Consider the following 57671-nt stretch of genomic DNA (forward strand, 5'->3'; position numbering starts at 1 on the left):
CAGGCGCTGCGCACGGGGGACATCGCCCGGCGCAGGCCCGACGGGATGTATGAGGTCATCGGGCGCAGCAGCCGGTTCGTCAAGATGTACGGGTTGCGGATCGACCTGCAGCGGGTGGAAAGCGCGCTGAGCGCACGCGGCGTGCCCGCGCTGTGCGTCGGCCACGACGAAGAGTTGGTGGTCGCCGCCGCCGTCAACGCCGGGGCCGCCATCGACGCCGGGGCCGCCGAGGTGCGGCGTCTCGCGGCAGCCGCGGCGGGGGTTCCCGCGGACGCGGTCCGGGCGCTGGCCGTCGCCGAACTGCCGCTGCTGTCGTCGGGCAAACCCGACTACCAGTCGGTGCGCGACCTGGCCGCCGCCCGAGCCGACGACAGCGCCGTATCGACCGAACCTGAGAATCCCCGACCAACCGACCTTCGGTTCTTGTTCGCCGACGTGCTGCACGTCGATCCGGATGCCGTCGACCCCGGCGCCAGCTTCGTCGATCTGGGCGGGAACTCGCTGACCTATGTCGCGATGTCGGTTCGGCTGGAACGCGCACTCGGCCGGCTGCCTGCGGACTGGCCGCGGCTACCGATTCGCGAGCTGGAAAGCACACCGCCGCCCGCGCGATCCTGGGGCGCCACCCTGGAAGCCAGCGTCGCGCTGCGCGCGGCGGCGATCGTGTTGGTCGTAGGCTCGCACGCCGGGCTGTTCGACTTGTGGGGCGGCGCCCATGTGCTGCTCGGGGTCGCCGGCTACAACTTCGGCCGGTTCTGTCTGACCCCGGTGCCCCACCGGGATCGGATGCGCCACCTGCGCAACACGATCGGCTGGATCGCCATACCGTCCATCGCCTGGGTCGCGATCGCGCTGGTCATCACCGACGACTACCACGCGACCAATCTGCTGCTGGCCAACAAGTTCCTCGGCCCGCACGACAGCATGACCGCCGGGCGGCTGTGGTTCGTCGAAGTGCTGGTGTGGATCCTGATCGCGCTGGCCCTGGTGTGTGCGGTGCCCGCGGCCGACCGGATCGAACGGCGCAGGCCATACGCGTTCGCGGCCACCTTCCTCGCGTTCGGGCTCGCGGTGCGGTACGACGTATTCGGCGTCGGCGCCGACCGGCAGACGTGGTTCACGGTGCTGGCATTTTGGTTCTTCGCGGCCGGGTGGGTCGCGGCCAAGGCGTCGGCGGTGTGGCAGCGCGTGATCGTCACCGTCGTTGTGGCAGTCGGTGTGCACGGTTATTTCGCCGACCCCGAACGCGAGATGTTGATCTTCGCGGGCTTCGCCCTGCTGATCTGGTTGCCCGCGCTGCGCTGCCCCGTCTCGGCAACCGTGGTGGCGGGTGTGCTCGCCGAGGCGTCGCTGTACATCTATCTGACGCATTACCAGATCTATCCGCTGTTCGAGGGGCATCCCGCACTCGGTGTGGCCGCCTCGCTGTCCGTGGGCGCCGCGCTCTCCCTGCTGGTCATCCGGCTGCGCGTCCGGGCGCGCGGTCCGGTGCGCGGCGGCCTGCGGCCCGGCGCGCTGTCCGTGCGGCGCTGAGCCGTCAGCGGCCGGCCAGGTCGACCGCCGCCGATTCGATGGTCTCCTCCGACAGCAGCACCCGCAGCGCGGCGTCGCCCAGCGGGATGAAGCTGTCGTGGCTGGCGACGCGGACCACGGGACCGGGGAACCGCTGCGCAACGAGGCAGGCCACCACCGCCTCACCCACCCCGCCGGTGCTGCGGGTCTCGTCGACGACGAGCACCCTGCCGGTCGCGACGGATTCGCTCAGTATGTCGTCCACCGGCAGCGGTGCCAGCCAGCGCAGATCCACCACCCTGGCGCCGACACCCACGTGCTCCAGCCTGCGCGCCACCCGCAGGCTCATCCGCAGCCCGTTTCCGAACGTGAGGATCGTCAGGTCTTTCCCGTCGCCGTACGTGCGGGCCCGGCCGACCGCCGCGGCGGCATCCGGATAACCGGCCAGCCAGCCGTCGTCGCCGTCGTCGTACAGGTCACGGGTGTGGTAGAGCGCGATGGGTTCGAGGAATACGCACACCGCACCGGAGCTGTGGGCCGCGGCGACGCAGGCGTGCATCATCGCCGCCGCGTCGTCGGGACGGGCCGGTGAGGCGATCAGCAGTCCGGGGATGTCGCGGATCGCCGCAATCGAGTTGTCGTTGTGGAAGTGCCCGCCGAAGCCCTTCTGATAGCCGTAGCCCGCGACGCGGACCACCATCGGATTGCGGTACTGGCGGTCGGAGAAGAACTGCAGCGTGGCGCCCTCGCCGCGAATCTGGTCCGCGGCGTTGTGCAGGTACGCCAGATACTGGATCTCGGGTATCGGCAGCAGACCCGACACACCCGCGCCGAGCGCAAGCCCGAGGATCGCCTGCTCGTCCAGCAGGGTGTCGAACACCCGCGCCGGGCCGGCCTTGTTCTGCAGGCCGCGGGTCACCCCGTACACGCCGCCCTTTCTGCCGACGTCCTCCCCGAAGACGAGCGCCTCCGGATGGGACTCCAGCGCGTCTGCCAGCGCACGGTTGATCGCCAGCGCGACCGTGAGGCCCGAGCCCCCGGCGCCGTCACCAAGGTCCCAAGAATCCCCGAAGTGCCCAGCTCCTCCACCCGTCGCCCGCACCGCGTCGGCGACGGTGTCGGTCAGCGGCACCATCACCTCGGCCGCACTGGCGAGCTGTGCTGCGTCGGCGACCTCACCGGCCAGCTTGATGACCTCGCTGCGTTTGGCCTCGTAGCGATCCAGCGCCTCGACGACCGTCAGCACACCCCGGTCGATGAGGAGTTGCGCGGTGCGCAGCACCGGGTCGCGGGCGTAGTCGGCGACGATCTCGTCGGCCGGTCGGTAGGCCTGCTCGTAGTCGGATCCGGCGTGCCCCATCAGGCGCACGGTGCGCAGGTGCAGGAATGCCGGACGGCGGTGCGTGCGCACCCACTGCGCGGCGGCGCTCGCGGTATCGAACGTGTCGGCAAGATCCGACCCGTCGGCGTGGAAGTACTGCAGCCCGTCGCGGTGGCCGTAGCCGCTGGCCACCCAGCCGCGCGGGGTTCTGGTGCTGATACCGATGCCGTTGTCCTCGCAAACGAACAGCAGCGGCATGGGAAGACCCTGGTAGGCGGAGTGCATCGCAGTGTTGATGGCGCCGACGGCGGTGGAGTGGTTCACCGACGCGTCGCCGAAGCTGCACACGGTGACGGCGTCTTCCGGCCATGGGCAGTCGACGTCGAGTTTGCGCGCCCGCGCGATCGAGAACGCGACACCGACCGCTCGCGGCAGATGGGACGCGATGGTCGAGGTCTGCGGGATGATGCTCAGGTCGTGGCGACCGAACACCTTGTGCCGCCCGCCGGAGATGGGCTCATCGGTGGCCGCGACCAGGCCGAGAAGCACATCGCGCAGCGGGTCGCTTCCGGCGACCTGCGCGGCCCGCGCCAGGAAGAAGCCGCCGGAGCGGTAGTGCAGCAGCGCCGGATCGGTCGGCCGCAGCGCCGCAGCCACCGCCGCGTTGCCCTCGTGCCCGGACGAGCCGATGGTGTAGTAGCCCTTGCCCTGCGCGCGCAGCCAGCGGGCCGCGAGGTCGAGGTGGCGGCTGCCGAGTTGGGCGTCGAATAGTGCGAGCGCGTCGGAGGTGGTCAGCGCCGAGCCCTCGCGCACCGGGTCGGACGGGCCGCTTTGGGTCCCCGGTGCCATCGCGGAGATCGTCCCCATCGCCGAGATCGAGGAGATCGAGGCCGTGAAATTGTCGTCGATGGGTTCAGCCACGTGTCCTCCTGCCTGCCCCGGCCGCAGTGCCGGGCACGCCGACGGCGCGCTCACGCGCACCGTCGATCATCACATTCCGCACCATCGCCCACGCTCAGATGAGTTCGACGGCTTCCGCGATGGACGGCAGCACCCGCGCGGGCCGGAACGGGTACTTCATGATGTCCTCGGCGGTCGTCGACCCGGTGAGCACCAGGATGGTGTGCAGGCCCGCCTCGATGCCCGCCACGACGTCGGTGTCCATCCGGTCGCCCACCATGACGGTGTTCTCGGAGTGCGCCTGGATCCGGTTGAGCGCGCTGCGGAACATCATCGGGTTGGGTTTGCCGACGAAGTACGGCAGGCGCCCGGTCGCTTTGGTGATCATGGCCGCCACCGACCCCGTCGCGGGTAGCGGGCCCTCGGCGGACGGGCCGGTGGAGTCGGGGTTTGTGGCGATGAACCGCGCTCCACCCAGGATCAGCCGGATCGCTTTGGTGATTGCCTCGAAGGAGTACGTCCGGGTCTCGCCGAGGACCACGAAGTCGGGATCGATGTCGGTCAGCGTGTAACCCGCCTCGTGCAGTGCGGTGGTCAGGCCCGCCTCACCGATGACGTAGGCCGACCCGCCCGGCTGTTGATCCTGCAGGAACGATGCCGTCGCGAGCGCCGACGTCCAGATCGACTGCTCGGGAACGGTGAGCCCGGATCTGGCCAGGCGGGCCGCGAGGTCTCGCGGGGTGAAGATGGAATTGTTGGTCAGCACCAGGAAGGGCCTGCGCCGTTCGGCCAGCCGGCGGAGGAACTCCGCGGCCCCGGGCAGGGCCTGGTCCTCACGGACCAGAACCCCGTCCATGTCGGTCAGCCAGCACGAATCCTTTAACGGCATCCGCCCAGTCTTGCAGGCGTGCTGGAGCCGGCCCCAAGAACCTCAGACCGGCTGATGCAGCCGGAACGCGGGCTCGATCTCGCAACCGGCGACGCTGAGCAACATGCCTCCCATCACGTAGTGGCCGACGAGCATCGAGAACGCGAGAATCTGGTCGTGGTCGAGCTCACGGCGCAGCGCCTCGAACGTCACGGGTGACAGGTTGTGGGTGCTGAGCAGTTCGTCGGTCGCCAGCATCAGCGCACGCGTGCGCGGCGACCAGCTGTCGTCGGATTCCCTTGTCAGCGACTCGATTTCGGATCTGTCCACGCCGAGCTCGAGCGCCATGCGAGTGTGGTGGGCGTATTCGTACTGGACGCCGCAGCGCCAGGCGACGCGGATGACGACGCGTTCGTTGTCGTCCTGCGGGATGCGGCCGTGCTGGAGCAGCTGGGTGAAGAACACCGTGTGCAGCGGAAAGGCCCGGCCGAGGCGCGCGGTGAGCCCGAAGCAGGTGTAGTCGTAGCTCTCCCCCGCGCCGACCCGGATGGCGGTCATGAAGGCCCGCTGCCACGGCCGAAGTTCGCGCCGGCTGAGCGGCGGTATGCGGTTGGGGTAGTCGAGTCCGGTCCATTTTCCGTCGGGCAGCGTGAACGGCGGCTGCGGGGCGGCGGTTTCGGGGTCGGACGGCCGGATCTTGCTCAGAATGGTTGTCATACGGGACATTTCAGGCTCCTACTGCACGGCCCGTCAGGGCGAGGACGAGGGGTCGGGGGGCGAATCGGGCGGCGGTGATCGGCACGGCGTTGAGCGCACCGGAGATCACACTCGGCGGTGTGTGGCGCCGGTCGAGCGTCCGGAGGGTGAAGGCGGCGACGTCGTCGGCGGTCTGCCACACCCCGACGCCGGGACGGGTGGTGCCGAGCTTGTCGAAGAACTCGGTGCGCATCGGCCCCGGCGACACCGCAAGGACCTTCAGGGTGCTTCGGCGTGTTTCGAAGGCGATGGCCTCGGTGAAGCTCAGGACGAACGCCTTGGCCGCGCCGTACACGGCCATATCCGGTGTCGGTTGGTAGGCGCTGGTGCTGGCGACGTTGACGAGCGCACCGCGGCCGCCGGCCAGCATCTGGGGCAACAGCGCCCTGCTCAAATCGACCAGGCCGGCGACGTTGAGCTGGACCTCGGCGGCCAGGGCGTCGGCATCCTGGGTGGCGAACGCGCCGTGGACTCCCATGCCCGCGTTGTTGATCAGGGTGTCGACGGTCAGACCGTCGGCCGCGATCCGTTGCGCCAGCGCGGTTCCCGCCCTGGGGGCGGCGAGGTCTTCTGCGTAGACGGCGACGTCGACTCCCGCCTGGGTGCGGATCGTCTCGGCCAGCTCTTCGAGCCGTGCGGCGCGCCGCGCGACCAGGATCAGGTGGGCGCCGCGCCCGGCGAGCCGATGGGCGAGCTGGGCCCCGAGGCCGGAACTCGCACCGGTGATCAGTGCGGTGGTGCCACGATGGTCCATCGTCCTCACCGCCGTCGCACGAGCCGGGTGCCGCCCGCCGAGCCGACCGCCCGGTTCTCCGGGTTCCAGCTGCGGGTGGTGACGATCCCGCGCGGCTGCGCACCCGACCGCTCGACGAGATCGAGATACTCAAAGGGATTGTGGCCACAGAAGATATCGATCTCGGGGCGTTCTGCGTGCAGTGCCCGCAGCCGGTCCTGGTTGTGGCGCCGCTTTTCGCGTTCGGTGGTGACCATGAGCTGGAACAACTCGGGCCCCGGTCCGCACTTGCGGGTGGGCAGCTTGATTTCGCGGGCGTCGAAGTACGCGTCACCACAGTCGAGCAACCAGCCGTCACCGGTGTCGACGGCGATGCCGCAGTGGCCGTGGGTGTGGCCGAACAGCGGGACCATCAGGATGTCGTCGCCGAGCCCGTCGAGGCCGCGGACCGCGTCGAAGCCCATCCACGGCTCACCGCCGTGGGTGTAGGTCCGCCACTTCGGGTTGTGCTCGAAGAGCAGCGTGGGGCGATAGCGGTGGCGGGCGCGGAATCCGTCGCGGCGCTGGGCGGCATCCAGTTCGGTGGCATGCACGTGCACGAGGGCGTCGGGGAAGTCCGCCAGGCCTCCGACATGATCAAGGTCCAGGTGGGTCTGCACGATGTGGCGCACGTCGGGGGGGTCGAAGCCCAGCGCCCTGATCTGCTCGACGGCCGCCAGCGACGGGTCGATGACAGGGCGGGCGTACACCCGGTTGAACTGCCGGCCCAGACGCCCCGACATGTCGAGGTAGTCCTTGGCTCCCAGCCCGGTATCGACGAGGACCAGTCCGGCGTCGGTCGTCTCGAGCAGCAGGACATGGCACACCAGATGTTGGCCGAGGACCGAAATCCCTTGTATGGAAGCGGTATTCAGGTGATGAACGCGGGTGACCGCCATGAGCGGACCTCCTCTGACTAAAAATGAATGTTTGTTCATTCATTAGAGGGGGTACGCACTCGATTGTCAATAATGAATCCTCATTCATTCATGTACAGTGCGCTCATGCCGAGGATCACCGAGAGCCATCGCGCGGCCCAGGAGGAACGCTTCATCGATGCGGCCCGCCGCTGTTTCACCCGGCTGGGGGTGGAGGGCACATCGATGGAGCAGATCCGGACCGAAGCCGGTGTGTCCGCGGGCCTGATGTATCGGTACTTCGCCTCAAAGGACGACATGATCCGCGCCGCGATCACTGCATCGATGGCGGAATTCGAGGACATCGTCGCCGACACGGTCGTGGCCGAGCAGGCCGCCACACCCGCGGGCTACCTGCGATTGCTGCTGGACAAGCTCCGGACCTTCCGGCGTCACTCCGAGGGAGTCGACCTGTTCAAGCTGGCGATTCAGGGTTGGGCGCACGCCCAATCGCGACCGGAAGCCAAGTCCATCGTTCTCAAGAGTTTCGCGCGCCAGCTGAAGTCTTTCCGCGACTTGGCCGCCCAATGGACCACCGACGACGCCGCCGACGCGACCGACACCACCGACAAAGCCGACGCGACGGCGCTCGCCATCGGCGGCGCCGTCATCGGCTACATCGTTCAGGGCGCGTTCCTCGATGCCGACGTCGCCGTGGATCTGTACTGCGCGGGATTCGAAGAGCTCACCCGGTGACGGGGGGTCTGCCGCGCATCATGCGCGGCAGACCCCTGGCCCACTTCGTCACATCACTTCGTCACATGGGCGTCCGCGACGTCCAGCGCCCGGTCCAGGATCGCCAGGCCCTCGCGCGCCTCGGCCTCGGTGACCGTGCACGGCGGGACCACATGGATCCGGTTGAAGTTGGCGAACGGCACCATGCCGCCCGCCTTGCACGCGGCCAGCACCGCGGCCATGGCGGGACTGCTCCCGCCGTACGGCGCCAGCGGTTCACGGGTTTCGCGGTCGGCGACGAGCTCGAGAGCCCAGAACACGCCGAGCCCGCGAACCTCACCGATGCTGGGGTGCCGGGTGGCCATGTCACGCAGCGCGGGGCCGATGACCTCGGCGCCGATCCGGGCCGCGTTGCCGACGATATCCTCGTCGGTCATCGCGTTGATCGTCGCCACCGCCGCGGCCGTCGCCAGCGGATGGCCCGAGTAGGTCAACCCGCCCGGATAGGCGCGATGCGCGAAGGTTTCGGCGATCGCCGGGCTGATGGCCACCCCGCCGAGCGGCACGTAGCCGGAGTTGACACCCTTGGCGAAGGTGATCAGGTCAGGAACGACATCGAAATGCTCGATGGCGAACCACTTTCCGGTGCGGCCGAAGCCGGCCATCACCTCGTCGGCGATGAACACGATGCCGTGGCGGTCGCAGAGTTCCCGCACACCGGCCAGATATCCCGGCGGCGGCACCATGATGCCTGCCGTGCCGGGAATGCTCTCCAGCACGATGGCGGCGATCGTCGACGGCCCCTCCAGCCGGATCACGTCGTCGAGATGTTGCAGCGCCCTTTGGGTTTCCTCCGCGTCGGTGGTGGCGTGGAAGTGCGACCGGTACAGGAACGGGCCGAAGAAGTGCACGACGCCCGCACCCGGATTGTCGTTGGGCCAGCGCCGCGGGTCGCCCGTCATGTTGATGGCCGTGTCGGTTCCGCCGTGGTAGGAACGGTAGCGGGTCAGTACCTTGTGCCTGCCGGTGTGCAGCCGCGCCATCCGCACCGCGTGCTCGTTGGCATCGGCGCCACCGTTGGTGAAGAAGATCTTGTTCAGCTCACCGGGCGTGCGTTCGGCGATCAGTCGCGCGGCTTCGGAACGGGCGGCGTTGGCGTACTGCGGTGCGATGGTGCACAGCGTGGCCGCCTGTTCCTGAATCGCGGTGACCACCTTCGGGTGCTGGTGTCCGATGTTGGTGTTGACCAGCTGCGAGGAGAAGTCCAGCAGCCGGCGCCCGTCGCCGTCCCACACGTAACTGCCTTGTGACGCAACGATTGTCACCGGGTTGATCTCGGCCTGCGCCGACCACGAATGGAAGACGTGCGCGCGGTCGAGCTCGTGGGTTCTTGCCGATTCACGCTTCGCCTCGTCAACGGTGAGCCCGTTGGGCAGCACCGGGGTGACGACGTGGTCGACGGTCATGGGAGTTCCTCTTCTCGTGTGCGAGCGTGCGCATTTGTTCGTCTGCGTGCGGCGTGTCGAGTACAGGCACGCACGCTCGCGCAGGTTGGTTAGTGGGGGTCGGTCTGGTCAGTTGGTGGGGAAGCCGAGGTTGATGCCGCCGTGGGAGGGGTCGAGCCAGCGGCTGGTGATGGCTTTTTGGCGGGTGAAGAATTGCACACCGTCCATGCCGTGGGCGTGGCTGTCGCCGAACAGCGAGGCCTTCCAGCCGCCGAAGCTGAAGTAGGCCATCGGCACCGGGATGGGCACGTTGATGCCGACCATGCCGACCTGCACCTCGTTCTGGAACCGCCGCGCCGCGCCACCGTCGTTGGTGAAGATCGCGGTGCCATTGCCATACGGGTTGGTGTTGATCAACTCCAACGCCTGGTCATAGGTCGCCACCCGCACCACCGAGAGCACCGGCCCGAAGATCTCATCGGTGTACACACTCATCTCGGGGGTGACGTTATCCAGCAGGGTGGGGCCCAGCCAGAACCCCTGGGCGAGGCCGGAGTCGCCGCCGTCGATCTCGACAGTGCGGCCGTCGACGACGACCTTGGCGCCGTCGGCCTCACCGGCATCGATATAGGAGGCCACCTTGTCGCGATGGGCCTGGGTGACCAGCGGACCCATATCGGCATCCGTGGTGCCATCACCGGTCTTGATCGCCGCGGCCCGCTCGGCGATCTTGGCCACCAGATCATCGGCGATCGGCCCGACCGCCACACACGCCGAGATCGCCATGCACCGCTCACCGGCAGACCCGAACCCGGCGTTGACCATCGCGTCGGCGGCCAGATCCAGATCGGCATCGGGCAACACCACCGCATGGTTCTTGGCCCCACCCAACGCCTGTACCCGCTTACCGGCCGCCGTGCCGGTGGCATACACATACTGCGCGATCGGCGTGGACCCCACGAACGACACCGAGGCCACCGCCGGATGGGTCAACAGTTCGTCCACGGCGGTCTTATCGCCCTGCAGAACGTTGAACACCCCGTCGGGCAGCCCGGCCTCCTTCCACAGCCGCGCCAACCACAACGACGCCGAGGGATCCTTCTCCGAGGGCTTGAGCACCACCGTGTTACCCGCCGCGATCGCGATCGGGAAGAACCACATCGGCACCATGGCCGGGAAGTTGAACGGGCTGATGATGCCCACCACACCCAACGGCTGACGAATCGAATACACGTCGACCTTGGTGGAGGCGTTCTCGGTGAACCCGCCCTTGAGCAGATGCGGAATACCGCAGGCGAATTCCACCACCTCCTGACCGCGGCTCACCTCACCCAGCGCATCGGAGACGACCTTGCCGTGCTCGCTGGTGATGATCTCGGCCAACTCACCCTTGCGCTCGTTGAGCAGCTCACGGAACTTGAACAGCACCGCAGTGCGCTTGGCCAGCGACGCATCCCGCCACGCCGGGAACGCCGCCGCCGCCGCATCGATCACCGCACGCGCATCGGCCACACTGGCCAGCGCCACCTCGCCGCTCACCACACCCGTAGCCGGATTGCTGACCGCAGCCGTCGCGGTCGACGTGCCAGCGAAAACCTCGTTGTTGAGCCAATGCCTGATGGTGTTTGTCACAGGTGTCCTTTGATGCGTCTGATGATCTGTGCTTCTACTGTCCCTGCTACCGGCCGCCCGTAGCGGGGACAACCTGTCACAGAAGTCCGCCGAATTCTTACACTGTGTCAGTGATTCCGACCGTCGCCGAAGTCGTCGCGCTGCCGGTGGTGCAAGCGGGCTTACCCGAGGTCATCAGCGCCGAGCACCTGGACCGTCCGGTTCGTTGGGTCCATGTCAGCGACGTGGCTGATCTGTCCGATCTCCTACAGGGCGGCGAGCTGGTGCTCACCACGGGCCAGGCCCTCGTCGCCGAGCCGCGCGAGTATCTCGAACGTCTGGTGGGCGCGGGCGCCGCCGGGGTGGTGGTCGAGACGGGCACCCACATCGCCGCAGTGCCGCCGTCGGCGGGCGAGGCCGCCCGGTCACTCGGGCTCCCCCTGATCGTGCTGCACCGGCGCACCCGGTTCGTCGACATCACCGAGGCCGTACACCGGTTGATCGTCGCCGACCAGTACGAGGAGCTGGCCTTCGCCCACCAGGCGCATGAAACGTTCACCGACCTGAGCATGCGGCGGGCGTCACTGTCCGACATCGTCAGCGCGGCCGCGGACATGATCACCGAGACGGTGGTGCTGGAAGATTTGTCCCACCAGGTGCTCGCGGCCTCGGCGCGGGGCGAGCCCGCCGCGGCGGTGCTGCGCGACTGGCAGCAACGGTCGCGGTTGGCCATGGGCGAGCATGCCGCCCAGGAGAACCGGGAGAGGTGGACGGTGAACCCGGTCGGACCGCGCGGCGAGGAGTGGGGCAGGCTGATCGTCCCCCACCCGCCTACCCGGCCCGCCAAGGCCAAGATGGTGCTCGAGCGGGCCGCGCAGGCGTTGGCCCTTCACCGCATGGCCGAGCGGGGACGTTCCGGCCTCGAGCACCAGGCCCAGACCGGCCTGATGGAGGACGTCCTCCAGGGCAGGATCACCGACGAACGCGAAGCCGAGGTGCGGGCGCACGCCCTCGGCCTGCACACCGCGGCGGTTTATCTACCCGCGACCGTACGCGTCGCCGCGGCGGCCGACCGGCTCGATCCGGTTGCGGCCCAGCGCCGGACGGTGCGTGTGCTCGATTCGGTCGTGCACTCCGTCAAGTCTGCGGGCCACTCCGCGCTGTGTTCGATCCGTCGCGACGGCGAGATCGGTATGGTGCTGGCGCTCGCCGCGCGGCGCGGGGTCACCCTCGACACCGCCGTCTCCCGGCTGGCCGTCGACGTTCGCGACGGCATCCGCCGCGGCGGAGACGCCGACAAGGTGGTGTTCGCGCTCGGTGCCGGTGCCGTGACCGTCGTCGACGCGGTGCACGGTCTGCGCGACGCCGCCCACGTTGCCGACGTGGCGCTGGCGATGCCCGAAAGCGGGCGCGCATTCTTCCGGGCCGCGGACGTCCGCTTGCGCGGTCTGCTGACCTTGCTGCGCGACGACCCACGCGTGCAGAACTTCGCCGAAACCGAACTCAAGGCGCTGCTGCTGCACGACGCACACCACGGCGACAACGGCGTGGCGATCCTGCGGGGCTTTCTCGAACTGGCCGGCAACAAGTCCGCGCTCGCCAAACGCCTTCACATGAGCAGGCCGGCGCTGTACAGCAGGCTCGACGCGATCCAGCGCATCCTCGGCCTCGACCTCGACGACGGCGAGTCGATGACATCACTTCACGTGGCGCTGCTGATCCTGGACGCCCAGACGCCCCCGCCCGGCGGCCCGTGAGGGGCGGCGACCCGACCCGCGCAACTCGCTCCCGGCGGGACGTGACACCACTACTGTGAGATATTCCACGACGAGCGAGGTGCGCCCATGACAGACCGTCCGGTTCGATCGCGAGCTTCCAAGGCGGCCAAGAAGATCCCCGCCAAGAAGTCCACCGCGCAGGCCTCCCCCACAGCCTCCGCCAAGATCTCGCCGAAGGCGCCGGCGAAAGCGTCGGTCAAGACGGTGTCGGCGACGCGCACTCCCTCTCGCGCGAAGGCGGCCAAGTCCACCGTGACCGCGAAATCCGCCACGGCCGCCGGCAAGGCCGGGCCCCGCGAGGTCAGCGTCGGCACGGACGCGGCGTTCGCACCCGCACCGGGCCAGCCCCGCCGGCGCCTCAAGAACATCTCGGAGGTCCGCCACTTCTTCCGGACCAACGACGTGCCGATCTACTTCTTCGGCGCCACGCCGTTCAACCTGCTCGGCCTCGACCGGTGGGTACGCAACTTCTCCTACGTGACCTACTACGACGGCTGGGACGGCGGACATCCCCGGGTGTTCACTCCGACGCACAAGCCGTATCAGGAGTTCACCAGCGGCGAGGAGATAAACAACTGGCTGCTCACCAACCCCGAGGTGCGGGCGCACATCGACGCCGCGACGCCGCGCGGGGTGCGGCCCAAGATCGCGATGGTCTTCTTCGACAAGGAAACCGAGGAGATCTGCCGCGAACTGGGCTATGACCTGATCCTGCCGTCGGCCGAGCTGCGCGAGCACCTGGACTCCAAGATCGTCACCACCCGGCTGGGCAACGAGGCGGGCGCACCGAGCGCACCCAATGTGCTCACCAGGGTCGACGACTGGGCGGGCCTGCGCAAGGCCGCCGAAAAGGCCGGTCTTGGTGACGAACTCGTGGTTCAGACCCCCTACGGCGACTCCGGCAAGACCACGTTCTTCATCTCCTCGGAGGCCGACTGGAAGAAGCACAGCGCCGACATCGTCGGCCAGGACATCAAGGTGATGCGCCGGATCAACAACCGGCCCGTCGCGGTCGAGGCCGTGCTGACCCGTTCCGGGACCATCGTCGGTCCGTTCATGTCGGAGTTGATCGGCTACAAGAAGCTCACGCCCTCGCGCGGTGGATGGTGCGGCAACGAGATGTATCCCGAAGTCCTCACCGGCGAGAACCGGCGTACCGCAACGCAGTTGGTGCGACGGCTGGGCGACCGGCTGGCCAAGGAAGGGTACCGGGGCTTCTTCGAGGTCGACGTTCTGCTCGACACCGACACCGGCGACGTGTACCTCGGCGAACTCAATCCCCGCATCAGCGGCGCCTCGTCGATCACCAACGTCACCGCTGGGGCCTATGCCGACGTCCCGCTGTTCCTCTTCCACATCCTCGAGTACATGAACGTCGAATTCGACCTCGACGTCGACGAGATCAACGAGCGCTGGGAGGAACTGGCCGCCGAGGACGTGTGGAGCCAGATGATCCTGAAGGAGACCGACGACATCGTCCAGCAGCTGACCGCAACACCGCGCACCGGCTTCTACTCCCTCGACGGCAGCGGCAGCCTGGTGTTCCGTGGGGCAGCGCTGGACTGGCACCAGCTGCAGAACGAGACCGAGGTGTTCTTCCTGCGGATCTACGGACCGGGCGACTACCGCTGGAAGGGCGCCGACCTCGGGGTGCTCGTCACGAAGGGGCGCCTGCAGGTCGACACCGGCGGCGGCAAGTCTGCGCTGGCCATCCGCGCGCGCCACCTCATCGACTCGATCCGGGCCGAATTCGCAGGTACACCTATCGTCGAACCTGTCAAACCGCCGACGAATGCGGGGGTGAAGTCAAGCTGAGCTAGGGTCGTCGGGTACCTACCCGACCGACAGGAGGCGCAACGCGCATGGCGCTCGGCGGCGACCCTGGACGTGTTCCGTCCGATGTGACGTTGGAGAACTGGCAGTCGGCTCCGCATCTGCACTGGACTTTCCAGCACATTGCCGATTTCCTACCCACCGCGGTGATCTCGCGCGGGACAGGACCGGTAGCGGAACTGCCGTCTCTGCCGGCTGAGCTGTCCGACATCGCGCTGTTCGACCACACCAGCGGGAGGCGGACCACCGTCGGCGATGTGATGGCGGCCACCGCCACCGACGGCTGGATCGTCACCCAACACGGCAAGGTGCTCGAGGAGCACTACTACAGCGGTATGACGTCCGACACACCCCACCTGCTCATGTCGGTCAGCAAGTCGCTGATCGCCACGGTGGCGGGTGCCCTTGCCGGCGACCACGGGCTGGATCTGGACGCCCAACTGACCTTCTACATCCCCGCTCTGGCGGCGTCCGGATACGCCGGGGCCACCGTGCGCAACCTGCTCGACATGCGGTCGGGGATCGCGTTCTCCGAGGAGTACCTCAACCCGATGGCCGAGGTGCGGCTGCTGGAACAGGCGATCGGCTGGGCCCCCCGCACCGTGCCCGACCTGCCGAACACGATGTACGACTACCTCGTCACGCTGCGCCAGCAGTCGGCCCACGGCGGGCCGTTCAGCTACCGATCCTGCGAAACCGACGTGCTCGGCTGGGTGTGTGAGGCGGCCGCAGGCGCCCGGATGCCCGACCTGATGTCGGAACTGCTGTGGAGCAGGCTGGGCGCCGAGAACGACGCCACGATCGGGGTGGACTCGGTCGGCACCGGGATGTTCGACGGCGGCATCAACGCCTGCCTGCGCGACCTGGCGAGATTCGGGGCGCTGTTCCTCACCGGCGGAGCCTCGCTGACCGGCGCGCAGGTGGTGCGGCCATCATGGATCGCGGACACGTTCGCCGGGGGCAGCGACTCCAGGGCGGCGTTCGCGGCGAGCCCCGACGACAACCGGATGCCCGGCGGTATGTACCGCAATCAATGCTGGTTCCCCTATCCCGGCGACAACGTGCTGCTGTGTCTGGGGATCCACGGCCAGATGATCTACGTGAATCGCGCCGCGGGCCTGGTGGCCGCGAAGCTGTCGAGTTGGCCCCTGCCCCAGGACGCCGCCAAACTGTTTCCGACCATCGCCGCGTTCGACGAGATCGCCGCCAACGTCTCCTGACGGGCGATCTGAAAACCCGTCCGGGGCAACCTTTCTGGGGGCTTCTGGGCTTCTGGGCCTGGACGCAAAGCGCGGCGCGACGGGGCTACTCGGGCAGGCGCAGCTCGGGCTTCTCCACCTCTTCGATGTTGACGTCCTTGAAGGTGATCACGCGCACCTGCTTGACGAAGCGCGCGGGTCGGTACATGTCCCACACCCACGCGTCGCCGAGCCTCAACTCGAAGTACACCTCGCCGTCGGAGTTGCGGGGCACCAACTCCACACTGTTGGCGAGGTAGAACCGTCGCTCGGTTTCCACGACGTAGCTGAACTGGCCGACGATGTCCTTGTACTCCCGGTACAGCGACAGCTCCATCTCGGTTTCGTACTTTTCGAGATCTTCAGCACTCATCTGATCCGCTGTCCTTCACGTCGATCATCACTGCCATCTTTCCTTACCCGAGTTCGCCATGCCGCCCGGATCCCCAGTCGGGTGCGTCGTCGGCCACCACCGCCACGGCTGTCTCACCGACGGCCATCCGCAGCCGACGCACGTTGATGAACGAGTATCTGTGCTGACTGGACGGCCCGAGCGCGGTCAGGGCCGCGGTGTGCGCCGGCGTGCTGTAGCCCTTGTGCTCGGCGAAACCGTATCCGGGGAACTCCGCTTCCATCTTCACCATCGACCGGTCGCGGCTGACCTTGGCCAGGACGCTGGCCGCGGCGATACAGGCCGCCGCCGCGTCGCCGCCCACCACCGGTAGCGACGGCATCGGCAGACCCGGCACCCGGAAACCGTCGGACAGCACGTACCCGGGCCGTACCGGCAACCCGGCGACCGCCCTGCGCATCCCCTCGATATTGGCGACGTGGACACCGCGGCGGTCCACCTCCACCGACGGGATGAACACCACGTGGTAGGCCAGCGCGTAGCGGCGGATCAGGGGAAACAGCCGCTCGCGTTCCTTCTCGTTGAGCTTCTTGGAGTCGTCGAGCGCGGCCAGGCTCTCCAGCCGGTTCGGCCCGAGCACACACGCAGCGACGACGAGCGGCCCCGCGCACGCACCGCGGCCGACCTCATCCACACCCGCCACCGGCCCCAGTCCGCCCCGATACAGCGCCGACTCGAGGGTCCGCAGACCCGACGACCTCCGGATCACTGCCCGAGGCGGCCATGACGCCGACAAACTCAGGACCCCAGCCTCATCGGGACCTCCTATTGAGCGGTCTGCGGATTCACCGAATCGACGCCACCCCACCGCGACGGCGGCCACGCGATGAACCGAGCCTTGCCGATGACATTCTCCACCGGAACCGTGCCATTCATCGGGTCGCCGGTGCACAACAGCCCACGCTGAGCGTCTGCGGGCTGGTTCGTGCAGTGGATGCGCGAATCGGCCGAATGGGTGCGATTGTCGCCCATCATCCACAGCCGGCCCGCGGGCACCGTCACGGGACCGAACTCGTTGCCGAGGCACGGATAGATCTCAGGGTCGGCCATCATCGTCGCCGGATCCAGGTACGGCTCGTGCAGCTGCTTGCCGTCCACGGTCAACCCGGTGTCCGCCCGGCATTCGACGGTCTGCCCGCCGACCGCAATGATGCGTTTGACCAAGTCATTCTCGTCGGGCGGCACAAATCCGACGAACGAAAGCGCGTTCTGAACCCAGCGCAGTGCGGTGTTGTCGGAACGGATCGACTTGTATCCGACGTTCCACGACGGCGGCCCCTTGAAGACGACGACGTCACCGGGCTGGGGGTCGGAGAACCGGTAGGTGAGCTTGTCGACCATGATCCGGTCGCCCACACACCCGTTGCAGCCGTGCAACGTCGGCTCCATCGACTCCGAGGGGATGAGGTAGGGCCGCGCCACGAAGGTGAGCATCACGTAGTACAGGACCAGCGCGATGGCGACGAGGATCGCACCCTCACGCAAGGCGCTGTGCTTACGCTGGGGCTCCTCGGCTGGCTCCTCGGCCCGCTCGGCACCCTCGTCGGCAGTTTGGTCGGCACTGCCGCCGGCGTCGAGCGTGTTTTCGTAGGACGAGTCGGTGGAGTCGGTCACCGCATCAGAGTAGACAGCACGGCGGTCTCCGCCGCGCCGAGCGCGCCACAACTGTCAGCACCCAGCCGGGGCAGGCTCAGCGCTTCTCCTTGATCTTGGCCTTCTTGCCGCGCAGTTCGCGCAGGTAGTAGAGCTTCGCCCGACGGACATCGCCGCGGGTCAGGACGTCGATGTGGTCGATGTTGGGCGAGTGCACCGGGAACGTGCGCTCGACACCCACGCCATAGCTCTCCTTGCGCACCGTGAACGTCTCACGGATGCCGCCGCCCCGACGGCGCAGGACCACACCTTTGAAGACCTGGATGCGTTCCTTGGAGCCCTCGATGACCTTCACATGCACGTTGATGGTGTCGCCGGGGCTGAAGTCCGGGATGTCGTCGCGCAGCGACGTCTGATCGACGAAGTCCAGCGTATTCATCGGTGACACTTCCTTGCTGTTCGCGGCATCGGCCAGGCCTTCACAACACGGTGCACTGCCGAGCCGATGTAGTCGGGTACGTTCTGTGGCGCATCACGCAGCAGGCGGCGACGCCGGCCCCTGCGGACAACTGCTCAATTGTGCCAGACGGACACCGCGACCGTGAAATCGCGGACCGGTAACCCGTGCGACGTCGAGAACGACTCATTAAGCATGTACACGGGTCAAGGGCTACCCTGAATACCACGGGCGGGACCCACGGACGGGACATGAACGGTCCGTCGGATCAATCATGAATCGCCGGAGGAGACCAATGCGACGCTTGTCGTCGACGGTGGTGGCGGCCACCGCGGTCCTCAGCACCGCCACACTCGTCGTGTCCGGTTGCGAGGCCAGGGTATACGGAACGCCCCCGGACCTATCGGATGGGCCGCAGCTCACGGTGGTCGCACCGCAGGGCAGCATGGCTCCCCTGCCCGAGGCGCCGCCGGACGCACCGGCGGCGACTTTCACCGGTCTCGACGCCCGCGCCAGGCAGGCAACCGCCAATGCCGCCGCGGACGGCGCCGACATCACCGTGCTCGTCCTCGACCGCAACACCGGCCAGCGCGTGTCCAACGGCAATACCACCACCATCGCCATCGCATCGGTGGCCAAACTGTTCATCGCCGACGACCTGCTGCTGCAGGAGGCCAAGGGCCAGACGGAATTGACCCCCGCCGATCGCAAATCGCTCGACGTCATGCTGCGGTCCTCCGACGACAACGCCGCCGAGGCGTTCTGGAACCGCAGCGGTGGGGGCGCGATCATCACCCGGGTGGCCGCCCGGTACGGCCTGTCGTCGACCCGCCCGCCGGGTAACGGCCGCTGGTGGAACACCATCAGCTCGGCGGCCGACCTGGTGCGCTATTACGACATGTTGCTGAGCGGTTCGGGCGGACTTCCTCCCGAGCGGGCCAGCATCATCCTGTCCAACCTGGCGCGCTCCACACCCAACGGTATTGACGGCTATCCGCAGCGATTCGGCATCCCCGAGGGGTTGTACGCCGAACCGGTCGCCGTCAAACAGGGCTGGATGTGCTGCATCGCATCGGATTGGATGCACCTTTCCACCGGGGTGATCGGCCCGGACCGCCGGTTCATCATGGTGATCGGCTCGATGCAGCCGGCCGACGACGACACCGCCCGCCGCACGATCACCCAGGCCGTGAAGACCATGTTCCCCGGCGGGCGGATCTGAGCGCTGCGGGTTCGCCCCGCCGCTGCCCGCCGAATGTGACGCCACGGCGACTTTCTCGCGAGATCGGCGCCGTCACGTCACACTCGGCGACACCACACTGACGCGTCAGCCCAGCAGGTCGGGACGACGCTCCCTGGTGCGGCGCAGCCCCTGCTCACGCCGCCAGGCGGCCACCCTGGCATGGTCACCCGACAGCAGGACGTCGGGGACGTCGAGGCCGCGCCAGCTCGCCGGTCGGGTGTAACTCGGCCCCTCGAGCAGACCCTCGTTCGGCCCGGAGTGTGAATCATCCTGGTGGGATTGCGGATTGCCCAGCACGTCGGGCAGTAGCCGCAGCACCGCCTCGATCATCACCAGCGCCGCCGACTCCCCACCGGGCAGCACGTAGTCCCCGATCGACACCTCCTCGACACGCATCCGTCTGGCGGCGTCCTCTGCGACCCGCTGGTCGATTCCCTCGTAGCGGCCGCAGGCGAACACCAGATGCTCCTCGGCGCTCCAGCGCTGCGCCACCGCCTGGGTGAAGGACACCCCCGCAGGCGTGGGTACCACGAGAAGCGTTCGTGCAGAACAGATCTCGTCGAGCGCCTCACCCCACACCGGGGCCTTCATGACCATGCCGGGCCCCCCGCCGTACGGTGAGTCGTCGACCGAGCGGTGCACGTCGTAGGTCCAGCGTCTCAGATCGTGCACCTCGAGTGCGACGATGCCCGCGTCGATTGCCTTGCCCGGCAGCGATTGCCGGAGCGGATCCAGGTACGCGGGAAAGATGGTGACGACGTCGATGCGCATGGCTGTCGGTGATCAGCCCAGGTCCAGCAGGCCGTCGGGCGGATCGATCTCGATCGTGCTGTCGTCGAGCGACACGGCCGCGACGATGGCGCTGACGAACGGAACCAGCACCTCGCGGCCGTCCGGGGCCCGCACCGAGAGCAACTCGCCCGCGGCGGTGTGCAGCACCTCGGTCACGGTGCCTACCCCGGCGCCGTCGAGCGTGCGCACCGTCAACCCCGCCAGCTGGTGGTCGTAGTACTCGTCAGGCGCGTCGATCGGTGGCAGATCCGCCGAGTCGACCAGGAACAGTGTGCCGCGCAGGGCGTCGGCGGCTTCGCGGTCGGCCACACCGGCCAACCGCACCAGCAGCCTGCCCGCGTGCTCGCGCACCGCGTCGATGACGAACGGACGCTCGGCCCCTCCCCGCGACGGCCTGCCGCGCAGGGCCGCGCCAGGGGTGAACCGGGAGTCGGGGTCGTCGGTGCGGACCTCGACGACCACTTCACCCGTGACGCCGTGCGCCTTGACGACTCGCCCGACTACCAGGTCCATACGGCGATCGCGGCTACTGGTCGGTATCCACCACGTCGACGCGGATGCCGCGGCCGCCGATGCCTGCGACCAAGGTGCGCAGTGCGGTCGCGGTGCGTCCGCCACGGCCGATCACCTTGCCCAGGTCATCGGGGTGAACGTGCACCTCGACGGTGCGGCCGCGCCGATTCGTCACCATGTCGACCCGGACGTCCTCTGGGTTGTCCACGATTCCGCGGACCAGATGCTCGACTGCGTCGACGACAACGGATGCCACGGGTTCGCTCAGTTCTCGTCGGCGGGAGCGTCGGTGGACTCGGCGGCGGCCCCCGCGTCCTCGGTGGCCTGGTCGGCCTTCTTCGGCGCCTTCTTCTTCTTGAGCTGGGTGGCCTCACCGCCGGGAGCACCGTCGGCGGCGGCCAGCGCCGCGTTGAACAGCTCGAGCTTGCTCGGCTTGGGCTCCTTGACCTTCAGCGTGCCCTCCGCGCCCGGCAGACCCTTGAACTTCTGCCAGTCGCCGGTGATCTTGAGCAGCTTGAGGACGGGCTCGGTGGGCTGGGCGCCGACGCCGAGCCAGTACTGGGCACGCTCCGAGTCGATCTCGATGAGGCTCGGATCTTCCTTCGGGTGATAGCGGCCGATGACCTCGATGGAACGGCCGTCGCGGCGGGTGCGCGCGTCGGCGACCGCGATGCGGTACTGGGGATTGCGGATCTTGCCGAGCCGGGTGAGCTTGATCTTGACAGCCATGAATGAACTACTCCTGTGATGTCACGCGGCAATTCGGCGATCCGGGCGGATTTGCCGGGATCCGGTTTTGCCTCGCGTGGGTATGACCGCCGCGCAAGCGCCTTGGCGGAAAGCCGCAGGCGGGTCGCGTGACAGACAGCCGATCATTGTGCCAGAGCAGCCGTCACGGACAAAAATTCGCTCCGATCTCGAACCGGTCGGCGATTGCGGCGAGGCTCATCATGGGCCGATTCAACACCGCAGAGCGGCCACCCCGATTTCCGGGTTAGGCTGTCCCGCCATGGGTAGGTTCGTCACCGCCGTCGCGGTCGTCATCGCGGCCCTGTTCAGCGTCAATGCGCCGACGGCCGGGGCCGATGTGGACATGCAGGCCGACATCCAGCCGGTGGGGTCGGCACCGATCCCGGCGGGACCAGCGGAGGCCTGGATCGTCGCGGACCTGGACACCGGACAGGTGTTGGCTGGCCGCAACGAGGACACCCGCTACGCCCCGGCCAGCACGATCAAGACCCTGCTGGCGCAGGTCGTTCTCGATGAGGTGCCGCTGGAAGCCACGATCGTCGCCGGCGAGGCCGACACCAGGGTCGAGTGCAACTGCGCCGGGGTTGCGCCCGGACACACCTACACCGCGCGCCAACTGCTGGAGGCGTTGTTGCTGGTGTCGGGCAACGACGCCGCGAACACCCTGGCCCGCATGGTCGGCGGCGCCGACGCGGCGGTGATGAAGATGAACGCCAAGGCCGCGCTGCTCGGCGCCTACGGCACCAACGTCGTGACACCGTCGGGTATCGACGGACCGGGTATGCCTTTCTGGTCGACGCCGCACGATCTGGCGGTCATCTTCCGCGCGGCGATGGCCAACCCTGTGTTCGCTCAGATCACCGCAATGCCGTCGACGGTGTTCCCCACCAAAACCGGTGACCGGGTTCTGGTCAATCAGGACGAGTTGCTGTACCGCTACCCCGGGGCGATCGGCGGCAAGACGGGGTTCACCGACATCGCGCGCAAGACGTTCGTCGGCGCCGCGCAACGCGACGGCCGCCGGTTGGTGATCGCAATGATGCACGGGCTCGTCCGGGAGGGCGGCCCGACGTACTGGGATCAGGCGGCGTCGCTGCTGGACTGGGGGTTCGCCCAGAATCGCGGTGCGAGCGTCGGGGTGCTGTGACGGTGTTGTGACCTGGCACTCAAAGTTGCTCATTCGCAACGATTTCGAGACCGCCTGACGTCCTGATCGAGACACCACCGCGCGGCGGCACCGATACGCTCGGCGCCCGTGGCCGTCGTTTCCCGAAAGCTGTGCGTGGTGCTGGCCACACTGCTTGCGCTGGCGGCATCGGTGACGGCGCCCGCGGTGGCCCAGCCCGGCATGGAACCGGCGCGGGCGATTCCGGAGGGTCCGGCGCGGGCGTGGCTGGTCGCCGACATGGACAGCGGCCGCATCCTGGCCTCCCGCGATCCCTACGCCCTGTCCGCGCCTGCCAGCACCATCAAGGTGCTGCTGGCGATGGTTGTCCTCGACCAGATCAACCTCAACGCAGCGATCAGGGCGTCCCCGTCGTCCGCCAACGTCGAATGCTCGTGCGTCGGGGTCGAACCGGGCCGGATCTATACCGCGCGGCAGTTGCTCGACGGACTGCTGCTGGTCTCGGGCAACGACGCCGCGAACACGCTGGCCGACATGCTCGGCGGCCGCCCGGTCGCCGTAGCCAAGATGAACGCCAAGGCGCGCGCCGTCGGCGCCCACAGCACCCGCGCCGCCTCCCCGTCCGGGCTGGACGGGCCCGGCATGCTGTCTGCCACGACCGCCCACGATCTGGCGATGATCTTCCGCGCGGCCATGCGCTATCCGGCGTTCGCGCACATCATCCGGCAGCCGTCGGCGCTGTTCCCCGGCGATTCGGGCATGCGACAGATCACCAACCAGAACGAGCTGTTGACCCGGTATCCCGGCGCGCTCGGGGGCAAGACCGGCTTCACCAACATCGCCAGGAAGACTTTCGTCGGCGCAGCCCAGCGCAACGGCCGCCGCCTGGTGGTGGTGCAGATGTACGGCACCGGCGACATGTACGGCCAGGCGATGGGGCTGCTCGACTGGGGTTTCAGCCAGTAGCGCTCAGGCGTACACGCGCCCGCGCAGGATCACCAGGTCGGGATGCCCGGCAACGGCCGCGCCGCTGCGCGGATCCTCGGCGTAGCAGAGCAGATCGGCGGGGGCACCGTGCTGCAGTCCCGGTCGGCCCAGCCATTCGCGCGCGGCCCAGCTCGCCGCGCCGAACGCCTCCGTCGCCGTCATGCCGATGTTCTTCAGCGCGTCGATCTCGTCGGCGATGCGGCCGTGAGCGACGGTGCTGCCCGCATCGGAGCCCGCGTAGACCCTGACCCCGGCCTCCCGCGCCGCGGCGATCCGCGGGTAGCAGCTCGCGTAGAGCGCCCGCATATGCGCGGCATATGCCGGAAATCGAGCCGCGGCGTCGGCGATGCCGGGAAAGTTCTCGACGTTGATCAGTGTGGGAACCAGCGCGGTCCCGTGCGCCACCATCATGTCGATGGTGGCGTCCGTGAGGCCGCTGCCGTGCTCGATGCAGTCGATGCCCGCAGCGATGAGCCCGGGCAGCGCGTCTTCGCCGAACACATGGGCGGTGACCCGGGCACCGTTGGCGTGCGCGGCGTCGATCGCGGCGACGAGCACGTCGTCGGACCACAGCGGGGCAAGATCACCCAGGTCGCGGTCGATCCAGTCGCCCACCAGCTTCACCCAGCCGTCGCCCCACCGCGCCTGTTCGGCCACCGCCTGCGGCAGTTGCGACTCGTCGATCTCGTTCGCGAATCCCCGGACGTAGCGCATCGGGCGGGCGAGGTGGCGCCCCGCCCTGATGATGCGCGGCAGGTCCGCGCGGTCGTCGAGGCTGCGGGTGTCGGTGGGCGATCCGGCGTCACGCAGCAGCAGCGCACCGACGTCGCGATCGGTCTCCGCCTGGGCTACCGCTTCGTCCAGCGGGATCTCTCCGTGCGCACCCAGGCCGACGTGGCAGTGCGCGTCGACCAGGCCGGGCACGATCCAGCCGCCATACCCATCTGCCCCGAAGGCCGTGTCGGCGCCCGCCACCGGTTCGGCCGACAACAGGCCGTCGACGATCCACCACTGGACCGGCTCACCGTCGGGCAGGCCGCGGCCGCGCACCTGCAGAGGCATGCGGGCGACTACTTCTGACCGGGGAATTTCAGCTTCGAGAGGTCGATGTCGGCCAGCCCGGGCGGCAGTTCGTCGAGCCCCTTGGGCATATTCGACAGGTCAGGCCAACCTTTAGGTCTTCCCGCAAGCGGGTCATCCCCTTGAGGCAGACCCTGCATCCCGGCGCCCAGCGGGTTGCGCACCCTCGGCGGCGTCGGACCCTTCGCGCCCTTCTTACTACCTTTCTTGCCCTTGCCCTTGGCGGCCTTGCGGGTCGCGCTCTTGCGGCCGAAGCCGAGACCCCCGGCCATCGACGACATCATCTTGCGCGCCTCGAAGAACCGGTCGACGAGCTGATTGACCTCGGCGACCGTCACGCCGGAACCGTTGGCGATACGCAGCCGGCGCGACGCGTTGATGATCCTCGGCTCGGCCCGCTCGGCGGGAGTCATGCCGCGGATGATGGCCTGCACCCGGTCAAGCTGCTTGTCGTCGACGGCGGCCAGCGCATCCTTCATCTGGCCCGCCCCGGGCAGCATGCCGAGCAGGTTTCCGATCGGACCCATCTTGCGGATCGCCAGCATCTGCTCGAGGAAGTCCTCGAGTGTGAGCTCCCCGCTGCCGATCTTGGCAGCGGCGGCCTCGGCCTGCTGGGCGTCGAAGACCTGCTCGGCCTGCTCGATGAGGGTCAGCACGTCGCCCATGCCCAGGATGCGGCTGGCCATCCGGTCTGGATGGAAGACGTCGAAGTCGTCGAGTTTCTCGCCCGCCGACGCGAAGAGGATGGGCACCCCGGTGATCTCGCGCACCGACAACGCCGCACCGCCGCGCGCGTCGCCGTCCAGTTTGGTCAGCACGACTCCGGTGAAGCCGACGCCCTCGCGGAAGGCCTGGGCGGTGGCGACCGCGTCCTGCCCGATCATCGCGTCGAGGACGAACAGGGTCTCGTCGGGTTGCACGGCATCGCGGATGGCTGCGGCCTGCGCCATCAGCTCCTCGTCGATGCCGAGCCGGCCCGCGGTGTCGACGACGACCACGTCGAAATGCTTGGCGCGCGCCTCGGCCAGGCCGCCCGCCGCGACGGCGACGGGGTCGCCCGCCTTCATCGCCTCCAGTTCGGCGCCGCCGGGTGACACGCCCGGATGCGGCGCGAAGACCTGCACGCCCGCGCGTTCGCCGACGATCTGCAGCTGGTTGACCGCGCCGGGGCGCTGCAGGTCGCAAGCCACCAGCAGTGGTGTATGCCCTTGTCCCTTAAGCCATTTCGCGAGTTTTCCGGCGAGCGTGGTCTTACCGGAGCCCTGCAGGCCGGCCAGCATGATCACGGTGGGCGGCGACTTGGCGAACGTCAGCGGCCGGGTCTGGCCGCCGAGGATGCCGACGAGTTCCTCGTTGACGATCTTGACGACCTGCTGCGCGGGGTTGAGCGCGCCCGAAACCTCCGCACCTCTGGCACGTTCCTTGATGCGATTGACGAACGCTCGCACCACGGGCAACGCGACGTCGGCCTCCAGCAGCGCCAGCCGGATCTCGCGCGCGGTCGCGTCGATGTCGGCGTCGGTCAGCCGCCCCTTGCCGCGCAGGCCCTGCAGGGCGCCGGTCAGCCGGTCAGACAGGGATTCAAACACGGTGGCCAGCTTATCTAACCGCGGTGCGTCAGGTTCACCTCGCGGACCGCCCAGGTCACGGACGTCAGCCGACCTGTTCGGTCCGCTTCTCCCGCGCCGGCGCGGGCAGCACCTGGTACAGGGCCCGCTCGATCTCCTCACGCACTCCGGCATAGTCGGGCGGATCCCCTGGCACCTGCGAGGGCGCCACGATGCAGAACACGTCGACGACCGACGAACCGAGCGTGCTGACCTTCGCCCAGGCGATGTCGACGCCGTCGCGTTCGAAGACATCGGTGAGCCGCGCGAGCAACCCTGCCCGGTCGACGGTGCGGATCTGCACCAGCATCTCGCCCGGGGAGGAGGCGTCGTACCACAGCACCCGCGGCGGCGCGGGCACCTGGCTGATCGGAACGGACGCGGGGATGTCTCCGGCCCGGCCGACGCCATGCTGCGCCGCGTCGCGTTCCCGGCGTTCCAGCGCGTCGATCACGTCGAGCTCGCCATCCAGCGCGAGAATGAACTGCTGACGCAAGAGTTCCGCCGCCGCTGGCGACCCGAAACGGGGCGATACCACGAACGTGTTGATGGCCGTGCCCTCGTGGCTGTTCACCGACGCCGAATGCACGCGCAGCGAGTTCAGGGCCAGCACTCCGGCGGCCTTGGACAACAGACCGCGGCGGTCGGGGGCGATCATCGTCACGTTGAAGATGTGCGGGCTGTCACCGGCCGTCAGGCCGACGTGCACACCACCCTGTTGGGCGAGTGAAAGATGTTGCGGTTCAATCGGATCAGGACGCGGCAGCGACTCGCCCGCCATCACCATCCGACAGCGCCGCACCAGATCGCCGATGAGCGAGGCCTTCCAGTCACCCCATACGCCGGGTCCGGTCGCCCGCGAATCGGCCTCGGCGAGTGCATGCAAGACCTCCAGCAACACCGGGTCGCCGCCGAGCGCATCGACGACGGCTTCGATGGTTCTGGGGTCCTGCAGATCTCGCCGGGTCGCGGTCTCTGGAAGCAGCAGGTGGTAACGCACGATCTTGGACAGCACCTCGACGTCGGCGGGCCACAGGCCCAGCCGGGTGCCGATCTGGGTGGCCAGTTCGGCGCCGATGACACTGTGGTCGCCGCCGCGTCCCTTGCCGATGTCGTGGCACAGTGCACCGAGCAGCAGCAGGTCGGGCCGGGATACCCGGGTGGTGAACGCGCTGATTCGCGAGACGGTCTCCACCAGGTGGCGATCCACCGTCCAGATGTGCACGACGTCGCGGGGCGGCAGGTCACGCACGGCACCCCATTCCGGAAAGAGCCTGCCCCACAACCCGGTTCGATCGAGCGCCTCGATGGTGTCCACTGCGGGCGGGCCCGCGGCGAGCATCACGAGCAGGTCCTTGAGCGCGGGGCGCGGCCACGGGGTGCGCAGTTCGGGCGCGGTCTCGACCAATCGGCTCAGGGTCGACACCGCCATGGGCAGTCCGGTCGTCGCCGATGCCGCTGCGACCCGCAGGATCAGACCGGGGTCACGCTCGGGCCGCGCATCGCGCGCCAGGATCACTTCACCGCCGTACTCGATGACGCCCTCGTCGAGCGGCCTGCGCACCGGGCGACGCAGGGCCGCGATGCCCCGACGGGGTAACGCGTTGGCCGCGGTGCGAAGTCCGGCGTCGACGTAGAAGGTGACGGTGCGGGCCGCGTCGCTGAGCGTGCGGGCCAGATCGAATCGGTCGCCGATGCGCAGCGCCGCGCCGATCTCGTCGGCGTGCTGCGCGAGCAATAGTTGTCGCCCGCGGCGCGACACCCGGTGCAGTTCGGTGCGCACGTTGAGCAACGCGAGGTGCGCACCTGCCAGCGTTCCCGTCGGCGATGCGAGCGCCTGGCTCGGATAGACGTCGGCCAATTGTGCGATGGCAAGCGCATTGAGCAGCTGGACGTCGCGCAGCCCGCCCCTTCCGCACTTGAGGTCCGGTTCGGCGCGATGCGCGATCTCGCCACTGCGCTGCCAGCGCGCACGGGCGTGCTCGACGAGTTCGTCGAAACGCGAAGCGATCCCGGTGCGCCACTGCCTGCGGGCGCCGCCGACGAGCAGCGACGAGAGATCCTCGTCGCCTGCGATGTGCCTCGCTTCGAGCATCGCCAGCCCCGCCGAGATGTCGGCACCGGCGACCCGGATCGCCTCGGGTACCGTACGCACGCTGTGGTCGAGCCGAATGTTGGCGTCCCACAGCGGATACCACAGCATCTCGGCGACACGGCCGACGATGTCGTCGGGCATGTTGTCGTGCAACAGCATCAGGTCGAGGTCGGAGTACGGCAGCAGCTCACGACGTCCGAGGCCGCCGGTGGCGACAATGGCGAAGCCGCTCGTCGCCGTGATCCCGATCTCGGCCGCCTTTGCGGTGAGCCAGAATTCGTGCAGATCGAGCAGTGCGTCGCGCAGTGAGGCCGAATCGAGCTGACGCGCGCGACCGCTGAGCAGTTGTTCGGCGGCCGCGACAAGGTCGGTGGCGGGACGCGGCGAGCCCGCCCCCGGAGCCTCCCAACGGGAGACACCGGCGGCGGGCTCGTAATTCTGTTCTGTCATCGCCAGTCCTCCCCCGGCCGTACCTCATCAACGTTCACACGCTGCACGTCCGGGAGACGGCGGCTCAGATCACCGATGGGTCAGAGGGCGTCAGCCCCCCGTTCACCCGTGCGTACCCGGACCACGGTTTCGACAGGGCTCACCCACACCTTGCCGTCGCCGATCTTCCCCGTCCTGGCCGCCTGCACAATGACATCCACGACTTTGTCGACCGCCGAATCATCGACGACAACCTCGACACGGACCTTGGGCACGAAGTCGACGGAGTACTCGGCGCCGCGGTAGACCTCGGTGTGGCCCTTCTGCCGTCCGTAGCCCTGCACCTCGCTGACGGTCATACCGAGGATGCCCGTCTGCTCGAGGCCGGTCTTGACGTCTTCGAGCGTGAACGGCTTGACGATCGCAGTGATCAGCTTCATATAGTCGATCCCTTCCAAGTCAATTGTTCCCGATCAGACAAGTTCGTAAGCCGTTTCCGCATGTTCCTTCTCGTCAATGCCGACTTCTTCGTCCTCTTCGGCGACCCGCCAGCCCAGCGGCTTGACCATGTACGCGATGATCACAGTCATGATTGCGGTGAATCCAACCGCGATCAATGCGATTACGCACTGCACGACGAGTTGCTTGATCCCGCCGCCATAGAAAAGACCGGTCTCGGTGGCGAGGAAGCCGATGCCGACCGTGCCCCACAGCCCGGAAACCAGGTGTACGCCAACAACATCGAGCGAATCGTCGTAGCCGAACTTGTACTTCAGTCCGATGGCAAGTGCGGAGAGGATGCCCGCCACGGCGCCCAGGATCAGCGACCCGATGGCCGACAGGGCACCACAGGCTGGTGTGATCGCGACCAGGCCGGCGACGATGCCCGAAGCCGCTCCAACGCTCGTCGCGTGGCCGTCGCGGATGCGCTCCACGGCCAGCCACGCCATCATCGCCGCGGCTGTCGCAGCGGTGGTGTTGACCCAGACCGAACCAGCCAGCATGTCCGCCGCGCCTTCGGAACCGACGTTGAAGCCGAACCAGCCGAACCACAGGATCGCCGCGCCGAGCATGACGAACGGGATGTTGTGCGGACGATAGGCTGTCTTGCCGAAGCCGAGGCGCTTGCCGAGCAGAATGGCGAGCACGAACGCAGCCATGCCGGCGTTGATGTGAACCACCGTGCCGCCCGCGAAGTCGATGGGAGCGACGTTGGCCGCGCCCGCCTCTTCGTCATAACCGAACAGCCATGACGCGACGCTGGTCTGGGCGCCCGACAGCAGTCCGCCGCCCCAGACCATATGTGCCAGCGGGAAGTACACCAAAGTGACCCAGATGCCGCCGAACAGCAGCCAGGTACCGAACTTCATCCGCTCCGCGACCGCACCACTGATCAGCGCGACCGTGATCACGGCGAAGGTGAGCTGGAAGGCCACCCAGACGATCGCCGGAACCGTTCCGAAGCCGCCAGATACGAACGTGTCCACCCCGTCGAGCTCCCGGACCTCGGTCAACTGGCTCACGCCGAACAGCGAAAACGGGTTGTCGAAGAGGCCGAGGATATCGGGCTGCCCGGTGTGCGCCGAGGCGAACGACATCGAATAGCCCCACAACACGTAGATGATGCTCACGATCCCGATCGAGCCGAACGACATCATCATCATGTTGAGCACGGACTTCTGCCGCGACAGGCCGCCGTAGAAGAACGCAAGGCCCGGCGTCATGAACAGAACCAGCGCGGACGAGGTGAGTACCCACGCCGTGTCGCCCGCGCTCAGACCGTCGGGCCCGAACGGCAGGAAGGCATCGTCAGGTAAGGCTAAGACCACTTTGTGTGAACCTCCTTGGGAAGTGCGCCGACAGGATCGGCATCAGGAAGAGATTCGACGGCGGTGGTTTCAGCAGTGATTCTGTTGTGTTTCTGCCACGTGAACGGACGTCTGTGAGCGGTTACGCTCGTGTTTCACCTTGCAAGGATCGCGAACTCGGTCATTTCGTGACAGACTGGGTGGCCCCGAATTTGCCTTCTACCCGAGTAGCGCATCGACGAAGGCCGCCGCTTCGAACGGCGCCAGGTCGTCCGGACCCTCCCCAAGCCCCACGAGTTTGACCGGTACACCCAGCTCCTGCTGCACGCGGAAGACGATGCCGCCCTTGGCAGTACCGTCCAGTTTGGTGAGCGCAACCCCTGTGATGTCGACGACGTCAGCAAACACTCGCGCCTGCGCCAGACCGTTCTGGCCGATCGTCGCATCGAGCACCAACAACACCTCGTCGACGACCGCTCTGCGGCTGACCACCCGCTTGACCTTGCCGAGTTCGTCCATCAGACCGGTCTTGGTGTGCAGACGCCCGGCAGTGTCGATGACCACCACGTCGGCGCCCGTCTCGATGCCTTCTTCGACGGCGTCGAAAGCCACCGAGGCGGGATCGGCGCCCTCGTTGCCGCGGACCACCTGCGCGCCGACCCGGGACGCCCAGGTCTGCAGCTGGTCGGCCGCCGCAGCCCGGAAGGTGTCGGCGGCCCCGAGAACGACGCGGCGTCCGTCGGCGACGAGCACACGCGCCAGCTTGCCGACCGTCGTCGTCTTGCCGGTGCCGTTCACACCGACAACCAGCAGCACCGACGGCTTGTCGGCATGTGGCAGCGCCTTGATCGAACGGTCCAGATCGGGTTGCAGTTCGGAGATCAGCACCTGCCGAAGCACGGCGCGCGCGTCGGCCTCGGTGCGCACATTGGCGCTGGCCATTCGGGAGCGCAGCGCCGTGACGATGGATTCGGTGACGACGGGTCCGAGGTCGGCGATGAGCAGCGTGTCCTCGACCTCCTCCCACGCCTCCTCGTCGAGGTCGCCTCCGCCGAGCAGGCCGAGCATGCTGCGGCCCATGGTGTTTTGCGACTTGGCGAGCCGGCCCCGAAGCCTCCCGAGCCTGCCTTCCGTCGGCGCAATCGAGGAGAGGTCGGGCGCAGCCGGGGCGGGCGGAGCGGTGGGTGCAGGCGGAGCGGCGGGTGCGGCGGGTGCGGCGGGTGCGGCGGGTGCGGGTGGAGCCGCCGGCCCGGGTGGCGCGATCGTCTCGGGCGCCTCGGGAGGTGCTACCGGTTCGGCGGGGGCGGGCGGGGCGGCAGCGCCGTTGGTCGGCGCCACCGTCGGCTTTGTCGGCTCCGCCGTCGGCTGTGTCGGCGCCGCCGTGGGTTCGGGCAGCTGGACATCGGCGATCGACCGCTTCGGCGCGTCGCGCGGGATCGTCGCATCGTCGCCCACCGCGGGAAGTCCGCCGGTGTCGATGCGCTCCCCCGCGGGAGGCCGCTCCCGGGTCGGCGGGGGCGCATCCTCCACCGCCGTCGGGGCCGATTGACTGAACGTGATGCCCGATGAAGCCGTATAGCCACCGGAGCGGTCCACGGGTGTGGCAGTCTCTGGTGCTGAAAAACTGATCCGACGGCGCCGGTATCGCACCAGGCCGACGATCAGTACGGCTACGAGCAGAACGGCGATAACCGCGATTGCGATCCACAGACCTTCCGACACCGTGCCATTGTCGCAGGAGGGTCGTCCGGTGACGATCGAGCCCGGTGACGATGGGGCCGGCCTGCAGATGCGCAAGCGCCGCCACATCGACGTCTGCCTGAATCAGCCCGTGGACTATCAGACGCAGACCACCGGTCTGGATCGCTACCGGCTGCCGTACAACGCCCTCACCCAGACCAACCTGGGCTGCATCGATCTGGGCACCGAATTCCTCGGGAAGCGGTTGCGGGCGCCCGTGCTGATCGGTGCGATGACCGGCGGCGCGGACCTGTCCAGGACCATCAACCGCAACCTGGCGTCGGCGGCCGAACAGCTGGGCCTGGGCATGGCGCTGGGCTCACAGCGCATCATGCTGAGCGACGATCTCGCCGCCGCGAGCTTCCAGGTTCGCGACGTCGCGCCGGACACCCTCTTGATCGGCAACATCGGGCTGGCCCAGCTCGACCGTCAGATGATCCCCGACCTCGTCTCCGCGCTGGACCGGGTCGGCGCCGACGCGATCGGGGTGCATACCAACCCGCTGCAGGAGGCCATGCAGCACGAGGGTGACACCGACTTCTCCGGCTCGATCGCGCGACTGCGCGAAATGGCGGGGTCGATCGGCTACCCGGTGCTGCTGAAGGAGGTCGGTCACGGCATCGGTGCGACCGCCGCCGCCGAGCTGCTCGACTGCCCGATCGCCGCCGTCGACGTCGCGGGCGCCGGCGGCACGTCGTGGGCACGGGTCGAACAGTTCGTCCGTTACGGGGAGATCCGCTACCCGTCACTGGCCGAATGGGGCATCCCGACCGCGCAGGCGCTGCTCGAGGTGCGGCACATGCTGCCCGATATGGCGATCGTCGCCTCGGGCGGCATCCGGACCGGGATGGATGCGGCCAAGGTCATCGCGATGGGCGCCGACATGGTGGCGATCGCCCGCCCGCTGCTGGCCCCGGCGATCGAATCATCCTCGGCCGTGGTGGACTGGCTCGAGCGATTCATCGACGAATTGCGCATCTGCCTGCACGGATGCGGCGCGGCCGACCTCGGCGCTTTGCGCAGGCGCGGCGTGACCGAGCTCAGCTGACGACGCCCGCGGTGACCACCGCGGAGCGATCGTCCGCATCGGCCACCGGTGCGCCGGGAACCAGCTCCTGGCCGCGCATGCGCTGTGAGATCACCGTGGTGATGCCGTCGTCGCGCATCGTCACGCCGTACAGCGCGTCGGCCACCTCCATCGTCGGCTTCTGATGGGTGATGACGATGAGCTGCGAACGCTCCCGGAGCCGTTCGAACAGTCCGATCAGGCGGCGCAGGTTGACGTCGTCGAGCGCCGCCTCCACCTCGTCCATCACGTAGAACGGCGATGGCCGGGCGCGGAAGATCGCAACCAGCATGGCGACGGCAGTCAAGGACTTCTCCCCGCCGGACAGCAGCGACAGCCGCTTGATCTTCTTGCCGGGCGGACGGGCCTCGACGTCGATGCCGGTGGTCAGCATGTTGTCGGGGTCGGTGAGCAGCAGCCGGCCCTCCCCGCCGGGGAACAACGCGCCGAATACATCACGGAACTCACGCTCCACGTCGGCGTAGGCCTCGGCGAACACCTGAAGGATCCTGGCGTCCACCTCGGCCACGACGTCCAGCAGATCCTTGCGGGCCGCCTTGACGTCCTCCAGCTGCGTGGACAGGAAGTTGTAGCGTTCCTCCAGAGCGGCGAACTCCTCCAGAGCCAGCGGATTCACCCGGCCGAGCTCGGCCAGCTGCCGCTCGGCACGCTTGGCCCTGCGTTCCTGGGTGGGGCGGTCGAACGGCATCGGGGCGGGCGCGGTTACCTGCTCACCGCGTTCGCGGGCCTGTTCGAACTCGGCCATCTCCAGCTCAGAGGGGGGCAAACCGACCTGTGGGCCGTACTCGGCGATCAGATCGGCCACCGCCATCCCGAACTGGTCGAGCACCTGCTGCTCGAGTTGTTCGATACGCAGCGCCGCCTGCGCTTTGGCGACCTCATCGCGGTGCAGCGCGTCGGTGAGGGTGTTGAGCCTGGCGCCCAGCTCGGCAACGTCCTTGCGCGCCTCTGCCAGCGCGGTCGCGCGCCGCTGACGCTCCGACGACAGCGCGTCGCGGTCACGGGACGCCCGCGCCACCACCGAATTCAGACGCTCCGCCACCAGGCGGCCCGACTCCGACACCGCGGCCGCCACCGCGGCGGCATATTCGCGGGCCTCCCTGGCGCGGACGGCGCGCAGTCGGGCCTCGCGTTCGGCGGCAGCCGCCCTGCGCAGCGAATCCGCCTGCCCGCGAACGGCATTGGCGCGTTCTTCCGCTGTCCGCACGGCGAGCCTGGCGTCGACCTCCACCGCACGTGCGGCTTCGGCCGCCGCGATGGACGTCTGCCGGTCGACGGGCTGCGACTCGGAGACCGGCACCTGCTGGGCGTTGTGCAGCCGCTGCTCGAGTTCGGCCAGCTCCTCGACGGTGCGGACACGCCCGGACTCCAGCTCGCCGCGCTGCTTCATCAATCGCCGGAAGTCGTTGTCCGCGGCTCTCGCACCCTGCCCGAGTCGCCCGAGTTGCTCGTAGATGGCGGAAATCGTCGCATCGGATTCGTTGAGCGCGGCCAGCGCGTGCTCGGCGGAGTCCTGCCGTGCGGATTGCTCCGCAAGGGCGCCCGACAGCGCAGCCGTCAACTCGTGCAGGTGCCGCTCGGTGGCCTCCAGCTCGGCGCGGGCCCTGTCGATCTCTGAGGTGATCTCCAGCGTGCTGGGCTTTCGGTCAGAGCCGCCGGAGACCCACCCCGCGCCGACGAGGTCACCATCGGCGGTCACGGCGCGCAACCGGGGACGGCCCGCGACCAGCTCGAGCGCGACCGACAGGCCGCCGACCACCGCGACGCCGGAAAGCATGGCCGTGATCGCTCCGCGCAGACGCGGGGGCGTGTCGACCACATCGATCGCCCACACCGCACCGTCGGGCAAGGGATCCGCGGGCGTGTGCTGCTCGGCCGGCCAGTCCCCGAGCACGATCGCCGCACGACCGCCGTCGGACTGCTTCAACGCCGCCACCGCCGAGTGCGCCGCCCCGAGATCCTCGGCGGCCACGGCGTCCGCGGCGGCACCGAGCACCGCGGCCACCGCCGCCTCATAGCCGGGCCGGACCTTGAGCAGCTCGGCAACCGAGCCGAAAAGCCCTGTGCCGCTGTGGTTCTTCTGCAACCACGCGGCGCCGTCCTTGCGGTCAAGGCTCACCGAGAGGGCATCGATCCTGGCGCGAAGGGAGGCGATCTGGCGTTCGGCGCCACGTTCGGCCGCCTGCAGTTCGGCGACACGTTCGTCGACGAGACGCAGCGCGGTCACCGTCCGGTCGTGGTGCTCGTCGAGTCCGATCTCCCCGGCGTCGAGTTCCCCGACGCGGCCCTGAACGGTCTCAAACTCCGCCTGGGCGTACTGAGCCTTGGCCGCGGCCTCCTCGATACCGGCAGTGAGGCGCGCGACGGTCTCGTCGATCGACTCCACGCGGGTGCGAATGGTGTCGACCTGTCCGGACAGCCGGGCCAGGCCCTCGCGGCGATCCGCCTCGGCCCGCACCGCGGCAAGATGCGCGCGCTCGGCCTCCGCCGCCGCCCGTTCCCGTTCGGCGAGTTCGTCCCTGGCGGCCTCGAGCCGGGCCTGGCACTCGGCCAGCTCGGCGAGCAGTTCCGCTTCGCGGGCCGCGACCTCGTCGGCCTGAGCATCGAGCGCGTCGGGGTCGGGACCAGTCGACGTCTCCGGCTCGGCGTCGAGCAGGTGGGCCCGCTCACTGGCGATACGCACGGTCGCGCCGACGCGTTCGGCCAGCGCCGACAACCGGAACCAGGTCTGTTGTGCCAGGTCGGCCCGCTCGCTGAGGCTGGAGACCGCCGATTCGTGGCCCGCGAGGGCGTCATTGGCCTGCGTCATCCGCGCGGCGACGTCGTCGTGTTCGCGCCGCAGCGCGAACTCGGCCTGATTGGTGTTGTCGAACTCTGCCTGCCTGGTCACCAGGTCGTCGGCGGCGAGGCGCAACCGGGCGTCGCGCAGGTCGGCCTGGATGGTCTGCGCGCGCCGCGCGACCTCCGCCTGACGGCCGAGCGGTTTGAGCTGACGGCGCAATTCTGTGGTGAGGTCGGTCAGCCTCGCAAGGTTGGCCGACATCGCGTCGAGCTTGCGGACCGCCTTCTCCTTGCGCTTGCGGTGCTTGAGCACACCGGCAGCCTCTTCGATGAAGGCGCGCCGCTCCTCGGGCCGCGATTCCAGGATCTCCGCGAGCTTGCCCTGACCGACGATGACGTGCATTTCGCGGCCGATGCCCGAGTCGCTGAGCAGCTCCTGCACATCCATCAGCCGGCAGCTGCTCCCGTTGATCTCATACTCGCCTGCACCGTCGCGGAACATCCGGCGGGTGATGGACACCTCGGAGTATTCGATCGGTAGCGCATTGTCGGAGTTGTCGATTGTCAGGGTCACTTCGGCACGGCCCAGCGGGGCACGCGACGACGTGCCCGCGAAGATGACGTCCTCCATCTTGCCGCCGCGAAGCGTCTTGGCGCCCTGTTCGCCCATCACCCACGTCAGCGCGTCAACCACGTTCGACTTGCCCGACCCGTTGGGGCCGACGACGCAGGTGATGCCGGGTTCGAAACGCAGAGTCGTCGGCGAGGCGAAGGACTTGAAGCCCTTCAGCGTCAGACTCTTGAGGTGCACGACGTGCCACACTACCGGCGGGTGGCGACGTCATCGCGGAGCCTCTCCGGCAGAGACGGCTATCGCCCGTCGAAACCTTTGAACGGTTCGCCGGGTTCTGACCAGTCGACGATCACCTTGTCCACCGAGCCGGGTGTCCGCCCGCCTCGTAGCAGGTCAAGTAGTTGCTCGCAGGCGTGTCGGGGACCCTGCGCGACGACCTGGACGCGGCCGTCGGGCCGATTGGAGGCAAACCCGGTCAGCCCGAGCTCCAGGGCCCGCGAACGCGTCCACCACCGGAATCCGACGCCCTGGACGTAGCCGTGCACCCAGGCCGTCAGCCGGACGTCACTACCCGATGCTCTTCGCGCAAGCGGCTCATCGCTGCCTGATGCTCTTCGCGCAAGCGGCTCATCGCTGCCCAATGTCAATCACCTCGAACGTCACCTTCGTGCCTGATTTCAGCGTACGACCGACCGTGCACACCTGGTCGACGGCTCGCTCGACAACGGTGAGCAGCCGGGCGACCTCATCGTCGGTGAGCCCGGACAGGTCGATCTCCAGCTTCTCCTCCAACAGCGGATAGCGTTCCTGGTCCCGGTCCGCGGGTCCGGACACTTTGATGGTTGTCCGATAGTCGTCACCGAGACGCCGACGCAACGGGGCGTCGCTGGCCATTCCGCTGCATGCCCCCAGCGCGATCTTCATCAGCTCGCCCGGCGTGAACACGCCGTCGACGTCCTCGGAGCCGACGAACACCTCGGCGCCTCGCGAGCTGCGCCCGGTATAGCGGCGCACCCCCGTGCGTTCGACCCACAGATCCGTCATGGCCTACTTCCTACCTTCCGCCGATATGGCTTTGCCGATGATCAACTGCCCAGGCTAACGACTGGAACACCGCCTCGCGGCGGCCCGCGGCCGCGGCCGCGGGTGATCGTGGTGCAGCGTGGTGCCCGCGGCCGCGGGTGATCGTCGTGCGCGGTATATGGTCACCCGCCGTCCTTCTCGTCCTGGGTGTCGGGGTTGAGGAGGCGTTCGGGGTGGTGTAGGTGGTTGACGCGATGTTGGCCGGTGTCGAGGTGGGGTGGGGGAATCCATTCGATGTGGCCGTCGGGGCGGGTTCGGGTGTGCCATTCGGTGGTTTCGATGAGGCGGTTGTCGGGGCCGCAGGCCAGGCTGAGTTCGTCGATGTTGGTTTGCCCCTGGGCGGCCCAGCCGTTGACGTGGTGGACTTGGCAGTAGTAGCCACCGGTGGTACAGCCCGGGTTGGTACAGCCACGATCTCGCGCGTGCAGCACGATGCGCTGTCCGGCCGACGCCAGTCGTTTGCTTCGGCCGAGGTAGAGCGGGATCTGGCGGTGAGCGTCGAATACGACCAGGTAGTGATACGAGTGGCTGGCCAGCCGCAGCACATCGCGCATGGGTAGCAGGGTGCCTGCGCCGGTGAGGGCGTAGCCGGTCACGCCGGCCGGGCGCAGCGCCCCGCTGGCCGCTGATTCCAGCTCCTTGAGGGTGGTGGCGACGATGATGGTGGCGGGCAGCCCGTTGAGCTGACCCAGCGCGCCCGAGGCGAGCAGGGCGCGACCCATCGCGGTCAGGGCGTCGTGGTTGCGTTGGCCCGCGGTGCGAGTGTCACGGTGGGTCTGCTCGGGTGAGGGGTGACTGTCCACGGCAGGGGTGGGGTCGTCGGGGTTCGCCATGCCGGGGGCGGCCAGTGTGGCCAGAACCGCTTCCAGAGTTGCCCGCGCCTGGGGATCGAGCAGCGCGGTCAGTTTGCTCATGCCGTCGGCGTCTTGACGGTGCAGGGTCAGGAAGCGACGCCGTGCCCGGTCGGTGTCGTCAGGCAGGGCGCCGTCGGGGTCGAGCAGCGCCGAAAGCAGGTCGGCGGCCTTGCGGAGTCCTTCGGGACGCTGCCCAGCCGCCACGCAAGCCAGGTTGGCCTCTGCGGCGGTGCGGGTGTCGTGATCGACCGCAGCGGGCAGATCGGTGAAGAACTTACGGATGATCGCCACATGCTCCGCGTTGAGCCGGCCGGCGGCCTGCGCGGCGGCGGTGCGGGTCAACACCGGCTCCAACGGCTGCCCGGTGATCGCGCGCCGAGGCCCCAGATCCTCCGCGTCCCCCAACCGCCGACCCGCCTCGCGCGACGATATCCGCAGCCGCTCGGCCAGCACCTGGGTCACGTTCTTGGCGCCCAAAGCGATCGGAGAGGCATGGCCCCGCAGCCGGGCCAGCAGCGGGTGTTCCACCGCGGGCAGCCGCCGGCGCAGCACCTCGAGATCCTCCAGTGTGCCCAGCACCTGCGCGTCGGTCAGCGTTTCAGGATCCAGGACCGCCAGGGTTTCCAGCCCGGCGCGCAGCTGCGCCACCGCGGCGTTGGCAGCATCCCGACCCGATCTCATACTCGAACACTAGTTCGAAGGTCCGACAATTACGGAACCACGCAAGCGACCACGGCCACAAGACGAATCATCACCCGCCGAGCGTGCGCATTGGTACGCCACTACCGGCGCGTCACCGTACAGACACGCACTCTCGCCGGAAGAAAGAAGAAATCAGGTAGGGGCGGGCCTCAGGAGCGGCGGATGCGCGGGCGGGCCTGGCATCTCGGGCAATAGAACGACGACCGATTCATGAACTTCTCCCGTCTCATGATCGCGCCGCATCGCCTGCACGGCTCGCCCTCGCGGCCGTAGGCATCCAGCGATCGCTCGAAGTACCCGGATTCCCCGTTCACGTTGACGTACAGGGAGTCGAAGGAGGTGCCGCCCTGCCCGAGCGCCTCGGTCATCACCTCCGCGGCGGCGTCGAGCAGTTCGCCCAGCCGGCGCCGGGTCAGCGAGGATGCCGGCCGCGTCCCGTTGATCCTGCTGCGCCACAGGGCCTCATCGGCATAGATGTTGCCGATCCCGGATACCACGGTCTGGTCCAGGAGCTGGCGCTTGATCTCAGAGTGCTTGCGCCGCAACACCGTAATGACGCCGTCCCGGTCGAATCGCGGGTCGAGAGGGTCGCGCGCGAGATGGGCGACCGGCGCCGGCACGGCGGTGCCGTCGACCGTCACCATATCGGCGATCATCCAGCCACCGAACGTTCGCTGATCGACGAAGCTCAGCGCGGTGCCGTCGTCGAGAAGGGCCGCGATGCGGAGGTGGATGTCGGTGGCCAGCGGACCCAGCAGCATCTGGCCGCTCATCCCGAGGTGCACCACCAGCGCTTGCTCGCCCCCATCGAGGATGAGCCACAGATACTTGCCGCGCCGACCGGTGCCGCTCACCCGGGCCTCCAGCAGGCGCCCGGTCAGATCCGCCGGTCCGGCCTCGTGTCTGCGCACCGCTCGCGGATGATGGACCCGGACGGCGGTGATCGTCCGCCCGGCGACATGGGCCTGCAGACCGCGCCGCACCACCTCGACTTCGGGCAGTTCAGGCATCTACTTCGGAGGTTCCCTCACGCTCTGCCTGGCCGTTCTCGATGGCGTTCCACGCGGCCGCGGCGGCCTTCAGCTCGGCCTCCTTCTTGGTGCGCCCGACGCCCTTGCCCTGCTCGTCACCCGAGATGACCACCACCGCGGTGAACTCCTTGTCGTGGTCGGGACCGGTCGAGGTGACGGTGTAGGCCGGAACGCCCAATCCCCGCGCGGCCATCAGTTCCTGCAGGCTGCTCTTCCAGTCGAGCCCGGCACCCAGCGTCGGCGCGGTATCGAGCAGATTCCCGAAGAGGCGCAGGATGACCTCGCGAGCGGTCACCAGGCCGTGCTCCAGATAGATTGCGCCGAGCAAAGATTCGACGCCGTCGGCGAGGATGCTCGACTTGTCGGCGCCCCCGGAGTTCTCCTCGCCCTTGCCCAGCAGCAGATGGGCCCCCAGGCCCTTGTCACCGAGCCGCCGCCCGACATCGGCCAGCGCCTGCGTGTTGACGATGCTCGCCCGCAGCTTGGCCAGGTCCCCCTCCGAACGATCGGCGTGCCTGCGGTAGAGCTCCTCGGTGATCGTCAGCCCGAGTACCGCGTCGCCGAGGAACTCCAGCCGTTCGTTGGTGGGCAGCCCGCCGTTCTCATAGGAGTAACTGCGATGGGTCAGGGCAACGATGAGCAAACCCTCGGACAGACCGACCCCGAGTGCGTCGAGCAACACCGAATGATCCGGGGTCACGTCGGCTCCTCGTCAGATCCGGTCGGCTCCGCCTCCGGCTCTTCGGTCGGCTCGGGCAAGATCGCCGCCAGTTTCGCCCACCGCGGGTCGATCTGGTCATGGTGATGGTCCGGCTCGGCCTCGGCCAGCGGGATGCCGCACTGCGGGCACAGGCCGGGGCAGTCGGGTCGGCACAACGGCGACATCGGCAGGGCCAGTCCGACGGCGTCGACGACGGACTGCTCGATGTCGATGGTGTCGTCGACGACATGGCCGACCTCGTCGGCTTCCGACGTCGCCTCGGTCGCGCTGTCGGGATAGGCGAACAGCTCGGTGAGATCGATGGTCACCGAACCGCTGGTGGGTGACAGGCAGCGGGCGCATTCCCCCGACGTCGGGGCGGATACGGTCCCGGTGACCAGCACGCCCTCGGACACCGACTGCAGCTGCAGGTCGAGGTCAAGGGGGGCGCCCCGGTCGATCGAGATGAGGTCGAGACCGATACGCGACGGGCTCGGCACACTCTGCCGGAAGGTCATCATCGAGCCGGGCCGTCGACCGAGCCGAGAGATGTTGATCACCAGCGGCGACCGTGACTCGCGGTGCGCCGCCGCCCGCGCATGCGTCGCCATCCCGTCATCTTATCGGCGTGACCAGCGCAGTTCTACGACGGCCCCGACCTACCGGGCTCCGCTCCGGCCGGCGGGTGCACGCCGGACCGGACCCGCTGTCAGCGTGCGACGTAGTCGTGCGTGCCCGCCGCTGTCCTCAGCTGATGACGACCGCGGCCGACCGACCGCAGGGTCCCGTTGAGGAACTCCTCGAACTCGGCGAGCTTGCTGTCGACGTAGATGTCACATTCTCCGCGGAGCCGGTCGGCCTCGCCGTGTGCGGCGTCGATCAGCCGGGCGGCTTCGGCGGTCGCGGTCTGAACAATCTCAGTCTGCGACACCAGCCGCTGCTGCTCCTTGATCCCCTCTTGGACCGCCTTCTCGTAGGACAGGTTGCCGTTCTCCACGAGACGGTCCGCCTCCGCCTTGGCGCGGCCGGTGCTGGTCTCGTACTCGCGCTTGGCGGTGGCGGCGATGCGCGAGGCCTCCTCGCGCGCCTCGACCACCATGCGTTCACTATGCTGGCGGGCCTCGGCCACCATGCGATCGGCCTGCGCCTTGGCGTCGGCGAGCAACCGGTCGGCCTCGGTCCGGGCGTGGTTGACCATCGAGTCCGCCTCGGCGCCCGCGGTCGTGACCATCGAGTCGGAATGCTCCTTGGCGTCGCGAAGCAGGGAGTCCCTCGCGTCCAGGACGTCCTGCGCGTCGTCGAGCTCCCCCGGGATCGCGTCCTTGATGTCGTCGATCAATTCGAGGACATCCCCGCGTGGCACCACACAGCCCGCCGTCATCGGGACACCGCGCGCTTCTTCGACAATCGCGCCCAACTCGTCGAGCGCTTCAAAAACTCGGTACACGGCAACACCCTCCAGGCGTAGTTACTTGTTACCAGTGTGCCTGGTGTTACCTCTGTGACTTCGCTTCCGACGCCGGTGTGTCGCCTACTCGCTTCCTGTCGTGGTCCCAGGCCCACCCGTATATAGGTTGTTTCGCCCACATTATGTCAAGGCGCTGACGGTGCGCACCCGGCCGGGCTGCGCCGCGGCAGCGGGGTCTCGCCGTAGCCGGGCGGTTCCCTGCGCCGCCATCCGCTTCGAGGCACCGTCGACGGTGCTGACGACGCATGCCCGCAGCGACGAGCTCGTCCGCGACGCACCTTGGCACCTGACGAGAAGCCGCAGACGACGCAGAACGGCATGGGTCGCCAACACTTGTTCATGAACTCTGTTACGGCACAACTGAATTGCGAGCAAGCACGGCTTCACTCCGGCCGCGGCTGTGCGCGTACGACGCGCAGCAGACGGCGGTGTCAGCCCAGCTTGGTGCGCAGCGCCGCGTTCACCGGCTCGGGCAGCAGCGCCGATACGTCACCGCCGAGGGCGGCCACCTCCTTGGCCAGCGACGACGACACGAACGAATACCGGGGCGCGGTGGCGACGAAGAAGGTGTCCACTCCGGCGATGTGCTTGTTCATCTGCGCCATCTGCAGTTCGTATTCGAAGTCGGTGCCGGTGCGCAGGCCCTTGACGATCGCGGTCAAACCGTGCGCCAGGACGAAATCGACCACCAGACCCTGCCCCGACTCGACACGCAGATTCGGCAGATGCGTGGTGGACTGCTCGATCAGCGAGATGCGTTCCTCGGGAGTGAACATCCCCTCCTTGTTGGGATTGATCAGGATCGCGACGACGATCTCGTCGAACTGTGCGGCCGCGCGCTCGAATACGTCGATGTGGCCGAGGGTCACGGGATCGAAGGATCCGGGGCATACCGCGCCAGTCATGGATGACGACGGTAGCAGCAAGGGTATTTCACACCCGCTCGGCGAGTTCGACGCGGGTGTCGCCGTAGCGCCGCACCGGCCACGGCTGCCAACCCGGTGGCCAGGTCAGCGTCGCACCCGAGGCCCGCCGTTCGACGACGGCGACCGTGCCCTCGGTCGTCCAGCCCCGTGCGGTGAGCGCGGTCAGCATCGCCAGGATCTCGGGTTCGCCCACCACGTCGTAGGGCGGGTCGGCAAAGACGAGGTCAACCGGCCGGTCCGTCCCCCCGCCGAGCACCGTCGCGACGGTTCCGCGATGCACCGCAGCCGCGGTGACACCCAGATCTGCGATGTTGCGCGCGATGACCGCGGCCGCGCGCTGGTCGGATTCGATGAACACGGCCGATTCGGCACCGCGTGAAAGCGCTTCCAGCCCAAGGGCTCCCGAACCGGCGTACAGATCAAGCACCCGCAGGCCCGCGAAATCCAGGCGCGCCGTGAGCGCATTGAACAGCGCCTCACGGACGCGGTCGGCGGTGGGCCGGGTTCCGCTGCGCGGCACTGCGATACGGCGCCCACCGTAGGTTCCTGCGATGATACGGGTCAGCTGACCACCATCAGGAGGTCGCCGCCCTCGACTTGAGCGGTCCCCGCGAGGGCCACGCGCTGGACGGTGCCGTCCTTGGGCGCGGTGATGGCCGCTTCCATCTTCATCGCCTCGATGGTGGCCACGGTCTGCCCGGATTTGACCACGTCGCCCGCCGACACCGAGACGGTGACCGCGCCCGCGAACGGCGCGGCGATATGGTCCGGATTGTTGCGGTCGGCCTTCTCCGCGGTGGGCACCTCACTGGCGATGTTGCGGTCGCGCACCAGAACCGGGCGGAGCTGGCCGTTGAGGATGCACATCACGGTGCGCATGCCGCGCTCGTCGGGATCGGAGATCGCTTCCAGTCCGATCAGGAGCTCGACGCCGCGCTCGAGCCGCACGCGGTGCTCGTCGCCGTGGCGCAGCCCGTAGAAGAACTGGTTGGCTGTCAGCGTCGAGGTATCGCCGTAGGTTTCCCGATGCGCTTGGAATTCCTTTGTCGGGCCCGGGAAGAGCAGCCGGTTCAGCGCGGCCCGGCACGTGTTGCCCGGTTCGGCAAGCGCCGTTTCGTCCTCCGCGGTGAGCTTCTGGGTGGGCTTGGCCGGTGGACGGCCGGCGAGGGCCTTGGTGCGCAACGGTTCCGGCCACCCACCGGGGGGATCGCCCAGTTCACCGCGCAGGAACCCGATGACCGAATCGGGGATGTCGAAACGCGCTGGGTCAGCGGCGAATTCGTCGGCACTGACACCCGCACCGACCAGCGCGAGCGCCAGATCGCCGACCACCTTGCTCGACGGCGTCACCTTGACCAGCCGGCCGAGGACGCGATCGGCTGCGGCGTAACTGACTTCGATGTCCTCGAACCTGTCCCCCAGCCCGAGCGCGATGGCCTGTTGCCGCAGATTGGACAGCTGGCCGCCCGGGATCTCGTGGCTGTACACCCGTCCCGTCGGCGAGGGCAGCCCCGACTCGAACGGCGCGTAGACCTTGCGCAGCGCCTCCCAGAACGGTTCGAGGTCGCAGACCGCCGACAGCGACAGGCCGGTGTCGTACTCGGTGTGTGCGGTCGCGGCGACGATCGAGGAGAGCGCGGGCTGGCTGGTGGTGCCCGCCATCGGCGACGCCGCACCGTCGACCGCGTTGGCCCCGGCCTGCCACGCGGCCAGGTAGGTGGCCAGCTGCCCACCGGGGGTGTCGTGCGTGTGCACGTGCACGGGCAGGTCGAAACGTGACCGCAGGGCGCCGACCAGGACGCTGGCCGCCTGTGGGCGCAGCAGCCCCGCCATATCCTTGATGGCCAGCACGTGCGCGCCCGCGTCGACGATCTGCTCCGCCAGCTTGAGGTAGTAGTCCAGGGTGTAGAGGTTCTCCCCCGGATCCGACAGGTCACCGGTGTAGCTCATCGCGACTTCGGCGACCGCCGTTCCGGTTTCGCGCACCGCATCGATTGCAGGCCGCATCGAGTCGACGTTGTTGAGCGCATCGAAGATGCGGTAGATGTCGATCCCGGTGCGCGTCGCCTCCTGCACGAACGCGTACGTCACGGACTCCGGATACGGGGTGTAACCAACGGTGTTGCGCCCGCGCAGCAGCATCTGAAGGCAGATGTTGGGTATCGCCTCGCGCAGCGCGGCGAGTCGCTCCCACGGGTCCTCCTTCAAGAACCGCAGCGCCACATCGTAGGTCGCACCGCCCCAGCATTCGATGGACAGCAGCTGCGGTGTCAACCGCGCGACGTGGGGCGCGGCCTCCAGCAGGCTCGTCGAGCGAATCCGGGTGGCCAGCAACGACTGGTGCGCGTCGCGGAACGTCGTGTCGGTGACACCGACTGCCTTCGATTCGCGCATCCACCGGGCGAACGCTTCCGGGCCGACCTCGCTGAGCAGATGCTTGCTGCCCCGCGGGGGCATGGCCGTCAGGTCGATGTCGGGCAGTTTGTCGCGCGGATACACCGCCGAGGGACGCTGGCCGTGCGGCTGGTTGACCGTGACGTCGGCGAGATAGTTCAGGATCTTGGTCCCGCGGTCGGCGGGGGCCCGGGCGGTCAGCAGATGCGGCCGCTCATCGATGAACGACGTGGTCACCCGTCCGGCGCGGAAGTCGGGATCGTCGACGACCGCCTGCAGGAACGGGATGTTGGTCGACACGCCGCGGATCCGGAACTCGGCCAGCGCTCGGCGGGCCCTGGTCGCCGCCGCCGCGAAGTCACGACCCCGGCACGTCAGCTTGACCAGCATCGAATCGAAGTGCGCGCTGATCTCCGCACCCACATTGGTGCCGCCGTCCAGCCGGATGCCCGCGCCGCCGGGCGAGCGGTAGGCGGTGACCCGCCCGGTGTCGGGGCGGAAGCCGTTGGCCGGGTCCTCCGTGGTGATCCGGCATTGCATCGCCGCACCGCGCAGCTGCAGCGTCTCCTGGCTCAGACCCAGGTCGGCCAGCGTCTGGCCGGCGGCGATCCGCAGCTGGCTGCCGACCAGATCGACGTCGGTGATCTCCTCGGTGACCGTGTGTTCGACCTGTATGCGCGGATTGCACTCGATGAACACGTGATGGCCACGCTCGTCGAGCAGGAACTCCACGGTGCCCGCGCACGAATAGTTGATCTGGCGAGCGAACGCCACCGCGTCCGCGCAGATCTTCTGGCGGAGCTCCTCGGGAAGATTCGGCGCCGGGGCCAACTCGATGACCTTCTGATGGCGGCGCTGCACGCTGCAATCCCGTTCGAACAGGTGCATGACATGTCCCGCGGAATCCGCCAGGATCTGCACCTCGATGTGGCGGGGATTCAGCACCGCCTGCTCGAGGTACACCGACGGATCGCCGAACGCCGACTCCGCCTCGCGGCTGGCCGCCTCGATCGCCTCGCGCAACCCGTCGGGATGGGCCACCCGGCGCATGCCGCGTCCACCGCCCCCGGACACCGCCTTGACGAACACCGGGAACTCCATGTCCGCCCCGAGAGCCATGAGTTCGTCCACCGACGACGACGCTGCCGAGGACGACGGCACCGGCAGGCCTGCGGAGCGTGCCGCCGCGATGGCCCGCGACTTGTTGCCGGTCAGTTCGAGCACCTCGGCGCTCGGGCCGACGAAGGTGATGCCCGCGGCCGCACACGCCGACGCCAATTCCGGGTTCTCCGACAGGAATCCGTATCCCGGATAGACCGCATCGGCACCGGCCTGGCGCGCCACCCGGATGATCTCGTCCACCGACAGGTAGGCGCGAACCGGGTGGCCCTTCTCCCCGATCTGGTACGACTCGTCGGCCTTCAACCGGTGCAGCGAGTTGCGATCCTCGTAGGGATAGACCGCGACCGTGGCGATGCCCAGCTCGTAGGCCGCGCGAAAGGCACGGATGGCGATCTCACCGCGGTTAGCCACCAGCACTTTAGAAATCACGAGCTACCCTAACCGGCTCTGTGCTGACTTACAGCAGTGTCGACCAGTAATCCCAGAAACGCACCAAGATGAGCAGGAGCACAGCGGTGAACCACAACGCCGTCAGTGACCACCGCCATTGATGGATTATCCGCGCCGCGGCGTTGCCTCGCAGCGGCTGCAGCGCGATCGACGACGTCACCACCAGCAGCGGAATGGTCACCGACCAGACCACCATGCAGTACGGGCACAACGCGCCGATCCGGTACAGGCTCTCGAAGATCAGCCAGTGCACGAATCCGGCGCCGAGCAGCGTCCCGATCGCCAGACCGGCCCAGTACCACCGCGGCAGCGGGACCTTCGCGACCGCCAGCACACCGGTGACGGTCGTCAGGGTGAATCCGACGATCCCGATCAGCGGGTTGGGGAACCCGAACACCGAGGCCTGATGGCTGACCATCACCGATCCGCACGACAGCACCGGGTTGATGCTGCAGGACGGCACGTAGGACGGGTTGATCAGCAGCTCGACCTTCTCGATCGTCAGCGTCAACGCCGCCGCCAGGCCGACGACACCGGCGATCAGCACCCACAGGGCACTGGGCTTGCCGACCCGCACACCCCGCCGCTCGGGAACCGGGGCGGCCCCGCCCGGCGGGTCAGGGTTGCGGGGCTGCACTGTCACCGTCATGGCGCCGGAGCAGGCGCGGGCGTGGGTGCGGGTCCGTCGAGGGACGGCACGTCGCCGACGATCTCTTTGATCTTCGCTACCAGCGCATCGGGGGTGGTGGGGCGGTAATCCTCGCCGTTGATGCGGATGGTCGGTGTCCCGGTGATGCCGGCGACCCCGGCCATACCCTGCACCATCTTGACGTAGTGACCGCTGTTGATGCATTCGGGAACCCCGCCGGCGGCGCCGGCCTGCCGCGCCAGCTCGATCAGGCGGGCGTTGTCGGGGTATACGCCCCCGCCTTCCTGCGGCTGGATCTCGGGTGTGTAGAGAGCGCTGTGGAACCTCCGGAACGCGTCGTTCGACTCGTCGGCCACGCAGTACGCGGCCGCACCCGCGCGCGACGAGTACCCGTCACCGCGGGCATCCAGAATCGACACCATGTGATAGTCGGCCGCGATGGCGCCGGTGTCGATGAGTTTGTTGATCGTCGGCCCGAACTGCCGCTCGAAATTGCCGCACGCGGGGCACAGGAAATCCTCGTAGAGCGAGAGCACGGCCTTCGGCTCCGTGGTGCCCTCGTTGGTGATCACGTCACTGGAAGCCACCCGGATCGCACGCGCCTCGCCGTCGGAGGGCTTGTCGCTGCCCAACACGATGAAGAGCACCAGCGCCACGGCGAACAGCACGACGACCGAGGTCAGACCGATCTGGATCATCAGATTGCGCTTGCGATCGGCGGCCTTCAGGTCGTAGGCGGGCTTCTTCTTGGGTTTGGTCGGCACGGAACAAGAGTACCGGCGGACGATCAGCATTCTCCGGTGCAGCTGAGATGTGCTCGCAGCGCCCAGATCACCTCGGTGACGGGGGCCGACGCCCGACCGCCCAGGGGAAAGAACACCTTGGCCGCCGTGTGGTAGAGCCGCGTCACGCAGGTGCACGCCGCCGCTGTCCCCGGAAAGCGCTGGGGAGCTTCTGCGACACCGCACGAGAATACTGAAAGGGTCTCACGCGGACGTCGGCGCAGGCGCTGATCAAGTGGCACATTCACCTCGGTAAGATCGTCATCCCCAAGTCGGTGAACCCCGAACGGATTGCGAGTAACTTCCGTCTGGGTTCCGATCCACGGACCTTCGAAACTTCAACGGGTAGGTGACATGACCTCACTGGGCGGGCAGGCGGCTGCGACCCCCACCGTGATCCTCAACGACGATAATGCGATCCCGGTCATCGGCCTCGGTGTCGCCGAGTTGTCCGACGCCGACACCGAGCGCGCCGTGTCCGCCGCCCTGGATGCCGGCTACCGGTTGATCGACACCGCCGCCGCGTACGGGAACGAGGCGGCGGTGGGACGCGCGATCGCCGCGTCGGGCGTCCCGCGCGCCGAGATCTTCGTCACCACCAAGCTGGCGACCGACGACCAGGGGTTCAAATCCTCGCAGGATGCCGGCCGCGCGAGCGTGGAACGCCTGGGACTGGACTACGTCGACCTGTACCTGATCCATTGGCCCAACGTGCAGAACGGCATGTACGTCGACAGCTGGGGCGGGCTGATGAAGCTGAAAGAGGACGGGGTGGCCCGCTCGATCGGCGTGTGCAACTTCACCGACGACAACCTCTCCGATCTCATCGACCTGACCTTCTTCACGCCCGCGGTCAACCAGATCGAGCTGCACCCGCTGCTCAATCAGGCGGCCCTGCGCGCGGTCAACGCCGAACACGGCATCGTCACCGAGGCCTACAGCCCGCTGGGAGTCGGCAACCTCGTCGACAACCCAGCCGTCGGCGCGGTCGCGCAGGCCCACGGGAAGTCTCCTGCGCAGGTCCTGATCCGATGGAGCATCCAGCTCGGCAACGTGGTGATCCCGCGTTCGGGCAACCCGGAACGCATCACGGCGAACCTCGACGTCTTCGATTTCGAGCTCAGCGACGACGAGATGGCCACACTCAACGGCCTCGACGACGGCACCCGGTTCCGCCCCGACCCCGAGACCTATACCGGCACCTGACATTTCGGACGCCGCCGCCACCGTCCGTGGGTGCTCGCACCCCGGCGGACGCGTCAGCCGGTCGGGCAGGTCCCGGCGGCATCACGCAGCACCGCGGCCGAGGTTTGATCGATGGGTAACCCGTAGCCGTGTAGCACTTCGGCGAACTGCACCGCATATTGACACCAGAACGCCCGGTTCGACGGCATCCAATTGGCGGGTTCCTTGTCGCCCTTGTCCTGGTTCGCTGCGCCCGCCACCGCGATCAGGTTCGCCGGATCGTTGGCGAACCGCACGCGCATCTTGTCCGTCCAGTTCCGCGCGCCGAGATCCCAGGCCAGCGCCAGCGGCACGATGTGGTCGATCTGCACCGACGCCCCCACCTGGTTGCCGCGCGTGAACGGAACCGTGGCGTTCGTGTAGGGGTCGTGCAAGACGCCCGTGGCGACGGCGGTCGGGCAGCGCGAAATGGCCACGTAGGTCTTGTCGAGCAGGTCGCGGTCGAGGATGTCGTTGCGGGTGTCGCAGCCGTTGCGTCCGCCTGGTGCATCGTTGTCGTCGGTCCACGACTCCCCGAAGGCCCCCCGCTGGTAGTCGTAGCCGCGGATGCGCACCGGCAGCACGGCGATACCGACGAGCACGTCGGTGCCGGGTGCGAGGGCCGGAATGTCGGCACTCGCGACGACATGGCTCGACCGTTGCGAAATCACCTGCACCGCGACCAGCACCGCCACCACGACGGCGGAGATCAGCCACAGCAGACGTGTTCTACTCACCCGCACTCACGCCTTGTCCAGGAACTCGACGCGGTCGGTGTCGGTGAATTGTGCTGCAAGCAAAGCCATTCCGGGATCGTCGGGGTTGCGCTCGTAGCCGGATTCGCAGAGTTCTCTCGCGGTCTCGATGACCGCCTGATGGTCGACCAGGGATAGGAATCGCAGCGTGATCGGCCGTCCGGACTGACTGTGGCCAAGGACATCGCCCTCGCGGCGATCCAGCAGGTCCAGGTCGGCGAGCGTGAAACCGTCCAGCGTGCCCGCGACCGCTCTGAGCCGCTCCCCCGCCTTGGACGCCTCGGGAAGCCGGGTGGCCAGCAGGCACAGACTCGGATGCGCCCCGCGGCCGATCCGCCCGCGCAGCTGATGTAACTGGCTGATGCCGAACCGGTCGGCATCCATCACGAACATCACCGTGGCGTTGGGCACGTCCACGCCGACCTCGATGACGGTGGTGCACACCAGAACGTCGACCTGACCGTCGCGGAACGCCGACATCACGGCGTCCTTCTCCTCGGCGGCCAGCCTGCCGTGCATCAGACCGACGCGAAGCCCCGACAGCGGGCCGCGCCGAAGGTATTCGAAGAGTTCGACAACGGTGGTGGCGGGCGGCCCGTGCGAATCGTTGGCCTTCTTATCGCCGCCCTTGTCGGTCTCGTCGATTCGTGAAGCCACCACGTAGGCCTGCCTGCCCGTGCGTACTTCTTCGACGATTCGCGCCCAGGCGCGGTCCAGCCACGCCGGCTTCTGCGTGATGAAGATGGTGTTGGTGACGATGGGCTGCCGTCCCCGCGGCAGCTCACGCAGCGTCGAGGTCTCCAGATCGCCGAATACGGTGAGCGCCACCGTGCGTGGGATCGGCGTGGCCGTCATCACCAGCAGGTGCGGCGTCAGACCCTCGGAGGCCTTGGAGCGCAACCGATCTCGCTGTTCGACGCCGAACCTGTGCTGCTCGTCGACGACGACGAGGCCGAGCCGATCGAACTGCACCGACTCCTGCAGCAGCGCATGGGTGCCGATGACGATGCCCGCCTGCCCGGTGGCGACCTCGTCGCGCACTCGTCGCTTCTGTTGCGGCGACATCGAACCCGTGAGCAACGCCACCCGGGTGGCGCCCTCGGCACCACCGAGCAGGCCCGCCATCCCCAGCGGTCCGAGCACCTCGCCGATGGACCGGGCGTGCTGGGTGGCAAGGACTTCCGTCGGCGCCAGCAGTGCGCACTGGAAGCCGGCGTCGATCATCTGCAGCATCGCCAGCACGGACACGATGGTTTTTCCCGACCCGACCTCGCCCTGCAGCATTCGGTTCATCGGCCGGTTCCCGGCGAGCTCGGCCCTGAGCACATCGAGCACCTCGCGCTGCCCGTTGGTCAGCTCGAAGGGCAGCTGTCGCAACAACGCCGACACCAGGCCGTCCTCGTGCGGGGCCGCGGGCGGGCCCGAACCGCCCAACTCCTCATACCGGCGTTTCACCAGCGCCCACTCCAGCCCTACGGCCTCATCGAAAGTCAGTCGCCGGACCGCGTTTTCACGTTCCTGTTCGTTCTCGGCCAGATGGACCGCGCGCAGCGCCGCGTCCTGGGACAGCAGATCGTTGCTGCGCAGGAACGCCGCGGGCATGGTCTCGGGCACCGGGTCGAGCACGTCGAGCACCTGGCGCACACACGCGTAGATGTCCCAGCTCTGCACCTTGGCGCAGGCGGGATAGATGGGGAAGAAGTCGCGCGCGAACGCGGCGAGCAGATCGTCGTCGTCGGCGCCGGCGGCGATGCTCTTCATCGACTTCGAACCGACGTTACGGGTGGTATTCAGCACGAGGAAGGCGGGGTGGGTGAGCTGGAGTGTGCCCTTGAAGAAGCCGATCTCGCCCGACAGCATCACCCGCGCATCCTTGACCAGGCTGTGCTTGAGGATCTTCGGATTGAAGAAGGTGGCGGTGACCTTCGGCTTGCGCCGGCCGAGGGTGACGACGAGGTACTCGCGTTGGGGTTGCCGCTGGCTCCGGCGCAGCTCCGCGCTGGTGATCTCGTCGACGAACGTGACGTGCTCACCCTCTTCGAGGTCCAGCTCCTCACCCTCCTCGCGCACCGCCATGCCGTGGCTGTACTTGCGCGGGTAGTGGCGCAGCAGATCGTTGACCGTCCTGATGCCGAAGTACTCGTCGAGCGGTCCCGCCGCCTTTGCGCCGATCACATAGTCGAGCCTGTCCGCGAGCGTCGCCACGACTATTCGACCCCGATCAGCAGCGCCTCGCCGCGATGGCCGGTGTGGTAGGTGACCAGCTCCGCGCCGAGATGGGTGCGGTGGACGTGGGCCCGCAGCCTTTCGCCCACCGACGCGTCGACGCCGTCGCCCGTCAACACGGTGACCAGCTCACCGCCGGAGGACAGCAGCAGGTCGATCAATCCGGCGCCGGCCGCCGTGATGTCGGGGCCGACGATGAGGATCTCATCGCCTGCGATACCGAGCCCGTCGCCGGGTTTGCAGGTGCCCGCCCAGGTCAACGCCTCCTCGGTGGCCACCCGCACGGTGCCGTACCGCGCACTTGCGGCGGCACGCGCCATCGTGTAGCCGTCGTCGACGACCTCCCGCTGCGGATCGTGGACGGCCAGCGCCGCCAGGCCCTGGACCATCGATCCGGCGGGCACCGGCACCACGTCGACGCCCCAGCCCCCCGAGGCGGTGCATCCGGCCACCAGCTCCTCCGCCGCGACGTAACCGTTGGGCAGCACCATGACCTGGGCAGCGCCGGTGTCGACGAGCGCGCGCATCAACTGTTTGGCGCTGACCGGGGTGTCGGGATCGGGCCGCAACACGTGGGCGCCCTCGCTGCTGAACAGCGCCACGGCGCCGTCGCCGTCGACCACGGCAAGCACCGCGCGGCCGCGGCTCCAGCCGGCCTGGGGATGCCCGATGCCGCCGGTGAGCGCCGTGATCTGGATACGGCTCGGCGTGCCGACCGCCAGCCCGGCCTCGACCGCCGCGCCCGCGTCGTCGGCGTGCACGTGGACCGAGTAGCGGCCGCCGGCAGGGCCGTCGCCCTCGGTGCGCCCGGCCGCGGCGATCGCGACCGATTCGCCGAGCTGTTCCAGCCGTTCCCGGAGCCGTTCGACGTCGTCGGCATCGCAGCGGCTGAGCAGATACATCACCTCGAACTGTGGCGGTGCCGACGTCCCTGCGGACACCTCGGAAGGCGGCGGAGCCGGCCGGTAGGCCTCCCGCTGCGGCAGGTGTCCGGTCAGCGTGGCCGTCATCGCGTCCAGCAACACCACCAGGCCGCGCCCCCCCGCGTCCACGACACCGGCCTCGGCAAGGACGTCGAGTTGCTGTGGCGTCTTGTCCAGCGCGACGACCGCCGCCTCCACCGCGGCGACCACCACCGCCGCCAGGTCGGCGGAGTCGCCGGCGGCGTGCTCGGCCGCACCGGCCGCGGCCTGCAGTACCGACACGATGGTGCCGGGCACCGCGTGGCCCATCGACGCGACCGCAAGGCCGACGCCGTGGCGCAGCACCGCACCGAAGATCGCGCCGTCGATGTCGGCGAGGCCGCCGTCCCGTTCGGCGGCGGCGGCGGCCGTCACCTCCGCGAGTCCCCGCAGGATCTGCGACAGGATCACTCCCGAGTTTCCGCGGGCGCCGTGCAGGGCACCCTCGGCCAGGGCGGCGGCCATCCCGGCCGCGTCCGCGCCGCTCGGCGCGGCCTCGGCATGCGCCCAGGCCGAGCGCATCGTGAAGAGCATGTTCGTGCCGGTGTCGGCGTCCGCGACGGGGAAGACGTTGAGCCGGTTGATCTCGTCGGCGTAGGTGATCAGCTCCCCGACAGCGGTGTGGGCCCAGTCGCGCAGCGCCGAAGCGTCGAGGCGCCGAGCCGACATCCCACCTCCAAACCCCGCTGACCCGCCGTGGCCAGCCTAGCCATTAGCAGGGACAACACCTCCGCCGTGGTGTCCTGGTGGGTATCCGCCGGTGGGCCTGTGAACACGTTTTTGGCGATACCCAGGGCGGCCGGTATCCTGGTCAGGTTGTCGGGTCGAGCCGTGCCGGTCACGGTGGAAAGACCCAGACCCCCAAGTACTGATCCGAGGAGTTCTTGTTATGGCTGCCGTGTGCGACGTCTGCGGTAAGGGGCCGGGCTTCGGCAAGTCGGTGTCGCATTCGCATCGGCGGACGAACCGCCGCTGGGATCCCAACATCCAGACCGTGCGTGCCGCGACCCGTCCGGGCGGCAACAAGCAACGCATCAACGTGTGCACCTCCTGCATCAAGGCGGGCAAGGTCGCACGCGGCTGACCGCTCGATCACCTACGGCTGACCGCTCGATACCCTGCGGCTGACGCTGGGAAGGTTAGGCGGCTGGGCACTCGGGTAGCCCAGCCGTCATGACTTGTCGCATCAACGCTCTGTCATCGCTGTCACGGCCGGCACGGCCTTCCATGGTCCTCGGTGTTACTGCCATCGCGACGGCAGCGGTGCTGCTGACGGCGTGCGGTTCGGGCGATGGCGGCGACGGCACGACCACCAACACCACCACGATCACCACGATCACCACCAAGACGCCGGTCACCACGCTGGAAACAACCACCGAGGAAATGCCGTCGGCCACGTCCGCCCCGACGACGGCGCCGCCTCCCGAGGTGCCGCCCACCGGCGGTGATGCGACCGTCGAGATCCCGTCGCCGCCGGAAATCCCTTCGCCGCCGGAAATCCCTTCGCCGCCCGCTATCCCGTCCCCGCCGGCGATTCCGTCACCGCCCGCCATTCCGTCCCCGCCGGCGATCCCGTGACTGCGCCCGCAATCCGGCCCCGATCAGGGCAGTCGCCAGTCGATCGGGTCGGCGCCCATCCGGTGTAGCTGGTCGTTGGCGCGGCTGAAAGGTCGCGAGCCGAAGAATCCCCGTGACGCCGACAGCGGCGAGGGATGGGGCGATTCGATCACCGCACAGTCGCCGAGCATCGGTTTGAGCGTGGCGGCGTCGCGACCCCACAGCACCGCCACCATCGGTTGGCTGCGCGCCACCAACGCCCGGATGGCGCACTCCGTCACCGCTTCCCAGCCTTTACCGCGGTGTGACGCGGGATTGCCGGGGCGCACGGTGAGCACCCTGTTGAGCAGCAACACACCGCGTTCCGCCCACGGCGTCAGGTCTCCCGTACTCGGCTGTGGGTGGCCGAGGTCGGCGGCGTACTCGGTGAAGATGTTGGCCAGGCTGCGCGGCAGCGGCCGCACGTCGGGCGCCACCGAGAAGCTCAGGCCGACGGCGTGACCCGGCGTGGGGTACGGATCCTGACCGACGATGAGCACTCGCACCCCGTCGAACGGGAACGAGAACGCCCGCAGGACGTTCGGGCCGGCGGGCAGATAGCGATGCCCGGCCGCCAGTTCGCCGCGCAGGAACTCCCCCATCTCGGCGACCTGCGGAGCGACGGGTTCCAGCGCTCGAGCCCAACCATCCTCGACCAGTTCGTGAAGCGGACGTGCGGTCACGAACGCAAAACCTAGCGTGGCCCTCCGGTCAGAACGACTCCCATCCCCGGTTTCCGTGCCAGTCGGCACCGTCCACCAGGACGCGCGGCGGCCCGTCGAGCACCCTGCCGATCGGCCGCCAGCCGTCGGGGAGCGGCCCCGGGAATGTCGCCACCAGGGCATGGTCCTCCCCGCCGCCCAGCACCCAGCCCCAGGGATCGGCGCCGACATCGGTGGCGGCGGCGCGCACCGCATCGAGGTCGGCGCCCAGCGCGTCGCGCGACAGGTCGATGCCGCATCCCGAGCCCGTCGCGATATGGCCGAGATCACCGAGCAGCCCGTCGGAGACATCCGTCATCGACGAGGCCCCTGCGTCGGCGGCTGCTCTGCCCTGACCATAGGGCGGCTCCGGGGCGAGGTGGCGCCGGCGAAGCTCGTCGTGAGCGTGAATATCGTCGTGCCAGAGGCTGTATCCGGCCGCCGAGCGGCCCAGGTCGCCGACGACGGCCACGGTGTCGCCGGGGCGGGCGCCGTCGCGGCGTACCGGCGCACGCCCCGCGAGGTCGCCGAGGACGGTCACCGAGATCACCCACTGCGGCGCACTGACCAGATCCCCACCGACCACACCGGCGCCCAGCTTGCGGACTTCCTCCCACATCCCGTCGGCGACTTCGATCGCCTTAGCGGTTGCGGTGTCACCGGGCGCGCCGAACGCGACAACGAACGCCGTCGCCCGTGCACCCATCGCCTCGACGTCGGCTGCGTTCTGCGCGATCGCCTTGCGGCCGATGTCGCGGGGCGACGACCAGTCCCGCCGGAAATGCCGCCCCTCCACCAGCATGTCGGTCGACACCACCGTCCTGCCATCGGGCGCGATCACGACGGCGGCATCGTCGCCGGGGCCGACCGCCACCACACCGGGCTGCTCGCGCCCCGCCACCAGGCGGTCGATCACGGCGAACTCGCCAAGACCAGCGAGGGTGTCCTCCGATCGTGAATTTGGGCCTTGAGCCAATGTCCGCCTCCTGCCGTCCGCCGCCGTGGCCTGAACGCGAGCCCGACCTGCGGTACGTTTGGTCCCTGCGGCGTGGAGTCTATGCAGCGAGACGGAGGAGATAGCGGGTGGTCGAGGCTTACATGCTCATCCAGACCGAGGTGGGCCGCGCCGAGGTCGTTGCCAATCAACTCGCCGGCCTTCCCGGTGTGCTGTCGTCGGAGTATGTGACCGGCCCGTATGACGTCGTCGTGCGAATCGGCGCCGACACCCTGGGGGATCTGCAGGCCAACGTGGTGCCCAGCGTCCAGCAGATCATGGGAATCACCCGCACCCTGACGTGCCCGATCGCCAACGGGACGCACCCATAGAGTTGCCGGTGTGACCGACC

53 protein-coding genes (1 of these 53 running past the window's edge) are annotated in these 57671 nt (G+C 68.4%); 14 read left to right on the forward strand and 39 right to left on the reverse strand.

The window, feature by feature from the left end; translation table 11 throughout:
• Positions 1 to 1533, forward strand: a 1533-nt coding sequence (locus ADBZ6K_RS14400) for an acyltransferase family protein (RefSeq protein ID WP_526347760.1), incomplete at its 5' end; no start/stop codon positions are given.
• A 4-nt stretch (positions 1534 to 1537) separates the two neighbouring features.
• On the opposite strand, the gene ADBZ6K_RS14405 is transcribed toward ADBZ6K_RS14400, so the two are convergent.
• The 5 genes from ADBZ6K_RS14405 to ADBZ6K_RS14425 all read right to left on the reverse strand — a co-directional run bounded on the left by ADBZ6K_RS14405 (position 1538) and on the right by ADBZ6K_RS14425 (position 7028).
• Positions 1538 to 3754 (reverse strand): thiamine pyrophosphate-dependent enzyme, encoded by a 2217-nt coding sequence (locus tag ADBZ6K_RS14405; protein ID WP_526347762.1) that lies wholly within the window; start codon positions 3752 to 3754, stop codon positions 1538 to 1540.
• 94 nt (positions 3755 to 3848) lie between these two features.
• Positions 3849 to 4622 (reverse strand): HAD-IIA family hydrolase, encoded by a 774-nt coding sequence (locus ADBZ6K_RS14410; protein ID WP_526347764.1) that lies wholly within the window; start codon positions 4620 to 4622, stop codon positions 3849 to 3851.
• Positions 4623 to 4664: 42 nt separating this feature from the next.
• Positions 4665 to 5318 carry a carboxymuconolactone decarboxylase family protein gene (locus ADBZ6K_RS14415; RefSeq protein WP_526347766.1) on the reverse strand — a complete coding sequence of 218 codons (654 nt, stop codon included), beginning with the start codon at positions 5316 to 5318 and terminating at the stop codon, positions 4665 to 4667.
• Between the two features lie 10 nt (positions 5319 to 5328).
• Positions 5329 to 6111 (reverse strand): SDR family NAD(P)-dependent oxidoreductase, encoded by a 783-nt coding sequence (locus ADBZ6K_RS14420; protein ID WP_526347768.1) that lies wholly within the window; start codon positions 6109 to 6111, stop codon positions 5329 to 5331.
• A 5-nt stretch (positions 6112 to 6116) separates the two neighbouring features.
• Entirely contained in the window at positions 6117 to 7028 is a 912-nt protein-coding gene (locus tag ADBZ6K_RS14425; protein ID WP_526347770.1) for an MBL fold metallo-hydrolase, read from the reverse strand.
• A gap of 105 nt (positions 7029 to 7133) precedes the next feature.
• Between ADBZ6K_RS14425 and ADBZ6K_RS14430 the strand changes: the two genes are divergently transcribed.
• Positions 7134 to 7742 carry a TetR/AcrR family transcriptional regulator gene (locus ADBZ6K_RS14430; RefSeq protein ID WP_526347772.1) on the forward strand — a complete coding sequence of 203 codons (609 nt, stop codon included), beginning with the start codon at positions 7134 to 7136 and terminating at the stop codon, positions 7740 to 7742.
• Positions 7743 to 7795: 53 nt separating this feature from the next.
• On the opposite strand, the gene ADBZ6K_RS14435 is transcribed toward ADBZ6K_RS14430, so the two are convergent.
• The gene (locus tag ADBZ6K_RS14435) at positions 7796 to 9187 is read right to left on the reverse strand and encodes a class-III pyridoxal-phosphate-dependent aminotransferase (RefSeq protein ID WP_526347774.1); all 1392 of its coding nucleotides are present in this window, start codon (positions 9185 to 9187) and stop codon (positions 7796 to 7798) included.
• Between the two features lie 108 nt (positions 9188 to 9295).
• Positions 9296 to 10798, reverse strand: coding sequence for a CoA-acylating methylmalonate-semialdehyde dehydrogenase (locus ADBZ6K_RS14440; protein ID WP_526347776.1), 1503 nt, complete (start codon positions 10796 to 10798; stop codon positions 9296 to 9298).
• A gap of 110 nt (positions 10799 to 10908) precedes the next feature.
• Between ADBZ6K_RS14440 and ADBZ6K_RS14445 the strand changes: the two genes are divergently transcribed.
• The 3 genes from ADBZ6K_RS14445 to ADBZ6K_RS14455 all read left to right on the forward strand — a co-directional run bounded on the left by ADBZ6K_RS14445 (position 10909) and on the right by ADBZ6K_RS14455 (position 15608).
• Positions 10909 to 12534, forward strand: coding sequence for a PucR family transcriptional regulator (locus tag ADBZ6K_RS14445; RefSeq protein ID WP_526347778.1), 1626 nt, complete (start codon positions 10909 to 10911; stop codon positions 12532 to 12534).
• Between the two features lie 87 nt (positions 12535 to 12621).
• On the forward strand, positions 12622 to 14370 hold the full coding sequence (locus ADBZ6K_RS14450) for a biotin carboxylase (protein WP_526347780.1): 1749 nt from the start codon (positions 12622 to 12624) through the stop codon (positions 14368 to 14370).
• Positions 14371 to 14417: 47 nt separating this feature from the next.
• Positions 14418 to 15608 (forward strand): serine hydrolase domain-containing protein, encoded by a 1191-nt coding sequence (locus tag ADBZ6K_RS14455; protein WP_526347782.1) that lies wholly within the window; start codon positions 14418 to 14420, stop codon positions 15606 to 15608.
• 85 nt (positions 15609 to 15693) lie between these two features.
• Here ADBZ6K_RS14455 and ADBZ6K_RS14460 read toward each other — a convergent pair whose 3' ends face one another.
• From ADBZ6K_RS14460 to rplS, 4 genes are all read right to left on the reverse strand, one after another.
• Positions 15694 to 15999 carry a DUF2469 domain-containing protein gene (locus ADBZ6K_RS14460; protein WP_083149988.1) on the reverse strand — a complete coding sequence of 102 codons (306 nt, stop codon included), beginning with the start codon at positions 15997 to 15999 and terminating at the stop codon, positions 15694 to 15696.
• A gap of 43 nt (positions 16000 to 16042) precedes the next feature.
• Positions 16043 to 16774, reverse strand: coding sequence for a ribonuclease HII (locus tag ADBZ6K_RS14465; RefSeq protein ID WP_526347784.1), 732 nt, complete (start codon positions 16772 to 16774; stop codon positions 16043 to 16045).
• A 29-nt stretch (positions 16775 to 16803) separates the two neighbouring features.
• Positions 16804 to 17652 (reverse strand): signal peptidase I, encoded by an 849-nt coding sequence (gene lepB / locus ADBZ6K_RS14470; protein ID WP_526347786.1) that lies wholly within the window; start codon positions 17650 to 17652, stop codon positions 16804 to 16806.
• 76 nt (positions 17653 to 17728) lie between these two features.
• Positions 17729 to 18070: a 50S ribosomal protein L19 gene (gene rplS, locus ADBZ6K_RS14475; protein WP_526347788.1), complete on the reverse strand. Its 342-nt coding sequence runs from the start codon at positions 18068 to 18070 to the stop codon at positions 17729 to 17731.
• A 313-nt stretch (positions 18071 to 18383) separates the two neighbouring features.
• Between rplS and ADBZ6K_RS14480 the strand changes: the two genes are divergently transcribed.
• On the forward strand, positions 18384 to 19310 hold the full coding sequence (locus tag ADBZ6K_RS14480) for a serine hydrolase (RefSeq protein ID WP_526347790.1): 927 nt from the start codon (positions 18384 to 18386) through the stop codon (positions 19308 to 19310).
• Positions 19311 to 19415: 105 nt separating this feature from the next.
• Here the strand turns inward: ADBZ6K_RS14480 and trmD are convergent, their stop codons facing one another.
• From trmD to rpsP, 4 genes are read right to left on the reverse strand one after another with little or no spacing between them, the layout of a single operon-like run.
• Positions 19416 to 20102: a tRNA (guanosine(37)-N1)-methyltransferase TrmD gene (gene trmD / locus ADBZ6K_RS14485; protein WP_526347792.1), complete on the reverse strand. Its 687-nt coding sequence runs from the start codon at positions 20100 to 20102 to the stop codon at positions 19416 to 19418.
• Positions 20103 to 20114: 12 nt separating this feature from the next.
• Positions 20115 to 20636 carry a ribosome maturation factor RimM gene (gene rimM / locus ADBZ6K_RS14490; RefSeq protein WP_526347794.1) on the reverse strand — a complete coding sequence of 174 codons (522 nt, stop codon included), beginning with the start codon at positions 20634 to 20636 and terminating at the stop codon, positions 20115 to 20117.
• A gap of 13 nt (positions 20637 to 20649) precedes the next feature.
• On the reverse strand, positions 20650 to 20892 hold the full coding sequence (locus ADBZ6K_RS14495) for an RNA-binding protein (protein ID WP_526347796.1): 243 nt from the start codon (positions 20890 to 20892) through the stop codon (positions 20650 to 20652).
• A gap of 8 nt (positions 20893 to 20900) precedes the next feature.
• The gene (rpsP, locus tag ADBZ6K_RS14500) at positions 20901 to 21365 is read right to left on the reverse strand and encodes a 30S ribosomal protein S16 (protein WP_526347798.1); all 465 of its coding nucleotides are present in this window, start codon (positions 21363 to 21365) and stop codon (positions 20901 to 20903) included.
• A 280-nt stretch (positions 21366 to 21645) separates the two neighbouring features.
• Between rpsP and ADBZ6K_RS14505 the strand changes: the two genes are divergently transcribed.
• Both ADBZ6K_RS14505 and ADBZ6K_RS14510 read left to right on the forward strand, forming a co-directional pair.
• On the forward strand, positions 21646 to 22533 hold the full coding sequence (locus ADBZ6K_RS14505) for a D-alanyl-D-alanine carboxypeptidase family protein (RefSeq protein WP_526347800.1): 888 nt from the start codon (positions 21646 to 21648) through the stop codon (positions 22531 to 22533).
• A 108-nt stretch (positions 22534 to 22641) separates the two neighbouring features.
• Entirely contained in the window at positions 22642 to 23478 is an 837-nt protein-coding gene (locus ADBZ6K_RS14510; RefSeq protein ID WP_526347802.1) for a D-alanyl-D-alanine carboxypeptidase family protein, read from the forward strand.
• 3 nt (positions 23479 to 23481) lie between these two features.
• Here ADBZ6K_RS14510 and ADBZ6K_RS14515 read toward each other — a convergent pair whose 3' ends face one another.
• The 6 genes from ADBZ6K_RS14515 to ftsY all read right to left on the reverse strand — a co-directional run bounded on the left by ADBZ6K_RS14515 (position 23482) and on the right by ftsY (position 32240).
• Positions 23482 to 24561: an amidohydrolase family protein gene (locus ADBZ6K_RS14515; protein WP_526347804.1), complete on the reverse strand. Its 1080-nt coding sequence runs from the start codon at positions 24559 to 24561 to the stop codon at positions 23482 to 23484.
• An 8-nt stretch (positions 24562 to 24569) separates the two neighbouring features.
• A complete protein-coding gene (gene ffh / locus ADBZ6K_RS14520) occupies positions 24570 to 26168 on the reverse strand; it encodes a signal recognition particle protein (RefSeq protein WP_526347806.1) in 1599 nt (532 codons plus the stop codon).
• Positions 26169 to 26232: 64 nt separating this feature from the next.
• Positions 26233 to 28731, reverse strand: a complete 2499-nt coding sequence (locus tag ADBZ6K_RS14525) for a [protein-PII] uridylyltransferase (RefSeq protein WP_526347808.1) — start codon at positions 28729 to 28731, stop codon at positions 26233 to 26235.
• Between the two features lie 80 nt (positions 28732 to 28811).
• A complete protein-coding gene (locus ADBZ6K_RS14530) occupies positions 28812 to 29150 on the reverse strand; it encodes a P-II family nitrogen regulator (protein ID WP_003893792.1) in 339 nt (112 codons plus the stop codon).
• 33 nt (positions 29151 to 29183) lie between these two features.
• A complete protein-coding gene (locus ADBZ6K_RS14535; protein ID WP_526347810.1) occupies positions 29184 to 30539 on the reverse strand; it encodes an ammonium transporter in 1356 nt (451 codons plus the stop codon).
• A 198-nt stretch (positions 30540 to 30737) separates the two neighbouring features.
• A complete protein-coding gene (gene ftsY / locus ADBZ6K_RS14540) occupies positions 30738 to 32240 on the reverse strand; it encodes a signal recognition particle-docking protein FtsY (RefSeq protein WP_526347812.1) in 1503 nt (500 codons plus the stop codon).
• A 67-nt stretch (positions 32241 to 32307) separates the two neighbouring features.
• Here ftsY and fni point away from each other — a divergent pair, with 67 nt between their 5' ends.
• Positions 32308 to 33306, forward strand: coding sequence for a type 2 isopentenyl-diphosphate Delta-isomerase (fni, locus tag ADBZ6K_RS14545; RefSeq protein WP_526347983.1), 999 nt, complete (start codon positions 32308 to 32310; stop codon positions 33304 to 33306).
• Here the strand turns inward: fni and smc are convergent.
• The 13 genes from smc to ADBZ6K_RS14610 all read right to left on the reverse strand — a co-directional run bounded on the left by smc (position 33299) and on the right by ADBZ6K_RS14610 (position 48843).
• A complete protein-coding gene (gene smc / locus ADBZ6K_RS14550) occupies positions 33299 to 36937 on the reverse strand; it encodes a chromosome segregation protein SMC (RefSeq protein WP_526347814.1) in 3639 nt (1212 codons plus the stop codon). The two genes, fni and smc, sit on opposite strands and share 8 nt — an antisense overlap.
• Before the next feature lie 59 nt (positions 36938 to 36996).
• A complete protein-coding gene (locus ADBZ6K_RS14555; protein WP_526347985.1) occupies positions 36997 to 37257 on the reverse strand; it encodes an acylphosphatase in 261 nt (86 codons plus the stop codon).
• A gap of 70 nt (positions 37258 to 37327) precedes the next feature.
• A complete protein-coding gene (locus ADBZ6K_RS14560; protein WP_526347816.1) occupies positions 37328 to 37744 on the reverse strand; it encodes an OsmC family protein in 417 nt (138 codons plus the stop codon).
• A gap of 161 nt (positions 37745 to 37905) precedes the next feature.
• Positions 37906 to 39318 (reverse strand): HNH endonuclease signature motif containing protein, encoded by a 1413-nt coding sequence (locus ADBZ6K_RS14565; RefSeq protein WP_526347818.1) that lies wholly within the window; start codon positions 39316 to 39318, stop codon positions 37906 to 37908.
• A 170-nt stretch (positions 39319 to 39488) separates the two neighbouring features.
• Entirely contained in the window at positions 39489 to 40349 is an 861-nt protein-coding gene (mutM, locus tag ADBZ6K_RS14570; RefSeq protein ID WP_526347820.1) for a bifunctional DNA-formamidopyrimidine glycosylase/DNA-(apurinic or apyrimidinic site) lyase, read from the reverse strand.
• Positions 40342 to 41070, reverse strand: a complete 729-nt coding sequence (gene rnc, locus ADBZ6K_RS14575) for a ribonuclease III (RefSeq protein ID WP_526347822.1) — start codon at positions 41068 to 41070, stop codon at positions 40342 to 40344. Before rnc ends, mutM begins: the two co-directional genes overlap by 8 nt.
• Positions 41067 to 41681 (reverse strand): YceD family protein, encoded by a 615-nt coding sequence (locus ADBZ6K_RS14580; RefSeq protein ID WP_526347824.1) that lies wholly within the window; start codon positions 41679 to 41681, stop codon positions 41067 to 41069. The genes rnc and ADBZ6K_RS14580 overlap by 4 nt, the downstream gene beginning before the upstream one ends.
• 98 nt (positions 41682 to 41779) lie before the next feature.
• Positions 41780 to 42517, reverse strand: a complete 738-nt coding sequence (sepIVA, locus tag ADBZ6K_RS14585) for a cell division protein SepIVA (RefSeq protein WP_526347826.1) — start codon at positions 42515 to 42517, stop codon at positions 41780 to 41782.
• A 452-nt stretch (positions 42518 to 42969) separates the two neighbouring features.
• Entirely contained in the window at positions 42970 to 43443 is a 474-nt protein-coding gene (gene coaD / locus ADBZ6K_RS14590) for a pantetheine-phosphate adenylyltransferase (protein ID WP_526347828.1), read from the reverse strand.
• Between the two features lie 28 nt (positions 43444 to 43471).
• Complete coding sequence (gene rsmD / locus ADBZ6K_RS14595) at positions 43472 to 44029, reverse strand: 16S rRNA (guanine(966)-N(2))-methyltransferase RsmD (protein WP_526347987.1); 558 nt, start codon at positions 44027 to 44029, stop codon at positions 43472 to 43474.
• Positions 44026 to 47409, reverse strand: coding sequence for a pyruvate carboxylase (locus tag ADBZ6K_RS14600; protein WP_526347830.1), 3384 nt, complete (start codon positions 47407 to 47409; stop codon positions 44026 to 44028). Before ADBZ6K_RS14600 ends, rsmD begins: the two co-directional genes overlap by 4 nt.
• A 28-nt stretch (positions 47410 to 47437) precedes the next feature.
• On the reverse strand, positions 47438 to 48079 hold the full coding sequence (locus ADBZ6K_RS14605) for a vitamin K epoxide reductase family protein (protein WP_526347832.1): 642 nt from the start codon (positions 48077 to 48079) through the stop codon (positions 47438 to 47440).
• Positions 48076 to 48843 carry a DsbA family protein gene (locus ADBZ6K_RS14610; RefSeq protein ID WP_526347834.1) on the reverse strand — a complete coding sequence of 256 codons (768 nt, stop codon included), beginning with the start codon at positions 48841 to 48843 and terminating at the stop codon, positions 48076 to 48078. The genes ADBZ6K_RS14605 and ADBZ6K_RS14610 overlap by 4 nt, the downstream gene beginning before the upstream one ends.
• A 372-nt stretch (positions 48844 to 49215) precedes the next feature.
• Here ADBZ6K_RS14610 and ADBZ6K_RS14615 point away from each other — a divergent pair, with 372 nt between their 5' ends.
• Positions 49216 to 50067: an aldo/keto reductase gene (locus tag ADBZ6K_RS14615; protein WP_526347836.1), complete on the forward strand. Its 852-nt coding sequence runs from the start codon at positions 49216 to 49218 to the stop codon at positions 50065 to 50067.
• Positions 50068 to 50120: 53 nt separating this feature from the next.
• Here the strand turns inward: ADBZ6K_RS14615 and ADBZ6K_RS14620 are convergent, their stop codons facing one another.
• From ADBZ6K_RS14620 to fakA, 3 genes are read right to left on the reverse strand one after another with little or no spacing between them, the layout of a single operon-like run.
• Positions 50121 to 50822, reverse strand: a complete 702-nt coding sequence (locus tag ADBZ6K_RS14620) for a GmrSD restriction endonuclease domain-containing protein (RefSeq protein WP_526347838.1) — start codon at positions 50820 to 50822, stop codon at positions 50121 to 50123.
• 6 nt (positions 50823 to 50828) lie between these two features.
• On the reverse strand, positions 50829 to 53045 hold the full coding sequence (gene recG / locus ADBZ6K_RS14625) for an ATP-dependent DNA helicase RecG (protein WP_526347840.1): 2217 nt from the start codon (positions 53043 to 53045) through the stop codon (positions 50829 to 50831).
• A gap of 2 nt (positions 53046 to 53047) precedes the next feature.
• Entirely contained in the window at positions 53048 to 54697 is a 1650-nt protein-coding gene (gene fakA, locus ADBZ6K_RS14630; protein ID WP_526347842.1) for a fatty acid kinase ATP-binding subunit FakA, read from the reverse strand.
• Between the two features lie 220 nt (positions 54698 to 54917).
• On the opposite strand from fakA, the gene rpmB reads away from it, so the two are divergent.
• Positions 54918 to 55112, forward strand: coding sequence for a 50S ribosomal protein L28 (gene rpmB, locus ADBZ6K_RS14635; protein WP_526347844.1), 195 nt, complete (start codon positions 54918 to 54920; stop codon positions 55110 to 55112).
• Between the two features lie 89 nt (positions 55113 to 55201).
• Positions 55202 to 55606: a hypothetical protein gene (locus ADBZ6K_RS14640; RefSeq protein ID WP_526347846.1), complete on the forward strand. Its 405-nt coding sequence runs from the start codon at positions 55202 to 55204 to the stop codon at positions 55604 to 55606.
• 23 nt (positions 55607 to 55629) lie between these two features.
• Here ADBZ6K_RS14640 and ADBZ6K_RS14645 read toward each other — a convergent pair whose 3' ends face one another.
• A complete protein-coding gene (locus ADBZ6K_RS14645) occupies positions 55630 to 56307 on the reverse strand; it encodes a uracil-DNA glycosylase (RefSeq protein ID WP_526347848.1) in 678 nt (225 codons plus the stop codon).
• Between the two features lie 28 nt (positions 56308 to 56335).
• Positions 56336 to 57301 (reverse strand): thiamine-phosphate kinase, encoded by a 966-nt coding sequence (locus ADBZ6K_RS14650; RefSeq protein ID WP_526347850.1) that lies wholly within the window; start codon positions 57299 to 57301, stop codon positions 56336 to 56338.
• 107 nt (positions 57302 to 57408) lie between these two features.
• Between ADBZ6K_RS14650 and ADBZ6K_RS14655 the strand changes: the two genes are divergently transcribed.
• Entirely contained in the window at positions 57409 to 57651 is a 243-nt protein-coding gene (locus ADBZ6K_RS14655) for an Lrp/AsnC ligand binding domain-containing protein (RefSeq protein ID WP_526347852.1), read from the forward strand.
• A 10-nt stretch (positions 57652 to 57661) separates the two neighbouring features.
• Positions 57662 to 57671, forward strand: the 5' portion of a protein-coding gene (locus ADBZ6K_RS14660) for a DUF3515 family protein (RefSeq protein WP_526347854.1). The gene runs 617 nt beyond the window's last position; 10 of the gene's 627 nt are visible here — the first part of the coding sequence; the start codon lies at positions 57662 to 57664; its stop codon lies off the right edge, out of view.

This window comes from Mycobacterium sp. (assembly GCF_044223235.1).
GTDB lineage: Bacteria > Actinomycetota > Actinomycetes > Mycobacteriales > Mycobacteriaceae > Mycobacterium.

Bases quoted from the DNA above. Each gene is read 5' to 3' on its own strand.
- ADBZ6K_RS14410 (WP_526347764.1), bottom strand. From the start codon at position 4,622: ATGCCGTTAAAGGATTCGTGCTGGCTGACCGACATGGACGGGGTTCTG.
- ADBZ6K_RS14415 (WP_526347766.1), bottom strand. From the start codon at position 5,318: ATGACAACCATTCTGAGCAAGATCCGGCCGTCCGACCCCGAAACCGCC.
- ADBZ6K_RS14420 (WP_526347768.1), bottom strand. From the start codon at position 6,111: ATGGACCATCGTGGCACCACCGCACTGATCACCGGTGCGAGTTCCGGC.
- ADBZ6K_RS14425 (WP_526347770.1), bottom strand. From the start codon at position 7,028: ATGGCGGTCACCCGCGTTCATCACCTGAATACCGCTTCCATACAAGGG.
- ADBZ6K_RS14430 (WP_526347772.1), top strand. From the start codon at position 7,134: ATGCCGAGGATCACCGAGAGCCATCGCGCGGCCCAGGAGGAACGCTTC.
- ADBZ6K_RS14435 (WP_526347774.1), bottom strand. From the start codon at position 9,187: ATGACCGTCGACCACGTCGTCACCCCGGTGCTGCCCAACGGGCTCACC.
- ADBZ6K_RS14450 (WP_526347780.1), top strand. From the start codon at position 12,622: ATGACAGACCGTCCGGTTCGATCGCGAGCTTCCAAGGCGGCCAAGAAG.
- ADBZ6K_RS14455 (WP_526347782.1), top strand. From the start codon at position 14,418: ATGGCGCTCGGCGGCGACCCTGGACGTGTTCCGTCCGATGTGACGTTG.
- ADBZ6K_RS14460 (WP_083149988.1), bottom strand. From the start codon at position 15,999: ATGAGTGCTGAAGATCTCGAAAAGTACGAAACCGAGATGGAGCTGTCG.
- rplS (WP_526347788.1), bottom strand. From the start codon at position 18,070: ATGAATACGCTGGACTTCGTCGATCAGACGTCGCTGCGCGACGACATC.
- ADBZ6K_RS14480 (WP_526347790.1), top strand. From the start codon at position 18,384: ATGCGACGCTTGTCGTCGACGGTGGTGGCGGCCACCGCGGTCCTCAGC.
- trmD (WP_526347792.1), bottom strand. From the start codon at position 20,102: ATGCGCATCGACGTCGTCACCATCTTTCCCGCGTACCTGGATCCGCTC.
- rimM (WP_526347794.1), bottom strand. From the start codon at position 20,636: ATGGACCTGGTAGTCGGGCGAGTCGTCAAGGCGCACGGCGTCACGGGT.
- rpsP (WP_526347798.1), bottom strand. From the start codon at position 21,365: ATGGCTGTCAAGATCAAGCTCACCCGGCTCGGCAAGATCCGCAATCCC.
- ADBZ6K_RS14505 (WP_526347800.1), top strand. From the start codon at position 21,646: ATGGGTAGGTTCGTCACCGCCGTCGCGGTCGTCATCGCGGCCCTGTTC.
- ADBZ6K_RS14515 (WP_526347804.1), bottom strand. From the start codon at position 24,561: ATGCCTCTGCAGGTGCGCGGCCGCGGCCTGCCCGACGGTGAGCCGGTC.
- ADBZ6K_RS14525 (WP_526347808.1), bottom strand. From the start codon at position 28,731: ATGACAGAACAGAATTACGAGCCCGCCGCCGGTGTCTCCCGTTGGGAG.
- ADBZ6K_RS14530 (WP_003893792.1), bottom strand. From the start codon at position 29,150: ATGAAGCTGATCACTGCGATCGTCAAGCCGTTCACGCTCGAAGACGTC.
- fni (WP_526347983.1), top strand. From the start codon at position 32,308: ATGCGCAAGCGCCGCCACATCGACGTCTGCCTGAATCAGCCCGTGGAC.
- ADBZ6K_RS14560 (WP_526347816.1), bottom strand. From the start codon at position 37,744: ATGACGGATCTGTGGGTCGAACGCACGGGGGTGCGCCGCTATACCGGG.
- ADBZ6K_RS14565 (WP_526347818.1), bottom strand. From the start codon at position 39,318: ATGAGATCGGGTCGGGATGCTGCCAACGCCGCGGTGGCGCAGCTGCGC.
- mutM (WP_526347820.1), bottom strand. From the start codon at position 40,349: ATGCCTGAACTGCCCGAAGTCGAGGTGGTGCGGCGCGGTCTGCAGGCC.
- ADBZ6K_RS14580 (WP_526347824.1), bottom strand. From the start codon at position 41,681: ATGGCGACGCATGCGCGGGCGGCGGCGCACCGCGAGTCACGGTCGCCG.
- coaD (WP_526347828.1), bottom strand. From the start codon at position 43,443: ATGACTGGCGCGGTATGCCCCGGATCCTTCGATCCCGTGACCCTCGGC.
- ADBZ6K_RS14605 (WP_526347832.1), bottom strand. From the start codon at position 48,079: ATGACGGTGACAGTGCAGCCCCGCAACCCTGACCCGCCGGGCGGGGCC.
- ADBZ6K_RS14615 (WP_526347836.1), top strand. From the start codon at position 49,216: ATGACCTCACTGGGCGGGCAGGCGGCTGCGACCCCCACCGTGATCCTC.
- fakA (WP_526347842.1), bottom strand. From the start codon at position 54,697: ATGTCGGCTCGGCGCCTCGACGCTTCGGCGCTGCGCGACTGGGCCCAC.
- rpmB (WP_526347844.1), top strand. From the start codon at position 54,918: ATGGCTGCCGTGTGCGACGTCTGCGGTAAGGGGCCGGGCTTCGGCAAG.
- ADBZ6K_RS14640 (WP_526347846.1), top strand. From the start codon at position 55,202: ATGACTTGTCGCATCAACGCTCTGTCATCGCTGTCACGGCCGGCACGG.